Source organism: Sneathiella sp. (assembly GCF_029233945.1).
Classification (GTDB): Bacteria; Pseudomonadota; Alphaproteobacteria; order Sneathiellales; family Sneathiellaceae; genus Sneathiella.
On sequence record NZ_JARGOQ010000012.1, the window covers coordinates 1 to 56,792 of the forward strand.

A 56,792-nucleotide genomic window follows, 5' to 3' on the forward strand; every position below is an offset into this window, starting at 1 on the left:
TGCTGCTTCTGATCGGGGTGTGGATTTTCTTCATGCGCCAGATGCAGGGCGGCGGCGGCAAGGCCATGGGCTTTGGTAAATCGAAAGCGAAACTGCTCACTGAAAAGCATGGCCGCGTCACATTTGAGGATGTCGCCGGTATCGAGGAAGCGAAGGAAGAACTTGAAGAAGTAGTCGACTTCCTGAAAAACCCCCAGAAATATCAGCGGCTTGGCGGTAAAATCCCGAAGGGTGTGCTGTTGATTGGCCCTCCCGGTACGGGTAAGACGTTGCTGGCGCGCTCTGTTGCGGGTGAAGCGAATGTGCCCTTTTTCACCATTTCCGGCTCCGATTTCGTTGAGATGTTTGTCGGTGTCGGCGCGAGCCGTGTCCGCGACATGTTTGAACAGGGCAAGAAAAACGCCCCCTGCATTATCTTTATTGACGAAATCGATGCGGTTGGCCGTCATCGTGGCGCCGGTCTTGGCGGCGGTAACGATGAACGCGAACAGACCCTCAACCAGATGCTGGTGGAGATGGATGGTTTCGAGACCAATGAAGGCGTGATCCTGCTGGCCGCGACGAACCGTCCGGACGTGCTGGATCCGGCGTTGCTGCGTCCCGGTCGTTTCGACCGTCAGGTTGTGGTGCCGAACCCGGATATCATCGGCCGCGAGAAAATCCTGAAAGTGCATATGCGCAAAGTCCCGCTCGCGCAGGATGTGAACGCCCGTACCATCGCACGCGGCACACCCGGTTTCTCCGGTGCTGACCTTGCCAACCTCGTGAATGAGGCGGCGCTTCTGGCGGCACGTAAATCACGGCGGCTGGTTACTCAGCAGGAATTCGAGGAAGCCAAAGACAAGGTCATGATGGGGACCGAGCGTCGCTCCATGGTCATGTCAGAAGACGAGAAGAAGCTGACCGCTTATCACGAAGGTGGCCATGCGCTCGTTGGTATGCATATGAAGGCGTCGGACCCGATCCATAAGGCAACGATTATCCCGCGCGGACGTGCGCTCGGTATGGTCATGCGCCTGCCGGAGAAGGACAGCTACTCGCTGCGTCGCGATCAGTGCCTCGCCCATCTGGCGGTTGCCATGGGCGGTCGTGTGGCGGAGGAAATGATCTTCGGTCATGATGCGGTCACGACGGGTGCCTCCGGCGATATCAAGATGGCGACCGATATGGCGCGTAAAATGGTGACCGAATGGGGTCTTTCCGACAAGCTCGGTCCGCTCCTCTATGGCGCCAATCAGGAAGAAGTTTTTCTTGGTCATTCCGTCTCGCAGCAGAAGAATATGTCTGATGCGACAGCGGATGTCATTGACCAGGAAGTCCGCCGCTTTGTTGAGGAAGGCGAGGCAACAGCCCGCAAGATCCTCAATGATCATGTGGATCAGTTGCATCGCATTGCCAAAGGTCTTCTTGAGTATGAAACCTTGAGCGGCGATGAGATTAAGATCCTGATGGATGGCGGTGATATCAACCGGCCGGAAGATGTCGATACACCTGCCGACAAGGGGCCGAGTTCAACCGTTCCCGAAGCCGACGGCCATAAGAAACCCGGCGGACCGGGTATGGAACCGGAACCGCAACCCGGCTCATAAGGACAGTTTCATGAGTGAGACGAATAAGGGCTCCGCTTCATCGCGGGGCCTTTCTTCTATGACAGAGGGAGAACAGGAGAGCCGGACACGCCCCCTGATAATGGGGATCGTGAATGTCACGCCAGACAGTTTTTCCGATGGCGGTCAACATTCCAGCGTTGATGCCGCGATTGCCCATGCCCGAGAGCTTGTGGCGGACGGGGCGGATATCCTTGATATCGGCGGGGAAAGTACCCGCCCGGGCGCGGACGCCATCCGTGTGGCCGATGAATGCGCGCGCGTTGTGCCGGTTATCGAAGGCTGCCGCGATCTTGGTGTGACGATTTCCATCGATAGCCGGAAGAAGGCCGTGATGGCGGCGGCGGTCGCGGCGGGGGCGACCCTGGTCAATGACGTCAGCGCCCTTGAGTATGACCCCGAAAGCCTCGAATTCGTGGCGGAAAGCGGCCTGCCGGTCTGCCTGATGCATAGCCTCGCGGACCCGAAGGTCATGCAGGATAACCCAACCTATGACGATGTGGTTGCCGATGTCATGGCTTACCTGCGCGCGCGGATTGAGGCTTGCGAGGCGTCGGGGATTACGCGCGAAAAGATTATCGTCGATCCGGGCATCGGTTTTGGCAAGACGGCGGAGCATAATCTGCTGCTGATCAAATCGCTCTCGGCGTTTCAGGCGCTTGGCTGCGATATTCTGCTCGGTGCCTCACGAAAATCCTTTGTCGGGCGGGTGATGCATGAGCCTGAGGCGTCGAAACGCGTTATCGGATCGGTTGCTGTCGCGCTCCATGGCGCGCAATCCGGCGCCCGGATATTGCGGGTTCATGACGTTAAAGAGACCCGCCAAGCCCTTGAAATGTGGCAGGCAATTGATGCCGCCTCTTTTTAGACATGTTTTAAGGGTTTCCTGATAAAGTGTTGTCAAATTTTTAGGCAGAGACTGAGCTATGACACGGAAATATTTTGGAACCGACGGCATTCGCGGCACGGCGAACAAGGAGCCGATGACCGCGGAAATCGCCCTTAAAGTGGGCAAATCGGCGGGCAAGAAATTTGCCGGTCGAGGCGATTTTCGCCACCGTGTCGTTATCGGCAAGGACACCCGCCTCTCGGGCTATATGGTGGAGCCAGCGCTGACCGCCGGTTTTACCTCGGTCGGGATGGATGTGATTCTGGTCGGGCCGCTCCCCACGCCGGCGATCGCCATGTTGACCCGCTCACTCCGGGCGGATATCGGGGTGATGATTTCCGCGTCGCATAATTCGTTCGAGGATAACGGCATCAAGCTTTTCGGCCCCGATGGCTACAAGCTGTCCGACGAGGTAGAGAAAAGCATCGAAGCGGACATCATTGATGACAGTAATATCGTGCTGGCGGATCCGGCCAAGCTCGGCCGGGCGCAGCGTCTCGATGACGCACGCGGCCGTTATATCGAATTCGCGAAAAGCAGTTTTCCCCGCAATCAACTCCTGAAAGGGCTTAAAATCGTTGTCGATTGCGCGAATGGCGCGGCCTATAAGGTGGCGCCGACCGTGCTATGGGAGTTGGAGGCGGATGTCATCTCCATGGGGGTCTCGCCTAACGGCTTCAACATCAATGACGGCTGTGGCTCCACCTCGACGGAAGCCATGTGCAAGCGCGTGGTGGAGGAAGGGGCTGATCTCGGTATTGCTCTTGATGGGGATGCGGATCGTTTGCTGATTTGCGATGAAAAAGGCCGCCTCATCGATGGGGACCAGTTGATGGCACTGATCGCCCGAACCTGGCAGCGCCGTGAAAAGCTCCGGGGGGGTGGTATCGTCTCGACGGTAATGTCCAACATGGGGCTTGAGAAATTCCTGGAAGGGAAGGGCATGACCCTTGCGCGGACCAATGTCGGTGATCGTTATGTTGTTGAACATATGCGCGAACACGGCTTTAACGTCGGCGGGGAGCAGTCGGGTCATATTGTGCTGAACGACTACAGCACAACAGGCGACGGCCTGATCGCCGCGCTTCAGGTCCTTTCGGTGATTGTCGAAGAGGGCCAGCCGGTTAGCGAGGTCTGCCATAACTTCGACCCCTGGCCGCAGATCCTGAAAAACGTGCGTTTCGAGGCAGGGGATCCGCTCTCCGGCTCGGCTGTGCAGAAGGCCATCCGCGACGGCGAAATTCGCCTTGGCAGTGAAGGGCGGCTCTTGATCCGGAAATCCGGGACGGAGCCGTTGATCCGCGTGATGGGCGAGGGAACGAATGACAGTCTGGTCAATGAGATTGTCGATAACATCGTCAATGAGGTTGCCGCCTCGCTTGGTTGAGAGAATTTTTAAGGGGTGAGTATGCAGGGGCGTGTATTGATTGTCGCCGGGTCGGATTCCGGCGGCGGTGCAGGTATTCAGGCTGATATTAAGACGGTAACGGCCCTTGGCGGCTACGCGGCGACGGCGATAACCGCGCTGACCGCGCAGAATACCCTTGGCGTTGAGGCGATCGAGGCGATCTCTGCCCCTTTCGTTGCGCAGCAGATTGATGTTGTCCTCAAAGATATCGGCGCCGATGCCATCAAAATCGGTATGCTTCACCGAAAAGAGGTTGTGGATGCTGTCGCAGGTCTTTTCGATCAAATCGATAAACTGCCGCCGGTGGTGCTTGATCCGGTGATGATTGCCAAAGGCGGGGCGAGCCTGATCGCGGAGGAGGCGAGCGATGCCATCAAAAAGCGTTTGATCGGGCCGCATACCCTTGTTCTCACGCCGAATATCCCGGAAGCCGAGCATCTGATCGGCATGAAGATCAATAATCTTACCGATATGGAAAAGGCGGGCCGTCTTTTGCTCGATATGGGTCCCGTCGCTGTATTGATGAAAGGCGGACATAGCGAGGGCGCGGAAATCGTCGATCTTCTCGTCTCGCCGGAGGGGATTCAGACATTCTCCCACCGGCGTATTGAAAGCAGACATACTCATGGCACGGGCTGCACACTGTCTTCGGCCATTGCAACAGGCATTGCGCAAGGATTGGCGGTCCCGGTTGCCGTTGCGCGGGCCATTCGCTATGTGGAAAACGCGATCTTCGACGCCCCCGGCATCGGTGCCGGCCACGGGCCGCTCAATCACGGGCATACGGTCTCTCATTTCGAATAGGTTTGGCTATCTTTAGGACACAACTTTTGATAGCGTTGATATTATAAAATTTTTCTGTTCGTATATCGGAGAGTATCCTATGACCTATTTGAAACGCGCCGCTCTTGGCTTTTGCCTGCTGCTGGCCCTTGGATTGGGTACTGCGCGAGCGGACACGGCAAAGCAGGAAGCTATTGTTGAGCTGTTGAAAGTCACGAAGACTGCCGAGAATGTTCAGACTATCACGGCCAATAGTCTTCGATTCTTCCTCGATCAGAGCTTTAAGTCCAAGCCCGGCATCCCCGATGAGGTTAAAGAGAAAACCTATGAAATTATGCGGCAGACCTTTGAAGAGAATCTGTCCGGGCTGCTTATCCCGATCGTCAAACTTTACGAAGAAGCTTTCAGCCTTGAAGAAATTCAGGAACTTACTGGTTTCTATAGAACAGAACTGGGTCAGAAATTAATTGAGACAACGCCGGTAATTATGCAAAAATCCATGGCTATCGGCGGGCAATGGGGGCAGAAAGTGGGAATAATCGCCGTTGAACGTATCCGCAAGGAACTGGCCAGCAAAGGTTACGATATCTGAAGATAGCCCTTTCGCTCTCTAGATGTCGGCGAGCGCCTTGATCAGGGTCTCGATTTCTTCTTCCGTATTATAGTAATGAAATGAAGCCCTTACCATTTCTTCTATGCCCCGTTTCTCAAGATCAAAGCGGGTGCTGGAAAGGCTGGTGATGGAGACATTGATATTTTGTCCTGCAAGATGGGCTTGTATGTCGGCAGGCGATTTTGTGGCATGGCTGAACGTAACGATCCCACCCTTTCTCGCGCCGATATCCTGAACCGTAATGTCGGGGAGCGCCGATAATTTTTCTCGCGCGACTTCCGCGAGGGCGCAAAGGCGGGCCGAGGTTTCCTCAATCCCGAGAGTGAGCAGATAGTCAACGGCCGCGCCGAGGCCGATAACGGCGGCGACATTATACTCCCAATTTTCGAACCGTCGCGCATCGTCGCGCATCTTATATCCGTTTATTGATGTCCATTCCGCACTATGCAAATCGAGGAAGGGCGGCTCCAGCTTGTCCATCATGCTTTTGCGGACATAGAGGAAGCCGGTGCCGCGAGGGGCGCGCAAGTATTTTCGACCCGTCACCGAGAGCATATCGCAGCCAATTTCCGCCACATCAACCGGCAGTTGCCCCACGGACTGACAGGCATCGAGCAAATAGGGAATGCCATGCTTTCGTGCGACCTTGCCGATTTCCGCCGCCGGATTGACGAGGCCGCCGTTGGTCGGGACATGGGTGACCGAAATGAGTTTCACCTTGTCATCAATCATCGTTTCCAGAGCGGCAACATCTATTTGCCCGCTGTTGTCGCTCGGCACGAAATCGATTTTAACACCCGTTCGTTTGGCAACTTGCAGATAATCGATGACATTGGTGGCATATTCGGCCTCCGCCGTCAGGATGCGGTCACCAGCTTCGAATTTCATGCCGTAAAAAGCCATCTGCCAGCCGACGGTCGCATTCTCCACCAGCGCGATTTCGCTGCGGTCACAGTTGATCAGTTCGGCAATGGCATCGTATGTTCGCTCAAACGCCGCCTTCGCGCGGTTTTGCGCTTCATAACCGCCGATCGCAAGTTCCAGATCAAGATGCTCCTTTACGGCATCGAAGACCGGCAGCGGCATCAGCGCCGCCCCCGCATTATTGAAATGAAGGCGGTTTTTAACGCCCGGCGTTTCCTCCCGGAGTGCGTCGACATTAAGCGTCATGTCAATCTCCTATCTATGCCCTGCAACAGCATGGGGGATATAGGCGTCCTTGAGGCGTGCCAGTTCGTTCATATCCAGCGAGATATCAAGCGCGGCCACGGCCTCGTCAAGCTGGTACATCTTGCTGGCGCCGATAATCGGGCTGGTGACGGCCGGGCTGTGATGCACCCAGGCGAGGGCGATCTGCGCCGAGGTGACGCCGCGTTCCTTCGCGATATCCTGCACAACGGCGAGTACGTCGTAATCCGCATCCTGCCCGATTCGCATGGATTTGATCATCGCATCGGAGCGCGAGCGGGTGGTCTCCCCCTCCGCATCCTTCTTCTTGTTCCCGGCGAGAAAACCACGGGCGAGCGGTGACCAGGGAATAACGCCGATGCCCTGATCCTCACAGAGGGGCAGCATTTCGCGCTCTTCCTCCCGATAAACAAGGTTATAGACATTCTGCATGGAGACGAACTTCGCCCAGCCATTCTTCTCGGAGATAGAAAGTGCCTTCATAAACTGCCAGGCAAACATGGAGGACGCGCCGATATAGCGGGCCTTGCCGGCGCGGACCACATCGTTGAGGGCTTCCAGCGTTTCCTCGATCGGAGTATCATAGTCCCAGCGGTGAATCTGGTAGAGATCGACATAATCGGTGCCGAGCCGCTTCAGCGAATTATCGATGGAGTGCAGGATATGCTTGCGCGAGAGACCGCCGGTCAGCGGGCTTTTCCCCATCCGGTTGAAGACCTTTGTCGCAATGACGACCTCGTCGCGCTTGGCATAGTCCTTCAGCGCCCGTCCGACTATTTCTTCCGATACACCAACCGAATACATATCGGCGGTATCGAAGAAATTAATGCCATATTCCAGCGCCTTCTTGATGAAGGGGCGGCTTTCCTCCTCGGGCAGGACCCAGTCCCGCCATTCCGGATCGCCATAGGTCATGGTACCGAGGCATAGATCGCTTACCTTCAGGCCGGTATTCCCCAGTCTTTTCAAATTCATTCTTATCTCCGCTACAGGATTTTTTCTAGCGCCGCGAGCAGTCTATCGCTATCCGTCTCATTATTGAAGAGGTGAGGGGTGATCCGCATGCTGGACCCGCGAACGGAGACGAGAATATTGTCCGCCCGCAGCCGTTCCAGCAGATTCCCCGGCAGGCCACCTTTGCGTCTCAGCCCAAGAAAATGACCGGCGCGCTTGTCATCGGAGAGAGAGGTGAGGCCAAGCCCTTCGCATCGCGCTGCGATATCGCGTGTTTTCTCTGAAAGGGTTTCCTGAATATTGGCGACGCCCCAGTCGAGAATTTGCTCAAGCGCGGCCACAGCGACGGGCATCAGGGCGAAATTCGCCCGCTCCCCCATATCGAAGCGCTGTGCACCGGGCTGATAGTCATCAACATAATCGACAAGCCCGGCAAAATCCTCCGATCCTTTCCGGTTGAGCCAGTTATATTCGAGCGGCTCTCCGCCGTGATGCTCCGGCGCGACATACATAAAACCGACACTATAGGGTCCGAGCAGCCATTTATAGGCGGCGGCAATCAGAAAATCCGGCTTGACGCGCGGTAAGGCCAATGGCATCGCGCCAAGGGATTGCGTGACATCGAGGACGAGCTTCGCGCCTTGCGCCCTGAGCTTCTCCCCAATTGCCACAAGGTCGAGAAGCGCGCCATCCGTCCAGTGGTTATGGGGCAGGGCGGCAACGGCTACCGTCTCATCAATCGCGTTAAGGACAGCCGACGTCCAGTCATAATCGGCGGGCGTGGGCACGGTCTTGATCTCGGCGGCGCATTCATTCGCCCGCTGCTGCCAGCAATAGACATTCGATGGAAACTGATCTTCAAGGAGGAGGATTTTCTGACCCTTTTCGAGCGGGATGTTCTTCGCGGCAATGGCGAGGCCGTAAGACGCGCTCGGGATAAGTGCGATATCATCCGCCGCCGAGCCGATGAGCGATGCAAAAAGCGACCGCGCCCTCTCTGATTCGGTAAAAAAATCCTCAGGCGCAACAGTCCAAGGGGTCGACTTGCGATCAATACCCATATGTCCGGCGGCGCGCGCGGTTTTTAAAAGCGGTCCCATATAGGCGCAATTGAAATAGGTGATTTCGTCCGGAATATCAAAAAGATGGCGTTGGCTGGGGATCATGAACGGGCCTCAAACAGTAATAATTCCCGTCATTTTCGCGCAAAGCAGAGGCGGCGACTAGCCCTTTATTGTCACCGGGACAATAAACCCGCGTGGCTTATATCGTGGATTCGATACGGAACTGAAATTCTAATCTTTGGCCAGCGGATATTTTTCTTAACCACAGAGTGAGCCTGCTTTAGCTGGTAGGCAATGGAACCGTCGGCCACTCGGTCGTAATGTCGGCATGCACACCACGTTCAAGATAGGTTGATAGTACGATGAAACTCTTGGTTCCTCGAACACCCGGGAGAACATAGAGCTGTGAAAGAAGCTGCTCGAGCGCATGGGCGTTTGCGGTTCGAACCTTCATGATGACGCACGTGTCACCTGCTACCGAATGCATCTCTTCGACTTCCGGAAATCGCCGCAAAGTCAGCATTCGCTCACTTTTCCCCCAGCCGTCGGCATCCACATGGACAAAAGCGAGAAAGTCTTTGCCGCTGGATGGCCCATCAATGCGTGCGGAGATACCCGTTAGTGTTCCGCTGCTTCGTAGTCGCTTTACACGCTCAAAAACAGCCGGGGCTGAAAGGCCAACGATTTCGCCTATTTCAGCATAGGTGGCGCGCCCGTTTTCAGACAATGCACCTAATATCTTTCGATCAAAACTGTCCAAAGGCCGTGGTGGTCTGGCAGTCAGCTGATTATCTTCTGTTTCTATATTCATTCGTGCAATTTCCATTACCAGAATTGATTTATTCGGCATATTAAGCTGAAAGCGAAAGGATATTCAAATGAAGCATCAGATTATTAATCCCTCAAACGGCATATACGCTGCAACAGACGACTACGTTCATGCACTTGAGGTAAGCGGTGCAAATCGTCAGCTTTTTGTGAGTGGCACGATGGGGCTGAATGAGCATGGTAATGCGCCGGAAGATTTGGACGAACAGCTTGAGTTGATCTGGTCGAACATCGATCGCATCCTGTGCGACGCTAATATGACCGTCGCAAACATCGTCAGAATTACAAGCTACCTCCGCAAGGCCGAGTATGCGAAGCGCAATCAAGCCGCACGAATTCGCGCTCTGGGTGATCGAAGGGTGCCAACAACTGCGATTGTCGTTGCCACGCTTGATCCGACTTGGCTCGTTGAGCTTGAAATCGTTGCGCTGGCCTGACTGTTCGTTGAAAGCCGTCATTATTGCAAATGCGGCTAATGGCAGTTTTGTCCGCGCTGTGATCAAGGGTATTTTCAGTGAAAGAATCTGTCAAAATGTCGCAGCGCAGAAATTCCCGTTGACATCCCCATCGAAATTTTGTCTATGAACGGCGGGCCACATCCCCCCACCGGGATGCTCTAGACTGGAAGGTTTAGTTTATTATGACAGTACAAATGCGTCCTGAGAGTCTCCCTGACTCTCCTATGTTTTCATCCGGCCCTTGCGCGAAGCGCCCCGGATGGTCCCTCCAAAACCTTGAAAATGCCTGCCTTGGTCGCTCCCACCGTTCGGGTGAGGGTAAAGCCAAGCTGAAAGCCGTGATCGATCAGCAGCGTGCGCTGCTCGGTATCCCCGATGATTATAAGGTCGGCATTGTGCCGGGCTCCGACACCGGTGCCGTGGAAATGGCGCTCTGGTCGATGCTGGGTGCGCGTCCCGTCACCATGCTGGCATGGGAAAGCTTCGGCTCCGGCTGGGCGACCGACGTGGTCAAGCAGCTGAAGCTCGATGATGCCGAAGTCATCACCGCCGAATATGGTGAGATCCCGGATCTTGCCGCGACCGACTGGAGCCGCGATGTTGTCTTCACCTGGAACGGTACAACCTCTGGCGTGCGGGTACCGAATGGCGACTGGATTTCTGACAGCCGCGACGGTCTCGCTATTTGCGATGCCACCTCCGCCGTGTTCGCCATGGAACTGCCGTGGGAAAAGCTCGATGTTGTCACCTGGTCCTGGCAGAAAGTGCTGGGCGGGGAGGCGGCCCATGGCATGCTTGTCCTGAGCCCGCGCGCTGTTGAGCGGCTGGAAAATTACACCCCCGTATGGCCCCTCCCGAAAGTCTTCCGCATGACAAAGGGCGGCAAGCTGATTGACGGTATCTTCAAGGGGGAAACCATCAACACCCCGTCCATGTTGGCGGTTGAGGATGCGCTGGACGCGCTTTCCTGGGCGGAAAGCATCGGCGGGGGCAAGGGCATGATCGCCCGTACCGATGCCAACGCGAAGGTGATTTCCGACTGGGTCGCGAAAACCGACTGGGTTGATTATCTAGCAAGCGATCCGGCAATTCGCTCCACCACCTCGGTCTGCCTTAAGATCACCGATGACTGGTTCACGGCGCTTCCTGCGGAAGACCAGCCAAAGGCGGCGAAAGAACTCGTCAATCTGCTCGCATCGGAAGGCGCGGCGCTTGATATCGGGCATTACCGCGATGCTCCGGCGGGTCTTCGGATCTGGGCGGGCGCGACGGTGGAGAAAGCCGATCTCGAAGCATTGATGCCCTGGCTCGACTGGGGTTACGCGACACTTAAAAATACATTCCAGAAATAATCCTTAAGAAGGATCGATAAAATGGTCAAAGTCCTTATCTCTGACAAGATGAGCCCGCGCGCTGCTGAAATTTTCCGCGATCGTGGCGTAGAAGTAGACGAAAAACCCGGCATGAGCCCTGCGGAACTGAAAGCCTGCATTGGCGAGTATGACGGCCTCGCCGTGCGCTCCGCCACCAAGGCGACCGCCGAAATTATTGCGGCCGCCACCAACCTCAAAGTTATCGGCCGCGCCGGTATCGGGGTGGATAACGTGGATATCCCGTCGGCAACGGCGGCCGGTATCTGCGTGATGAACACACCGTTCGGTAATGCCATCACCACGGCCGAACATGCCATCGCCATGATGTTCTCTCTCTCCCGCCATATTCCGGCGGCGAATGCCTCCACCCAGGCCGGGAAGTGGGAGAAATCGAAATTCATGGGGGTCGAGCTTTACGGCAAGACGCTCGGAGTCATCGGATGTGGTAACATCGGTTCCATCGTCGCGGACCGTGCGGTTGGCCTTAAAATGAAAGTCGTTGCCTATGATCCGTTCCTCTCCCCTGAACGGGCGCTGGAACTTGGTGTCGAAAAGCTGGAACTGGACGATCTGTTCACCCGCGCCGACTATATCTCGCTGCATACCCCGATCACGGACAGCACCCGCAACATCATCAATGCGAAGAATATCGCCAAGATGAAAGAGGGCGTGCGCATCATCAACTGCGCCCGCGGTGGTCTTGTCGTCGAGGAAGACTTGAAGGCAGCGCTCGAATCCGGCCAGGTTGCCGGTGCGGCGCTTGACGTCTACGCGGTTGAACCGGCGACGGAAAATATCCTTTTCGGCATGGAAAATGTGGTGACGACCCCGCATCTGGGGGCCTCCACCGATGAGGCGCAGGTCAATGTCGCGATCCAGGTGGCGGAGCAGATGTCCGATTACCTGCTGGTCGGGTCCGTGACCAACGCGCTCAACATGCCGTCCGTCACGGCGGAAGAAGCACCGAAGCTGAAACCCTATATGGAGCTTGCGGCCCAGCTTGGCGGGTTCGCCGGTCAGGTCACGGAAAGCGGCATCAAGTCCGTGCGCATCGATTATGAAGGCGCGGCGGCGGGCCTTAATACCAAACCGCTCACCTCTATCATTATTCAGAGCCTGCTCAGCCCTCTGATGGACAGCATCAATATGGTGAATGCCCCGGTCGTTGCGAAGGAACGGGGGGTCGATGTGACTGAAAGCTATAACGACCGGGAGGAGGACTATCAGACACTGATCCGCCTCACGATCACGACAGAGCATCAGACGCGTGATATCGCGGGCACGCTGTTCGGGGATAACCGGCCGCGCATCGTCAGTATCAAGGGCATTAATATAGAGGCGGAAATCGGTCCTCATATGCTTTATGTCACCAATCAGGACAAGCCGGGCTTTATCGGGGCGCTGGGATCGGTGCTGGGTGATGCCGGGGTCAATATTGCGACCTTCCATCTCGGTCGTCACAAGCAGAAAGGGGAGGCGATTGCCCTGATCGAGATAGATTCGGAACTCTCCCATTCAACGCTGGAGAATGTCTGTAACCTGCCGCATGTCGCTCAGGTTAAGGCGCTCAATTTCTAGGCGGTTTCTGCAGAAAATAACGCCTTCGGGCTACTTTGGAAAAGCGGCGGTTAAAAACTGTCGCTTTTTTGTTGTTCCTGTTGGCGGCGGCGGGGAAATATGCTTTATAGGCCCATGTAATGAATGACTATTCCGAAAAAGGCCTGCTGCCCGCCGGTTTGGCAGATATGCTCCCGCCCGCAGCCGCACGCGAAGCGCGGATTAACCGTACCCTGATGGATGTTTTCGCAGGCAATGGCTATCTGCAAGTCAAGCCCCCCCTGATCGAATTTGAGGAGCATCTGCTGGAGGGCTCCGGCGCGGCGCTTGCGTCCAAAATGTTTCGTGTGATGGACCCGGTCTCGCATCGGATGATGGGCATTCGGACCGATATCACCTTGCAGATCGCGCGCGTTGCGACCACCCGAATGAAGCAGGATCCGCGCCCCTTGCGACTTTCCTATGCCGGACAGGTTTTGCGGGTCTATGGCTCCCAGCTCCGGCCAGAGCGGCAGTTTGCGCAAGCCGGCGTAGAGCTGATCGGCCCGTCGGAGACCTCTGCCGATGCGGAGCTGATCCTGCTCGCGGCGGAAGCTTTGGGCGCGTTGGAGGTAGAGAATTTCTCGATTGATCTGACACTGCCGACGCTCGTGCCAACGCTTTGCCGTGAACTGGGCATTGATGAAGAGACGGCCGCCTCGGCGCGTGAGGCCCTCGATCACAAGGATGCCGCCGTACTTGATGATTATGACGCGAACTTAAGCCGGATTCTTATCGCACTTCTGAAAGCGGCAGGACCGGCAAACAGTGCGATAGAGGCGCTTGAAAAAATCGACCTTCCTGACGCGGCGGCGGCACAGGTCGCGGCACTTAAAAAGGTGGTTGCGCAGCTCCAGCAATCCGCGCCGGATCTGAAATTGACAATTGATCCCGGCGAATATCGCGGGTTTGAATATCAGACCGGCCTCAGCTTTACGGTGTTTGGCCGCGGCGTGCGCGGGGAACTTGGCCGCGGCGGGCGCTACCAGTTGATGGACGGGGAATCTGCCTCTGGCTTTACGCTCTTCCTCGATAGCCTGATGCGTGCGGTGCCGCGCAAGGTGAGCGATGACCGATTGTATCTTCCCTTCGAAACCAGCCTTGACCAGGGATACGCCTTGCGTCAGGAAGGCTGGAAAACGGTCGCGGGCCTTGATCCGGAAGACGATATCGAGGCTGAAGCGCGGCGTCTTAACTGCGGCCAATTTCTCGGGCCGGATGGTATTACGAAACTCTCCTGATCAAAATTTTACATTCAAGGACTGAGGATAATGGCGAACGTAGCGGTGGTTGGCTCCCAATGGGGTGACGAGGGCAAAGGCAAGATTGTTGACTGGTTGTCCGAGCGAGCGGATGTTGTCGTGCGCTTTCAGGGCGGCCATAACGCTGGTCATACGCTCGTTGTCGACGGCAAGGTCTATAAACTCAGCCTGCTCCCCTCCGGCATTGTGCGCGGTGGCAAGATTTCGGTGATCGGCAACGGCGTTGTCGTCGATCCCTGGGCGCTGGTGAAAGAAATCGACACCGTGCGCGGGCAGGGCGTCACTGTTGATCACACTACTTTAAAAATTGCTGAGAATGCGACGCTGATCCTGCCGCTGCATGGGGAGCTGGATGCCCTGCGGGAGGATGCAACTTCGGCGATAAAGATCGGCACGACCCGGCGTGGTATCGGCCCGGCTTATGAAGACAAGACCGCCCGCCGCGCAATTCGCGTGTGCGACCTGACGGACACGGACCTGATGAAGCGAAAAATTGCAACTTTGCTCGATCATCACAACGCGCTTCGCAAAGGCATGGGCGCGCCGCTGGTGGATGGGGACAAGCTACTCGCACAACTTATTGAAATTGCACCAAAAGTTCTGGAATTTTCCGATATTGTCTGGCGCCGTCTGGATGAGGCGAAGAAGGCGCGCAAGCGCGTCCTGTTCGAAGGGGCGCAAGGGGCGATGCTCGATAACGATCACGGCACCTATCCGTTCGTGACCTCCTCCAACACGCTCGCCGGACAGGCAGCGGTTGGCAGTGGTGTCGGGCCGGGCTCGGTCAATTATGTGCTGGGTATTACCAAGGCCTACACAACCCGTGTTGGCGAAGGGCCGTTTCCGACGGAACTTTTCGATGAGGTCGGCAAGGGACTTGGCGAGCGGGGGCATGAATTTGGTGTTGTCACCGGACGCAAGCGTCGCTGCGGCTGGTTCGATGCGGTGATGGTGCGTCAGGCCGTCAAAACAGGTGGCATCACGGGCATCGCGCTGACCAAGGTTGATGTGCTGGATGGCATGGATGAACTTAAAATCTGTGTTGGCTATGAGCTGAATGGCGAGCAGATCGACTATTTCCCGTCCAATATGGCGGATCAGGCCGCAGTAAAACCCGTCTATGAAACGATGGAAGGCTGGAGTGAGAGCACCTATGGCGCGCGCAGCTGGGCCGATCTTCCGGCGGCGGCGGTCAAATATATCCGCCATGTGGAAGAATTGATCGAGGCGCCGGTCGCGCTCCTCTCCACCAGCCCGGAGCGCGAAGACACCATTCTCGTCCGCGACCCGTTTGAAGATTAAATTAAAATGTGAGCAAAAGAGGCTGCCCGCCTTTTTATCCTCATGCTAATGTTTTGACATGACGAAATCTTCCGGACGCATGAGGCTGCTGGCTGTCGGAGGGCTGTTGGCCCTTGCCGTCGGCTTGGGCATTGGCCGCTTTGTCTACACCCCGATATTGCCGTTTATGGAAACCGGTCTTGGCGTGAGCAAGTCTGATGCAGGGTTGATCGCGTCGGCCAATTATCTCGGCTATTTGCTGGGCGCATTGCTCGGTATTCGGCAGAGCCTGCCCGGAAGTACGCGGGGCTGGTTCCTGCTATCATTAATTGTTTGTTCCGCAACGACAATCTCCATGGGACTGACAGAAAGTTTCGAGCTGTTCCTGTTGATTCGCTTGATGAGCGGGGCCGCCTCTGCCTTTGTCATGGTGTTCGGCTCGGCGCTTATATTGAGCCGTCTTGCGGCGGAAGGACGATCGCGTTTATCGGCGCTTTATTTCGCGGGCGTCGGTGTTGGCATATCGCTTTCCTCCCTGATGATCATCATGTTGGAGACGATGGATATCGGATCGCAGGGCATGTGGATCGCCACGGGTATCCTCTCGTTGCTTCTGACGGTTCCGGTATTTCTGTATGTGCCTGCTGTGCCCGAGCCAAGCAGCGGCGAGGCGGCGAATATACCGCTCCGCTATAGCCGACCGCTCAAGGCTCTGATTCTTTCCTACTTCTTGTTCGGTTTCGGCTATATCATCACGGCAACCTTTATCTCCACGCTGGTGCGCCAGATTCCGGAAGTACAGTGGATGCAGTCCATTATCTGGCTGATTGTCGGGGTTGCCGCCATTCCGTCCGTGGCGCTCTGGGCGGGAATTGCCGCGTATCTCGGTAACAACCGGAGCTACGCAATCGCCTGTCTTGTTCTGGCGATCGGTGTTGCCGGCAGCGTGATTGCGGAGCATCCGCTGATACTGGTTGTGTCAGCTGTTCTGCTTGGTAACACGGTTATCGGTATTACCGCCCTTGGTCTGGTTGAGGCGCGGAATATGGCACCTAATCACGGACGACAGATTCTTGCGGTGATGACCCTGTCCTTTGGCATCGGGCAAACAATCGGGCCGGGTTTTGCCGGGTTTATCTATGACTACTTTGGCGATTTTTTCGTGGCCTCGCTCATCGCCGCCGTCGGGCTTGTTGTCGCCTCCTCGCTGGCATGGGGCCTGGATAACAAAAAGCAGATTCCTCCTGCGCTGCCATCGGATCAAATTTAACGGCATATTAACGCCAAATTGCGACAATCAAGGCTAGAATTCGACCAGATGGATTAAAGCCGCGCATAAATGACAGTTGCCGAAAAAATAGATAAGCCGACGGAATCGTCGACAGCCAGTGCTGGCCCTGTTCTTGCGGGGCGGTTCAGGATCGATCTGTCCCGGCGTCTGGGCGACCTGGAAAGCGGCGCCAATATGGTTGTTCAGGCGACCGATGTTCAGGATTCGTCTGCCAAATATTTTGCCGTTGTTTCAAACCCTTACAGCAGTTTTCGCCGAGCCATGGCGCAAGCGATGACCGAGAGCCATATCCCCGGTATGGTTGATCTTTTAGCGCATGGAAAGGTGCAGTTTTCTGAAACGGATATCTGCTATGTCTCCGTCTTCGATATGCTGCGGGGCGGCGGTCTGTATCGTGAAGGGGACGCCCCGCTCGAAGAAAATACAGTGCTTGATCTGGTCTTGCCGACAGTGATGGCTTGCCTTCAGAATTTGCATAAAAGCGGCCTGACCCATCGTGGTATCCGCGCGGGCAATCTTTTTTTCGCTGATGACAGTCGAATTGAACTCCTGCTGGGGGAGGCTGTAACCGCCGCGCCGGGATCAGCGCAGCCGGACGTCTATGAACCGCTTCAAAGCGCAATGGCGCATCCCATGGGACGAGGCAATGGGACACCGGCGGATGATATCTATGCGGTCGGTGTTCTGATGCTGCATCTGTTGGGGGGCAGGCTTCCCGCGGCGGATTTGAGTGCAGACGAGATTTACATGAAGAAGCTGGAACTGGGCAGTTTCGCGGCCCTTACCGAAGGCATGATCTTGTCGACGCGGGTGAGCGATGTACTCGCTGGGGTTTTGCAGGACGATCCGAAGCGCCGCTGGGATGCGGAAACCTTGCTTCACTGGCGGGAGGCGATCGGTGAGACACCCCGGCGCGGTCGCGGTGATCGTCATGCGTTTGGCAAGATTTTGTTCCAGTCGGAAGAATACAGCTCTCCCAGGCTTCTCGCCCATGCCATGACGCGCAAACCGAAGGCCGCACTGGAGCTTATCGAGAATGGTAAGTTGGTGAAATGGGTCAAGGGGGCGCTTCGTGATGAGGACGCGGCGACCAGGATTGAGCAAATTCAGGCCTCTGCTGCGTCATCGCGCAGCGATAAGCGTTTCGATACTGCCGCCGTGACACAGGCCGTCCGTCTGTTGGATCCGGATGGTGTCTTCTGGTATCGCGACGTTGCCTTTTGCCGGGGAGCCCTCGGCCCCTTGTTGCTGTGGGCGTTTCAGAATGACGATACTGAAATGAAGAAAGCCCTGACGGACTTGCTGGAGAGCAGCCTGTTGCAGACAGTGTCGATAGAGGAGGCGCGCGCCAGCAAGGATAGGCACGTGGAATGGGTGCCCGAGAGCGCTTTGATAAGCTGCTATAATTATATGAAGCAGAAGCGGGATGTCGGGTACGGGTTGGAACGATGTCTTTATGAGTTGAACCCGAAAAGCCCCTGCCTTAGTCCGCTTGTCTTGGGATCACATGTGAGGAATGTATCCGAATTTATTGAAATTGCTGAGAAAAAATTGATATCTTCCAACGGGCAAGGGAATCCGTTTGACAGACATGCTGCCGCCTTTATCACCTCCAAAGCGAAGGGGCTTGATAAATATCTTCGAATGTTCGCCGCGAACGCGCCGGGCACCTCGGTCCATGCGCTGGTTCAGATTAAGCTCTTTGCGAAGTTACAGGCCGTCGCCCATCCGGGTCCGCTGCCGGGCTTTTGCCGCTGGATGGAGGAAACGCAGAAGCCGATCCTCTTAAAGATCCGCTCCCGCTTGCGCCGGGAAGTGGTCAACCAGAAGTTCCAGGAGGCGAAGAAGAGCGGTAACTTGGCGGCCATCCTGAGCGAAACGGATATCGAGCGGCAACTGATCGAAGATACCCGCGAGTATGAAAATGCGCTTGCAACGGCAGGTGAGGCCGAGCGGGTCGCGGCCTATCTGGAAGGGGCGAGCGAACAACGCAAGCAGGAAGCGGCGCTTTATGGGAGCTGGATCACGTCGGTTCTGGCGATTACGTCCCTTGTGACCAGTATGGTCGTTTCCGCCCTTTATTTCCTGGGATGAATTAATGGCAAAGAACGCAGATAAAGCGAATAAATCGGCAAAGGCGGCGGGAGGCAATGTCGGACAGAATATTGCCTTGTTCTGGGTGCTTATCCTGTCGGGCCTTGGGATTGTGTTTATTCCCCCGACAATGCTGGTTCTGATCGCCGGCATGATCCCGAGTTTTGTGGCGCTGCTTCTCAATACGGACCGGTCCGGCAGTCTTGCGGCAATGCTGGCCTTCAATCTGGCCGGCGTTATCCCCGTGATCGGAATATTGTGGGAGCGAGGCCAGACATTTCATGAAGCCTTCAAGATTCTCTCTGATGTTTATATGTGGCTTGCCATGCTGGGCGGTGCCGGTGTTGCCCTGTTCTTGGCCTGGGCCGTCCCGGTGATCGTCTTTTCAACCTATGAGCTGCAGGCTCGCGCAAGTCTTGCGAAGCTGAATAAACAGCGGACCAAGCTGGTCGAGGAATGGGGCGGGCAGTTTGTCTCCGATATGAAGGAAGTTTCACGCCGTCAGCGGTAGGCGCGTTCATCATACTTTCGGCTAAGGGCTGGAAATCATGCGCCGCATTGGGCATAGTGCCGTCCTCACAATAATTCAAATAAGGAAGAACAAGAATGACAGGGCATGTCTACTGGATACTTGAGGTCGATATCAAAGACGGGGAATACGAAAAATTTGAAGCATTGGTGGCGGAAATAGTCGCTGCGACAGAGGCAAATGAGCCGGGTGCGCTCAATTACGAATATTCCGTGAGTGAGGATAAGAAAAGCTGCCATATCCTCGAACGATACGAAGATTCGGCTGCGACGATGGTTCATATGGGTAATTTCGGCAAGAATTTCGCCCGGCGTTTCATGGAAGTTCTCAAACCGAAATCCGTTACTCTTTATGGCGATCCTTCCGAGGAGGTTGTAAAAGCCCTTGCGCCAATGGGCGTCGTTAAAATGACATCGGTCGGCGGCTTCTCCCGCTAGGCCAGGGGATATCTGCGGAAGCGCCTGTTTGCGTCTATGCTGTCGTTGTTAAACGCTTACCCAGAGTGATGACCCGCAGGGTACGACCGGTGAAGCTACCGGAACAGGCGCCGATCACAGCGCTAAAGATAACAGTATAAGTTGTTGCTTCAATAAAGTGCGGCGCGATAGCGCCAAGCACACCGTTTATAAAATTGGAAAAGAAGATCAGCATCAGGATCACAATTGTTATGCGATCCCCTTGAAGCGTCATGTTCCAACCGGACTTTTCCAGGATCAATCCGTCTTGCCATCGAAAGGCGACGGCGGCGCCAAGCAGATAGCTGAAAGCAAAGACCAGCCAGCCTGTCGAAACCTGAGCAAGTCCACTGTTCGCATTTGCTGCAGCCAGGCCTAATAGCGGATAGAAAAAATAAGGTATAATGGAGCTATTGCGTGTTCTCATGGCCTTCAGGCCGATAAACAGTAGAAAGAAGAATAGGGGCCAGACCCAAACCGGCGCATTCTGCCATATTCCAAAAGCAATCTCTCTCATGAAAGGCACCTATTTTTCTGGTGTTGTTCAAAGCTCGAAACTGCCGATGGATCGAAGAACGCGTCGCATCTGAGACGCGTACTCTTCACCACATTTAGTAAAGAGACTGCCGGTGAGGGCAGCCCCCTTTTTATTTGCGAGGAGGGCGGTTTAGTTCAGCCGCTCTTCCATGACTTTTGACTTCATCGCCCGTTGCAGCTTCTCAAACGCCCGGACTTCAATCTGACGCACGCGTTCGCGGCTGATATCATACTCCTGGCTCAGCTCCTCAAGGGTGAGGGGGTCGTCGCGCAGGCGGCGTTCGGTCAGGATATGGCGTTCCCGTTCGTTGAGAACCTCCATCGCGTTTTGGAGCATCGCGCGGCGGCTTTTAAGCTCTTCGCTCTCGGCATAGACGGTTTCCTGGTTTGGCGTCTCATCTTCGAGCCAGTCCATCCATTCGCCTTCGCTCTCGGCGCGCATCGGGGCATTGAGGCTGTGATCCGGCGCTGTCAGGCGGCGGTTCATGCTGATCACTTCATCCTCGGTAACACCCAGCTTCGTGGAGATGGTTTTCACCTGCTCCGATGTCATGTCGCCTTCGTCAATGGCCTCGATCTGGCCCTTGATCTTGCGAAGATTGAAGAACAGCTTTTTCTGGGCGGCGGTCGTCCCCATCTTCACGAGGGACCAGGTCCGCAGGATATATTCCTGAATGGCCGCGCGGATCCACCACATGGCATAGGTGGAGAGGCGGAAGCCTTTGTCGGGCTCGAACCTTTTCACTGCCTGCATCATGCCGACATTGCCTTCCGAGATCAGTTCGGCAATCGGCAGGCCGTAACCGCGATAGCCCATGGCGATCTTCGCGACCAGGCGGAGATGGCTCGTCACCATTTTATGGGCGGCTTCGGTGTCTTCATGGTCTTTCCACGCTTTAGCCAGCATATATTCTTCGCTTGGTTCCAGCATCGGGAATTTGCGAATTTCCTGCAAATACCGGGACAGACCGCCTTCCGGCGTTAATACGGGTAAAGTAGATGTTGTCATATCAGGACCCTCTCTCTTCGTGGCACCCGGTTTTTGTCGCATTATACGCCCAAAAAACGGGCCCGGATTACATTCCTGTCTACTCAAGAACCGTGGCATTTCTATGATACTGGGCGTTATCCCCTGAATGCCTTGGTCAGTTCCCTTAAGTCAGATGGGAAATCTACCTCGAATTTCAAGCGTTTGTCTGTGACGGGATGCACAAAACCGAGGGTTTCGGCATGAAGCGCCTGACGGTTGAAGGAAAGGATGGTTTTTTGCCGTTCTTCGGGCAGGGCGCTGACACGGCTGCGCTTTGCGCGGCTGTAGAGGGGATCGCCGACCAGCGGATGCCCGATATGGCCCATATGCACCCGGATCTGATGGGTGCGCCCGGTTTCCAGCTCGCAGGAGACTAGCCCGGCCATATCAGAGAAATTCTCCTCAAGTTGATAGCGGGTGAGGGCGCTTTTGCCGCCCTTGGTCACCATCGCCATACGTTTGCGGTTATGGGGATCGCGCCCGATATTTCCTTCAATCTCGCCGTTTGGCGGATATACCCGGCCCCAGACAATGGCTTTGTAGCGCCGCTCGATATCATGGGTCGCAAAGAGATTGGCGAGACCCTGATGCGCCGCATCGTTTTTCGCGACCACCATCAGGCCGCTGGTATCCTTGTCGATACGGTGCACGATGCCGGGGCGCTTTACACCGCCAATTCCGGACAGACTATCGCGGCAATGATGAAGCAGCGCGTTTACCAAGGTTCCCGACCAGTTCCCCGCCGCCGGATGCACCACCATGCCGGCGGGCTTGTTGATAACAATCAGATGCTCATCCTCGAAAATAATATCGAGGGGGATATCCTCAGGCTCCGGCTCGCTTTCCGCCGCTTCGGGTACGGTCACCTCATAGATATCGCCCGCGCGGACCTTGTGGGACGGGTTGAGCACCGCCGCATCGTTCAAGAGGACCAGCCCCTCCTTGATCAGCGGCTTGATCCGGCTTCGCGATAGCGCGTCAAGCGCTTCCGCGAGCAGCCGGTCGAGCCGGGTGCCGTCATCGTCGGCTGAAACTTCAACTTGAAGTGAACCCTCATTGGATGGCATACAAATGAACCAGAACCGTTTGTTAAAAGAGGGCGACCCTATGTCGGAAAAGGCACCTGAAAAATCCGGACCCAATCTCACCTTGCTGAAATGGATTGTCGGTATCCTTGGTGTGCTGATCGTCCTGTTCGCCACTGTCATAGCGGTTACCATATATAAGCGCATGACGGCAATGGAAACAAAGTCCTCGCCGGAGATGCAAGACGCGATGTTGCCCAAGGTTACCGGAGGGCGAGTAACGCTTGAGAAGTTTGGCGATATCCGCCTTCCCATTCCCGATGACATGGATGTGATCAGCCTGACGCCCTCAAGCGAGCGGCTGTTCGTCACTGTCGGCACGGAGGGTGCGGCGCGGCTAATCCTGGTCATCAGCCTCGATGACGGCAGCGTTCTTGGCAGCTTCAATCTCGATAAAGATGGTATTCAGTAAAGGGACGTTCCCCCGTTGCACCAATTTGGGCAGTAGTGGAACGTGTAAAGTCAGATGGTGAAGAACGGAACAGTCGTTAATTTTGCAAGTGATAACTCGGCGCCTGTCGCGCCGAAAATTATAGCCGCGCTGCAAAAGGCCAACGCAGGGCCCATGCCGAGCTATGGCAATGACCCGCTCACCCGCGGGGTTGAAGAAAAGCTTAAACAAATTTTCGAATGCGACCTCCGTGCGTTTCCCGTTGCCACGGGAACGGCCGCCAATGTCCTCGGCCTCAGCGTGATGACGCCGCCTTACGGGTCCATTTACTGCCACCAGCTTGCCCATATAGAGCATGACGAGTGCGGTGCGCCGGAGTTTTATACCCATGGCGCGAAGCTCGTAAAGTTTGACGGCGCAGGGGGGAAGCTGCGGGCGGCTGAGTTGGATGCGGCGCTCAAAAACTCCGGTGCAGGCAATGTCCATCATGTGCAGCCCGCCGTTATCTGTCTCACCCAGGCCACCGAAAGCGGCACTGTCTACCGGCCCGAGGAAGTAGCCGAGATCGGATTAGTCGCGCAGAAATATGATCTCGGGTTGCATATGGACGGTGCCCGCTTTGCCAATGCGTTGTCTTATCTTGGCTGCGCGCCGGCCGATGTCACCTGGCGCGCCGGGGTCGATGTTCTGTCCTTCGGGGCGACGAAAAATGGCGCGATGGGCACCGAAGCGGTGGTTTTCTTCAATCTGGAGAAAGCGCGCGAGTTTGAATTCCGGCGCAAGCGCGGCGCGCATCTGTTTTCGAAAATGCGCTATCTCTCGGCCCAGCTCGATGCTTATCTGACCGATGATCTCTGGCTCGATCTCGCGGGTCATGCCAACCGGATGGCGCGGGAGGCCGCCAAGGGGATTTCCGCGATCCCGGGAGCGGAGGTTCTGTACCCGGTAGAGGCCAACATGATTTTCGCGCGGTTGCCGGAGGTTTCCCTTGAATGCCTTGCTGTTTCCGACATTCTCTACTATCGGAATGGAGAGGAGTCCGCGGGCGAGGTGCGGCTTGTAACTTCCTGGAATACGAGTGAGCAGGATGTTAGTCATTTGCTTAAGGTTATCGCTTGAATTAGGCCATTAAGGTAATTTCCCTCCGGCAACATTTGATTTCGCGGGCGCCACCCGTTATGCAGGGCGGCAACGCATTAAAACGGACGAATAGGACAGGCATAAAGTGCAGAATTTCTGGGATTTTTGGGAAATCGTCAAAGAAGTCTGGCACGAGGGGTACGCGGGCATTGATTTCAGCTCGCTGATCATTGCTCTCGGGATTATTCTGGTCGCTCTGCTGGTGCGCGGTATTTTCACCAAGTTCGTCATCAATCGCCTGATCCAGTTCGCCGAAAGATCCGATAGCAAGATCGATGATCACCTGATTACCGCACTGAAGGGGCCGATTCGCTTTATCCCGGTGGTGATCGGCATTTATCTGGCGCTGGAAATTCCCGGGTTTGATGAAGATCCGGATTTTTCTCTTGCGGCGGGCAAGATTATCCGTTCCCTCATTGTCTTTAATCTCTTCTGGGCCCTTTATTGCGCCATCAGTCCGCTGACCTTCCTGCTCGGCAAGCTGGAGGAGTTGTTCTCGGCGGAGATGGTTGAGTTTCTCGTCAAGATTATGAAGGGGCTGGTTTTTGGTCTTGGTGCGGCGACGGTGCTGCAGCTCTGGGGGATACAGGTCGGGCCGATTATTGCGGGTTTCGGCATCGTCGGTGTCGCCGTCGCCCTCGGTGCGCAGGATCTGTTCAAAAACCTGATCAGCGGATTTCTCATCCTTGCCGAGAAGCGCTTCAAGGCCGGGGATTGGGTGCTGGTCGATAGTGTGGTCGAGGGGACAGTTGAGAAAATCGGCTTTCGCTCCACCGTGATCCGCCGCTTTGACAAGGCGATCACCATTGTTCCGAATGCTGTGTTTGCGGACAAGGCGGTCACCAACTTCTCGGAAATGACGCATCGGCGCATTTATTGGAAAATCGGCCTGGAATATTCGACGACCGTGGCGCAGCTTCAGGAGGTTACGGAAAATATCCAGAATTACCTCGTTGGAAACAAGGACTTCGCCCAACCGGGAGAGGCGTTGATGTTCGTCGTGACCGACAGCTTCAACGCCAGCAGTATCGATATCATGATCTATTGCTTCACCAAGACGACGAAATGGGGCGAATGGCTCGATATCAAGCAGGATTTCGCCTATGCCATCAAGGGCATTGTCGAGCAGGCGGGCACCGGCTTTGCCTTCCCGTCCATGTCGGTCTATCGCGGTATCGGCGCGGCGGAACCGGACCCCTTCGTCCCGCCGTCCGGCCACAAGGACGGGCATGCGCTTACCAACGGCGATACGGGATATGGAAACGCGAGCTAACTAAGTGGTCGCCTGCTTGACGATGATATATTCGAACAGGCCGTCGGTTTCGCGCATATTTTCAAGCAGATAACCGCTGACATCGCAGAAATGCCGGAAATCGATGGTTGAGGCCGGGTCGGTCGCATGCACTTTCAGCCGCTCCCCCTCCTTCAGTGCCTTCATCGCCTTTTTCGCCTTCAGGACGGGCAGCGGGCAGTTGAGGCCCGTGGTATCGAGAAAATGCGGAGTTTCTACCATTATTCGCTCGTTTCTGCGGTATTCAGCCCTGATATTCGCTGCAAAATAGCGTTCCTTCGGGCAGGGTGCAACCGATGATTTACTGTGCCGGTATAGCATGTTCCTGACCATCGAATTAACCTTTTCTACACTCTATTCTGACAAAATTCATCGTTAGGGTTCGCCCTATGGGAGCTATGAATTTACTGGATGCAGTTAAAGAAAAGGTGAGGATGCGGAACCAAATCGGGCATCGCTCGGGTATCAATCCCGACTACTTTAACCAGGGCAGAAAGACGGAAGATAAAAAACCGGATTCCGCCGCCGGAGAGGTGAAGCATTATGAAATCGGGGAAGCCACCAGTTTTTTGCGACCTTTCGGCAAGACCTACCATGAGGCCCTTGAAAACCTGATTACCGGCAGTATCCAGATTATCGGCCTCGATGAGGTGAAGGCGCAATATGCCGAGCAATGGGGCAGCATCAAGAAAAATGTGATGGAGATTGCGGACGCCTTTATCAGCCGCAAGCTGGACCGTCATGACGTGTTTGTCCCGCTTGATGACGGGCATTTCGCCCTGCTGTTTGCGGATGCCACGCGTGAGGAGGCGCTGGAGCGCTCCAAAACCATCGCACATGATCTGGTCAACAAACTGTTCGGCGAACTCCCGGGCGGGGAGTTGATCTCTGTCGAAGCGGCGATGCTAAAAATCGAGGATTTTGATGGGCTCGATAAAATCAAATCCCTCGACGGGTTGGTTAAATGTTTCCGCGCGGCCATCGTCAAGGCAAAGGGGCGGGAGGAGCGCGTTTTTCAGGAACATGAAACCGAGCTTAATGTGCGCTTCCGTCCGCTGATCAACCGGCGCAAGGGCTTTATCGGCATGTATGAAGCGGTCAGCATGACGAATGCCGATGACGAGCAGGCGGACGTGGCGGCGAATGATCCGCTGTTTAACGAATCGCCGCGGCTGCGTGCGGAAATGGATTGCGTGATTTTGCGCGAGACGGGAACGATCTTCAAGAAGCTCGGCGGGGCCGGGAACAAGCCGGTCATCTTCCTTCCCGTTCATTTTGAAACATTGGCCAACAGCTATTTTCGGAGCAAATATGCCCGTATTCTCGCATCCTTGCCGGATTATACGGAATGGCATCTGGTCCTGAATGTGCAGGATATCGCGGCAGGTGTGCCGAACAGTCGTTATCGCCAGATTTTCACCTCGCTGCGCCAGCTTGTGCTCGGATTCACGTTCGAGGTCGGGCCGAGCTGGAATGAATTCGACGCCATTCGCGACCTTCCCATCCTCGCGATGACGCTTGCGGGGCATGAGAGCCTGGAGCTGTCGCAAATCGAGGCTTTCTTCAAACGGGCCAAACAGAACAAGAAAAAATGTATCTGGCGATCGGTCGATAACGATACGCTGGCCCGTGCGGCCTTCAAGATGCAGGTTGATTATGTGAGCGGGCCGATCTTCGGCGCGCTGCAGACCGTACCGGCGAAACCCTTCTCCCTGCCGAAATAATCTGTCAGTTTCGTTTCAGGGTCGCCGCCATCTCGATATGCGGTGAGAAGAGAAATTGATCCACGGGCAGCACCTTATCGAGGCTGTATCCTCCATCCATCAGCGCCTTGACATCCCGTGCAAAAGTGACCGGATTGCAAGAGATCGCCACGACGGTCGGGATATCAGATTTCGCAATCTCCTCGGCCTGCGCTTTCGCCCCAGCCCGCGGCGGATCGAAAACAAGGCCGTCAAAAGCGTTGAGTTCGTCCGTTAGCAGTGGGCGGTGAAACAGATCGCGTGTCTCGGATGTGATGGGCAGAATGGCGCGGTTTGCGGCGGCCTGCAGGGATGCCGTCAGTTCCGCATCCCCTTCCACCGCATGCACCCGGGCACTGGCCGCGAGCGGGAAGGTGAAGCTGCCGACCCCGGCGAAAAGATCGGTGATATTCCGTGCCTCACTCAGGGCATCGCGGGCAAAATCGGCGAGCGCCGTCTCACCTGCCTTGCTTGCTTGCAGGAAACTGCCGGGCGGAAGAGTAACGGGCACATCATTCAGCCTGATTTCTGCAGGCAGGCGCGCGGCGATAACCTCCGGGATTTCTTTTGCACTTTGCTGCCAGGCGATCCGGGCGAGCTTCTGTTCCCCGGTAAAGGCGGCGAGCGCCTCACGGGTTTCCAGATCCAGCTCCTTCTTCGCCGTGATCAGCAAGTCAGGGCCGTTCTCCGTTATCGTCGCCATGATCTTTGCTTCACTATTGCGCGGCAAGAGGGGTGGCAACAGGGCACGGAGCGGCTTTACGAGGGCGAGCAGCGTCTCATCAATCACCGGGCAGTCGCCGATATCGAAAATCTGGTGGCTACGGCGCAGGTGAAAGCCGATCATCACGCCCTTCTTGCGTTTTGAGGCGATAAACTCGACCCGCCGCCGGCTTGCCAGGGGGCTCGTAACTGTTTCCAAAACCTCTGCGCTCTCTATGCCCGCCATGGACAGGCAGTCAACGATGCGCTGGCGTTTCCAGTTCGCCGTGAAGTCCGGGGCGAGATGCTGCAGGCCGCAACCACCGCAGGTGCCGAAATGGCGGCAAGCGGGCTTGATGCGCTCCGTTCCGGGAGTGAAGATTTCCTCAATCGCGGCAACATTTCCGTTGCCCCGCTCTTCCAGCACAGAGACGCGCAGCCAGTCTCCCGGGGCGGAAAAAGGGACGTAAAAGCGTTTGCCGTCCTGTTCCGCGATACCGTCGCCGCTTGCGCCGATATGGTCAATCACAAGCTCAACCGTCATAACGGCCTCCGATCAGGAATTCCCTATTGCCATCACTTCCCAAAATCGGGCTGTCGATATAACCAAGGGAGGACCAGCCGGGAAGGGCGTTGATCCAGTCTTCCAACACAATAGGTACGGTGGCGGCGAGAGCCTCGTCCCGGACAATGCCGCCCTTGCCGACATTGCCTTTGCCGACCTCGAACTGTGGCTTCACGAGGGCCAAGAGATGCGCACCGGGAGCGGCGAGGGAGAGCGCGGCGGGCAACGCTTTTTGAAGCGAGATAAAACTGACATCCGCAACGATAAGATCAAGCGGCTCGGGGATCAGCGTCTCGTCGAGATCGCGGGAATTGGTCTTTTCAAGATTGATAATGCGCGCGTCTTCGGCAACCAACGGATCGAGCTGCCCATGGCCGACATCCACCGCATAAATCCGCGCCGCGCCGCGTTCCAGCAATACCTGGCAAAATCCACCGGTTGAGGCACCGATATCGGCGGCGGTTTTCCCTTGGACCTCTATGGCAAAATGATCAAGCGCAGGGAGGAGTTTTTTCGCCCCCCGTCCGACCCAGTCGATATCCGGTACCGTCACGCTGAGTATCATTCCATCGGTGACTTTTCGCGTTGCCTTTGTCGTAGTGACGCCATCGACGGAAACCCGCCCTTCCGCAATCAGGCTTTGCGCTTTCGCGCGGCTCTTCACCAGATCGCGGGCGACAAGCGCGAGATCAAGCCTTTGCGGGAGCTCTGTCATTTTGTCTGCCTAGATGGCGGAGATATTCCGCTGTTTCGCCTTGCCGGTGCCGAGGGCGGAGAGGGCCGCTTCGACAATCTGTCCGTGATTGACCCCGGCCTCGTCATACATATCCTCGATCTTCTGCTGGTCGATGAAGATATCTTTCATGCAGAGCGGCCGGATCTTGAGCCCATTATCGAGAAGGCCGTTCAGGCTAAGGAACTGCATCACATGGCTACCGAAACCGCCGATCGCGCCTTCCTCGACGGTAATCAGAACTTCATGGTGGTTGGCGAGGTCGCGGATCATCTCTTCATCGAGCGGCTTGCAGAAGCGCGCATCGGCGACGGTCGTGGAAATGCCCTTGGCCTCCAGCTCTTCCGCTGCGATCAGCGCCTCTTTCAGCCGAGTCCCGAAGGAGAGAATGGCGACTTTATCGCCTTGTTTGATCATCCGGCCCTTGCCAATTTCCAGCACCTCGCCCCGTTCCGGCATATCAACGCCGATGCCTTCTCCGCGCGGATAGCGAAAGGCGCAAGGCCCCTCGTTATATGCGGCGGCGGTCGCGACCATATGTTTCAGCTCCGCCTCATCCGCCGGGGCCATAACCATCATATTGGGCAGCGTGGCGAGATAGGTAATATCGAAGGAACCGGCATGAGTTGCCCCATCCGCCCCGACAAGCCCGGCCCGGTCCATGGCGAAACGCACAGGCAGGTTCTGGATCGCCACGTCATGCACCACCTGGTCATAGGCGCGCTGCAGGAAGGTGGAATAGATCGCAACAAACGGCTTCAATCCTTCTGTTGCCATACCGGCGGCAAAGGTGACGGCATGCTGTTCGGCAATGCCGACATCGAAGCAGCGGTTCGCGAATTCCTTGGCAAACTGATCAAGGCCGGTGCCATCGGGCATGGCGGCGGTCACGGCGACAATCTTGTCATCGTGGCGAGCTTCCTCAATCAGGCTCTGGGCAAAGACCTTGGTGTAGGAGGGCGCGTTCGGTTTTGATTTCGCCTGCGCGCCGGTAATCACGTCGAATTTGGAAACGCCATGGTATTTATCGGCCGCTTCCTCGGCGGGCGGGTAGCCCTTGCCCTTCTGCGTGACGCAATGGATCAGGATCGGCCCGTATTTCGATTCCCGCGCATTTTTCAGGACGGGGATCAGATGTTCAAGGTTATGGCCGTCGATCGGCCCGACATAGTAAAAGCCAAGCTCCTCAAACAATGTGCCGCCGGTGACCATGCCGCGTGCGAATTCCTCGGCGCGCCGGGCTGTCCGCTCCAGTGGATCAGGGAGGAGGGAGGCGACCTGTTTCGCCAGTTCCCGCAGGCTGCGATAGGGCTTGCCCGAAAGAAGTCGGGAGAGATAAGCGCTCATCGCGCCGACGGGCGGGGCGATGGACATGTCATTGTCGTTGAGGATAACGATCTGCCGTGCATCCATGGCGCCGGCGTTATTCATCGCCTCATAGGCCATGCCCGCGCTCAACGCGCCGTCGCCGATCACGGAGATGACATTGTTATGCCGTCCCTGCAGATCGCGCCCGACCGCCATGCCAAGCCCTGCGGAGATGGAAGTGGAGGAATGCGCCGCGCCGAAGGGGTCATATTCGCTTTCGGCCCGCTTGGTAAAGCCGGAAAGACCGTCCGGCTGACGCAGGGTACGAATACGATCGCGCCGTCCGGTCAGGATCTTATGCGGATAGCATTGATGGCCGACGTCCCAGATCAGACGGTCGGCCGGGGTGTTAAAGACATGATGAAGCGCCACGGTGAGTTCGACAACGCCAAGGCCCGCGCCCAGATGCCCGCCGGTCACGGAGACAGCGCTGATTGTCTCCTGACGCAGCTCATCGGCGAGCTGTACTAGCTCTGGCAGCGTCAGGTTGCGCATGGCTTGCGGATAATCGATGGTGTCCAGTAATGGGGTAGCCGGTCTCGTCGTCAAAATATTCACCCGTCTTCAGTTGCGGCGCTCAATCGCGAAGCGCGCCGCATGTCTTAACAGATCAGCCTTCGGTCCGAAAGGTCCCAGATGATCGATTGCCTGGTCAACCAGCATGCCGGCATGGATTTTAGCCTCTTCCAGCCCCATGAGCGAAACAAAGGTGACTTTACCTGCCGCTTCGTCCTTGCCGGTTGCCTTGCCCATATCTTCCGGGCTGCCCTCAGTATCCAATATGTCATCCGCAATCTGAAAGGCCAGCCCTAAATCATGTGCATAGGCTTTGAGCGCCTGCAGCTGTGGCGGAGATGCATGCCCGAGGATGGCGCCCGCCTCGCAGGCGAAGGTAATGAGCGCGCCGGTCTTGAGCTGCTGCAGCCGGGTGATGGTGACAATATCGATATTATCGCCATCGGCGTAGATGTCCATTGTCTGCCCGCCGACCATGCCGCGCATTCCGATGGCGCGCGCCAGTTTTGAGACCAGCTTGACGCGCACCTCTGCCGAGGAATGGGTTTGGGCATCGCCGATAACCTCAAAAGCGAGCGATTGCAGCGCGTCCCCGGCGAGCACGGCTGTCGCCTCGTCAAACTTCTTATGCACCGTCGGCTTTCCCCGGCGCAAATCATCGTCGTCCATGCAGGGTAGGTCATCATGGATGAGGGAGTAGCTGTGAATTATTTCAAGTGCCGAGGCAACGCGCGTCGAATGCAGGCGCGGCACACCAAAGAGATCCGCCGCCTGAATAACCAGAAAGGCGCGCAAGCGCTTTCCGCCGGAGAGAACCGAATAGCGCATCGCTTCATAGAGCTGCTTTTCAAGGCCGTTGTTTTCAGGCAGGAACTCACGAAGCTCCCGGTCCATCAGCTCGGCAGTCTGACGGAGGGCCTTGCCGAAATCATCTTCCATTTTAATGTCTCAATCCGCCACGCCTAAGCCTATTCAACATTTGCCGGCTCGACCGACAGATTGCCGTTCTTGCCGACGATCTTGTCGACCCGCTCCTGCGCGTTCCGGAGCTTGGCCTCGCAATGCTGTTTCAACAGGGAACCGCGGGTATAGATATCGATGGACTGATCGAGATCGACCTGGCCGGAATCAAGCTTTTCGACAATCTGTTCCAGCTCATTCAGAGCTTCCTCGAAGCTCATTTTTTCGATATCGGCGGGGATTTCCTGGCTATTCGGGTCAGACATGATTTCTCCTTTGCCGTCTTATACTCTTCTCTTAAGCACGGAGCAATGCTTTCACATGGGCATCCACCCCATCGGCCAGCCCCTCCAGATCATAACCGCCTTCGAGGGCAGAAACAACACGACCTGCCGCATGCCTGTCCGCGAGAGCCACCAGCTTTTTGGTGATCCAGCCATAATCGGCACCGGTCAGATTGAGGTTGGCGAGCGGGTCTTTTTCATGGGCATCGAAGCCCGCGGAAATTATCAGCAGTTCGGGGCGGAAAGCCTCCAGTGCGGGGAGGATAATATTATCATAGGCCTCCCGAAAGGCGCGGGAGCCTGATCCGGCGGCAAGGGGAACATTCACAATATTGCCAACCCCGGTTTCGCTGGCATCGCCCGTGCCGGGATAAAAGGGCGCCTGATGGCTGGAGGCATAGAGCAGTCCTGCGTCTTTTTCGAAAATCGCCTGAGTGCCATTGCCATGGTGCACATCGAAATCGACGACGGCAACGCGCTCAAGCCCGTATTTTTTCCGCGCATGGTAAGCGCCGATGGCGACATTATTATAAAGACAGAAGCCCATGGCCCGGTCCGCCTCCGCATGGTGGCCCGGCGGACGGATGGCGCAAAAAGCATTGCTCTTCTTATTTTTCATGACGGCATCGATGGCGGCGATAACGGCGCCGGCGGCACGCATCGCGGCCATTTGCGAGCCGGGCGACATCTTTGTATCGGGGTCGAGATTAATAATGCCAGCGACCGGCGCCCGCGCCACCAGCCCATCCAGATGAGCCTCCGTATGGGCCAAAGCAAGCTGCTCGCGTGACGCAAGGGGGGCGTCCACACGTTCCAGGGCCGGGAAGTTTTCAAGATCTAGCTGATGCAGGACAGCCCTCAACCGATCAGCTCGTTCCGGATGCCCGACACCGGTGTCATGAAACAGACAATCACGATGGGTAAAAAGATAGGTTGTCATATGCAGTCGATTCAACGCCTCGAAAAATGATCAATTTTATGTATGTGCAGATTTTTTTGTTGCTTTTCAAGCAATTCAGTCTCAATTCTGTTATGATACGTGCAGAGTGAAATGTAATACAAATGAACAAAACAGCACAATTGGCCATCATAGTGGTCATTGCCGCATTGGGCTATGGGGCGTGGCATTATCAGGACCAGCTTCCCTTCATCGGCGGCGGTAACGGCGAAGCACAGGCGACCAAGGGTCCCGCGCGACCGCCTCAGAACGTCATTGTTTCTGCGGTTGTGAGCAGGGCGTTGCCCCGCACCATCACGGCTATCGGCACGGCCAGAGCCAATGAATCGGTGGTGATTACGTCGAAAGTTACCGGCAAAATCAATACACTGGACTTTAATGAGGGACAAAAAGTGAAGGTCGGCAAGCTGCTGGTTCAGCTTGACGATACGGAACTGCGCGCCAACTTGACCGAATCGGAGGCTGCGCGCGACAATTCGCAGAAGCTTTATGACCGGGCGTTGAAGCTCTATGCCACGCGAAATGTCGCCAAGGCGCAGGTCGACCTGCTTCTCTCCGAGTTGCAGGCGACGGAGGCGGCGGTCTCGGCCGGAAAAGCGCGGCTCAGCGATTACCGGATCGCGGCACCCTTCTCCGGGGTTCTCGGATTTCGGGAGGTGAGCGTTGGCTCGCTCGTGCAGCCGGGGGATGTTATTACCACGCTCGACGATACGGACACGATCAAGGTGGATTTCGATCTGCCGGAGACATATATCGCCGATGTCGGCCCGGGACTGAATTTCTCTGCGAAGAATGTCGCTTATCGCGACCGATTATTCAAAGGAGAGGTTGATACCATTTCCACCCGGGTGAATGAATTTACCCGTGCCGTCCGGGTGCGTGGATCGGTCCCGAATGAAGACGGGCTTCTGAAACCGGGCATGTTCCTCTCGGTCGAGCTGCAGATCAGTGTCGATGAAAATGCCCTGCTGATCTCTGAAGAGGCGGTTGTGCTCACGATTTCCGGGCCTATCGTCTATGCGGTCTCGGATGGCAAGGCGGTGCGCACACCGGTTAAAATCGGGCGTCGTATCAGGGGGTTTGCGGAAGTTATTGAGGGATTGGATGAAGGTGATCAGGTGATCACTGAAGGCCTTCAGAAAGTCAAGGATGGTGCGCCGGTCAACCCGAGCGCATCGGTTTCAACCTCTGAGGCATCATAATGCGGCTGCCTGACCTCGCCATCAAGCGTCCGGTTCTGGCCATCGTTTTCTCGGCAGTACTGGTCCTTTTCGGCCTGTTTTCCTATCAATCCTTAAGCGTTCGGGAATATCCGGATATCGACAGCCCGAATGTCTCGATCCAGACCTCCTATCGCGGCGCGTCGGCGGAAATTATCGAAAGCCAGATAACCCAGGTGATCGAGGATGCAGTCGCCGGGATCAGCGGGGTGGAGCGGATTTCCTCCACCAGCCGGGAAGAATATTCCACGGTCGGTGTGGAATTCTCGCTGAACCGGGATATTGAATCCGCGACAAACGATGTGCGCGACCGCATTTCCCGCATCGTCAACCAGCTTCCCGAAGAGGCGGACCCGCCGCGTATTTCAAAATCCGAGAGTGACGCCCGGCCCATCCTCTGGCTGTCGCTGACCAGTGATAGATTTAACCAGCTTGAACTTACCGACTATGCAGAACGAAACCTTGTCGACCCCTTATCGACGGTTGACGGGGTGGCAAATGTGCGCATCGGCGGCGCCCGCCGCTATGCCATGCGCATCTGGCTTGATACGCCGGCGATGGCCGCGCGGGGCATAACGGTCGCTGATATTGAATACGCCATTCGCGAACAGAATGTGCAAATTCCCTCCGGCCGGATTGAATCGAACATGCGGGAATTCAGCATCAAGACCCAGTCGGATCTCAGAACAGCCGAGGAATTTCGCCGGATCATCCTTTATGACTATGCCGACGGCCGGGTGCGCCTCGGCGATGTGGCCGAAGTGGAGATCGCGCCGGAAAACGACCGGACGAACCTCCGGGTCAACGGGCAGACGGCCATCGGTCTTGGCGTGGTTCGCCAATCGGGCGCCAATGTGCTGGAGGTTGCCAATGGTGTGAAGAAAATTGTCGAACGGCTGCAGAACAATCTTCCCACCGGCTTGAACATCCAAGTGTCCTATGACCAGTCGGTCTTCATCAGCCAATCGATCAAGGAGGTGTTCTTCGCCCTCGGCGTTGCCATGGTTCTGGTCATTCTGGTTATCTTTTTCTTCCTGCGCTCCATCGCGGCCACCTTTATTCCGGCCGTTGCCATACCGGTCTCGATCATTGCCACGCTGACCATTCTCGGCGCGCTCGATTATTCCGTGAATGTGCTCACGCTGCTTGCGCTGGTGCTGGCCATCGGCCTTGTTGTCGATGACGCGATTGTCGTGCTGGAAAATATCCATCGCCGGATCGAGGCGGGGGAACCACCTCTCCTCGCGGCGAGCCGGGGCGCGAAGCAGGTCGGCTTCGCCGTTGTTGCGACGACCATCGTCCTGATCGCTGTCTTTATCCCGATTTCCTTCCTTGACGGCACAACGGGCCGGTTGTTCCGGGAGTTTGGCGTTGCCGTTGCCGCCGCTGTCATGTTTTCGTCCTTCGTTGCGTTGACATTGACACCGATGCTCTGCTCCAAGCTGCTGGTTGAGACGAATAAGGAAGGCTGGTTCTATAAATCGACGGAGCGTCTTTTCACCGGCCTTGCCGCTCTCTATGGCGGCGCATTGAAATGGACGTTGAAAATTCCGTTGGTGGTCGTGGCGATTGCCATCGGCTTTTCGGCGCTGGCCTATAACTTCTACGAGATCATCCCGAAGGAATTCGCTCCGACCGAAGATCGCGGCGTCTTTTATATGCCGGTGAAAGGCCCTGAAGGGGCCACCATGGAATATACCCGCAATAATGTCGACAGGATCGAAGAGGTTCTGAAACCCCTCGAAGAAAGCGGGGAGGCGCGACGCCTTTTTGCCTTCCTCGGCACCTTCCGCCAGCCGGGACCAGTCAATGAGGCCTTCATGCTGGTCGGTCTTGTCCCTTGGGAGCAGCGGGAACGGTCACAGCAGGAAATTGTCAATGAAGTGTTCCCCAAGCTGCTCGCCATCCCTGGCGTAAAGGTCTATGCGATTAATCCCGCCAGTCTCGGTCAGCGCGGCTTTTCCGCCCCGGTCCGGATTATCATCGGGGGTCCCTCCTATGACATCATCAATGAATGGGTCGATAGGGTTATAGAACGCGCACAGGAAAATCCGCAGCTTCTCAATATCACCAAGGATTTTGAGGAAACCCAGCCGCAGATCCATCTGGATATCGATCGTGCGCGCGCGTCTAACCTCGGGGTGACGATCGAAACCATTGGCCGAACCCTTGAAACACTGATGGGTGCGCGCAATGTCACTACCTATGACCAGGGCGGCAAGCAGTATGAAGTGATCGTGCAGGCCCGCAAGGAAGATCGTGGCAGTCGCGATGATTTGTCGAATGTCTATGTTCGCTCCGAGGTGGCGGATCAGCTGATCCCGCTTTCTGGCTTTGTCACGCTAAGGGAAGAGGCAGGGCCGGGTGAGCTCAAGCGCACTGACCGCCTGCGCACGATTGAGATTTCCGCTTCTCTCGGGCCGGACTACACGCTGGAAAAGGCGCTCAACTATCTGGAGACCATTGTCCGGGAGGAAGCCGGGGAGGAAGCGACGATCTCCTATGATGGTCTCAGCCGTTCGTATAAGGACTCCAATCAGGCGCTGGTCTTCACATTCGTGACGGCGCTTCTGGTGGTGTTTCTCGCCCTTGCCGCGCAGTTCGAAAGTTTCATCCATCCGATGATCATCATGACGACGGTGCCGCTCGCCATTACGGGCGCGCTTGGTTCCATCTTGCTCGCGGGGCTGACGCTCAATATTTATAGCCAGATCGGGATGATCATGCTGATTGGGCTGACAGCGAAGAACGCGATTTTGATCGTGGAATTTGCAAACCAGCTCCGGGACGAGGGCGCGGATATCCTCACCGCGATACAGGAGTCGGCGATCATCCGGCTGCGCCCGATCCTGATGACGACGATTTCAACGGCCCTCGGGGCGGTTCCGCTCGCAATCGCAACCGGCGCGGGCGCGGAAAGCCGGGAGGCCATCGGCATTGTCATCATCGGTGGTTTGATATTCTCGACCGTTCTATCGCTCTTTGTCGTGCCGGTGGTCTATATTTTGTTGGCCCGGTTCAGCCGCCCCTCCGGTTATCTTGCGGCGCGCCTTAACGAGCTGGAAGCCGCACATTCGGACATCCATAAGTAAGACAGAAATCGGGCGGAAGGGCGCCTAGAGCGACTTGCCGATCCAGCGGACCCGGCCGATAATATTCAACTGGTCAAGATCGGCATTGCGGATCTGGTGGGGGGGGTAAAAGTCCCTGTTGTCGCTGACCACATCGATACCGCCCGGAAACTTCTGTAGCCGCTTGATATAGGCACAATCCTCGAACACGAACGCCATGATCGAGCCGGAGACATCCGGGTCTGTCTGATCGACCATTACCAGGCTGCCGTCGCTGATGGTCGGTTCCATGCTGTCGCCACTGACCTCCAGAACAGCGAGCCCGTCCACTGAACTGCGGCCGAACTTCCGAAGGAGATAGCTGCGCGTGAAGGGGATGTAGTCGCGGATTTGCAGACGGTCATTGATGGAGCCATGGCCCGCTGCCAACTGCGCTTCCACATGCGGTACGAAGGCCAGAACGCTGTTGTCATCGCCCGTGCCGGGTTCGGCGATAGCGCCGCGGCCAGTGAGAAGCCAGTCGATGCTGATACCTAATATATTAAGTCTTTGCAGAATTTTGCCGCCGGGCAGGTTATTTCCCGCCTCATAGCCTTGCCAGGCCTGATGACTGCAGCCCAGCCTTCCTGCAATGGCTTTCTGGGAAAGTCCCAAATACTCCCTTGTTTCCCGTATTCGTCTGTATATTTCGCGGTCATCCATCTATCAGTACCAAAAGCAGCATTCATGGTGTATCAAGCCGGGCATCATATCTCATAAAATTTAAAATAAATACTAAAAAAATATATATTAGTACTAATTTAATCTTCAAACTACTAAAAAAATATATATACTGATATCGAGAAAGGATTGGCACCTCCTTTCCAATGCGTATTTCAAAGCAAGGGAGAAGGGCATTGAATTCGGTTATGACGACTGCAATCAACGGATATGAATCTGTTCTGAACGGGGAGAAAAGCGGTGTCGACTATCTTATCGAGATTATCAGGACGCACCGAATCACGGATGATGAACTCATCTATCTTACCTACATGGCGGCCGATATCGTGGAGCGGCGGGTGCCTGCGGAGTTGATTCTCGCGAAATACGGATCGGAATGATCCTTTTCCCCGGTGGAGTGTAATCGCGGTTCCCTCAAGGACCGGGCACGGCTATGATTAAGCGCGATTTTGAAGTATGGGCGCCTTATTTATTCAAGGAACGGGTTAAATGCCAGACAAAGGGAAAGTTCTATTGTTGACCGGCGCGAGCCGGGGGATTGGGCACGCCACAGTCAAACGCTTTAGTGCTGCGGGCTGGCGGGTTCTGACGGTATCGCGTCAGGCCTTTTCAGAATATTGCCCCTGGGAAGGCGGCGAGAAGGATCATTTGCAGATCGACCTTGCGGACATTGAGGCGCTTCCGGCAGCCATCGATCATATCCGCGAGAAGCTTAACGGCGCACCTCTCCATGCACTGGTGAATAACGCTGGCGTATCGCCCAAGGGGCCAGAGGGGGAGCGTTTCAACACCCTTAATTCGAACTTCTCCGATTGGCGGCATGTCTATAACGTCAACCTGTTTGCGCCGCTGATGCTGGCGCAAGGGTTGTTCGACGAGCTGGTGGCCGGGAAGGGCGCCATCGTCAATGTCACCTCCATCGCCGGGGGGCATGTCCATCCTTTCGCGGGCTCGGCCTACGGTACGTCGAAGGCGGCACTTGCGGCGCTGACGCGGGAAATGGCGTCGGATTTCGGCCCCTACGGTGTCCGCGTCAATGCCATCGCACCTGGCGAGATCGACACCTCCATCCTGTCGCCGGGAACGGAAGACATGATCAAGGATATCCCGCTCCGCCGTCTGGGCCGGCCCGAAGAAGTGGCCTCCACCATCTATTTCCTCTGCGATGCGCCATCGTCCTACGTGACCGGTGCGGAGGTTCATATCAACGGCGGCCAGCATGTGTGAAGCATAGATGGAACTTCCGGGTACTGCAGCCTATACGGAGACGGCGGAGCGGTTAATTCCGCGCTTTGAAGCACTGGCCTTTGATGATGTGCATGCGGTTATGCTCGACCTGATGCCGGTTGAACCGGTTTGCCTGCTGGATATCGGGGCAGGGACCGGGCGGGACGCGGCTCACTTTGCGGTGCAAGGCCATCAGGTAACGGCAGTGGAGCCGACCGATGCCCTGCGTAACGCCGGTCAGAAAATTCACGCGGCTCATGATATTGAATGGATCGATGACGGCCTTCCCGAACTTGCCGCACTTGCAGGACGAAAAGGCGCGTTTGATTTTATCCTGCTTGCCGGCGTCTGGATGCATCTGGACATGCAGGAGAGGATCAAGGGTATGCAGGTGCTTGCTTCCCTTATGAGCCCGGGGGCAAGTCTGATTATGTCGCTTCGCCATGGTCCTATACCGAGAGGTCGACAGATATTCGAGGTAACGGGTGCGGCAACAATCGAACTCGCCAAACAGGCCGGGTTGCGCCTGGTCCGTGAACGCCATACGGAGTCCATCCAGCCGGACAACCAGGCCAACGGCGTGCACTGGACAATGCTGGCATTTCAAGGCTAACCGCCGACTGCTTAAAAAGAAGGCTCTTTGTTGCGCTTGAGTATTTTTTAAGCATATTTTGAATCTGATCCGCCATTTTCCCATAGAAAACAAGACATCCTAATATGGCATTCTTCTTGCTGATACAGGGGAACAGAGTGGGATATGTGCCTTGGAATTCAGGTTCTTTGAAATATACCGCAGCGGAGAATATCTCTCCTTGCTGGCGGAGGGGGCGGGACTAAGCGCGGCACTTGCCGTTGGCGGCGGTCTGATGGGCTTGATTTTCGCGACTCTTCTGGCGTCCTTTCGCTATTCCAAAGTGCCTGTATTGCAGCAGGTTTCGACCGTCTACACCGAATTTATCCGCAATACACCGCTGATCGTGCAGCTTTTTATTGTGGCCTTCGGTCTACCGCTTTTACTTGGCTATCAATGGCCGTTCTGGGGCCATGCCTTGCTGGCCCTCACCATCAATTTCTCTGCGTATTTTGCCGAGATTTTGCGCTCAGGTTTCAGCGCCATTCCGGGTGGCCAGATCGAGGCGGCGGCCTCTCTCGGCCTTAAAAAGCCGGTTATCTTTCGCAAGATTATCTTTCCGCAGGCCGTGGCGATGATGTATCCCTCGCTCAACAGCCAGTTTATCTTTCTCTTTCTCACCACGGGCGTGATCGCCGAGATCGGGGTGAGGGACCTGATGTATGCGGGGCTTTACATCGACAGCCGGACTTTCCGCTCATTCGAGGTCTTTTTCTCCATCACCGTCATTTATATCGCCATGGCGCTCCTGTTCAAGACACTGCTGCAGCTTCTGCATCGCGGCCTGTTCAAATGGAAGGGCGTGCGATGAAAGACGCCTTTGTTGCAGTTCTTGGAAAGCCGTTCGGGATTGTCCTCTTCCAGCTGATCGATGCGACCCAGTTCACGATCTATCTCTCGCTTATCGCCTTTATCGGCGGCGGGATTGTCGGGCTTCTGATCACCTTGGTGAAAACCTCCCCGTCGAAATACGGGAAGATGGCGGCGACGAGCTATATCTGGATGTTCCAGTCCGTGCCGCTCTTGCTGATGCTGTTCCTGCTTGGGCTTGGTATCCCGCGTCTGTTCGGTATTGTCATCGATCCGTGGCTGGCGGCGAGTATCGCGCTCACGGTCTATGCCAGCGCGTATCTTGCGGATGTCTGGCGCGGCGCGGTGGAGGCGGTCCCGGCGGGGCAATGGGAAGGGGGGCGCTCCCTCGGGCTTGGCTTCCTGCAGATTGTCCGGCTGATCATCCTTCCGCAGGCCTTTCGCTTGTCCCTCGCGCCGACCGTCGGCTTCATGGTGCAGATTATCAAGGGAACCTCACTCGCCTATATCATCGGCTTTCACGACCTGATGAATGTGGGGAAACGCTGGGCCAATGCGCCGGTCACGGGAACCGAGCCCTATATTATCTTTCCGATCATGGCGCTGATCTATTTCTGTCTCTGCTTTCCCTTGTCCTACTGGTCCCGCTATCTGGAGCGAAAGCTGGGTTCGGTCCCCAAAAGGAAACTTCCCACAACCGCGTGAAACAACACCCAGGCATGGGTAAATGCATCAACAGAAAAGGAGTTACTTCATGATAAAAAAACTAAAAATGGGCTTTCTGGCCCTGGCCCTCGCAGGGGTGGCCGCCATCAGCCCGGCATCCGCGGACCTTTCCGATGTTCTGGAGGCGGGCACTGTCAAGATCGCCATTCCGGAAAACTTTCCGCCGTTTGGCTCCCTGGGGGCAGAGGGGGAATATGTCGGTTATGACGTGGATGTCGCCAAGCTGATCGCCGAGGATTTGGGTGTCGAGCTGGAACTGGTGCCCGTCACTTCGAAACAGCGTATTCCGTTCCTTGAAACCGATCGGGTCGACCTTGTTATCTCTTCCATGGGGGCAAACCCGACGCGTGCAAAATCCATCTGGTTTTCAAGCGCTTATGCACCGTTCTTCTCAGGCGCCTTCTCGACATCCGAAATGGCTATCACCTCGCTTGCGGATCTTGCAGGCAAGAAAGTCGGTGTAACCGGCGGTACGCTTGAGGATCTGGAGTTGACCGAAAAAGGCCCTGAAGGGATTGAGATTATCCGCTTTGGCGATAACGCGGCCAACCTTTCCGCCTATCTGTCCAAGCAGGTGGATGTGCTGGTCACCGGCAATACGGTCGCCGCCAAGCTGTCCAGCGATAATCCCGGCCTTGATATCGAGACCAAGTTCATTATCAAGGAAAGCCCGGCCTTTATCGGCATCAAGAAGGGCCAGATCGATCTTCTGCAATGGGTGAATGTTTTCATCCTGCATAAAAAGCTGGGTGGTCAGCTCAATGAGCTGTCCGAGAAATGGCTGGGCCAGGAACTCCCGCCGCTTCCATCCTTATAATCTACATCGGTTCAGCAATCGGGAAGGGGCTTCGGCCCCTTCTTTTTTTAAGCGGGAACTCCTGACTGCTTGCTGAAAATAGTATGCTCAAGCGCAGCAAGTCATTGATAGAAAGTCTTAAGAAGCTTGACGGCGACATGCGGGTTCTCGACAATAGACGGATCCGTGAAGCGCCCGTTTTTAAATTCGGCAAATTCCGGGATATCCTTTACATCACCGGGGGTTAGAGTTTGAAAGCCCATCGACCAGCCTTGGAAGATGCGACTTTCCGCTTTTTCTTCGCACAGAACAATGATTCCGGAATGCCGCTTATCTTCGCTGATCCGGGCAAAAGTTTTTGTAACGGTATCTGCTTCGCCTTCGAGCACTTGCATAAAGCTGCCGTTCTTATAGAGCAGCATACCAGTCACATCGACCATGGCATTATTGGTACGGCTTTTTCCCAGAATATCTTTTAGTTCGGCGTCCTCCAGAAGATAGCTCGCCGAACTAACATATATGAGATAATGCATGGTCAACACTCCTCTCGTAGCAGCGGGAAGGAAAAGTTCTAGCCTTCCTGCCAGTTTTCGCGGAATGCCATCGCGGTGATGTCGTCAAGGCCCTTGGAAAAGCGGTCGAACATCTCGTCGATTTCGTCTTCCGTGATGATCAGCGGTGGGCAGAGCGCAAGATTGTCCCCGGCAACGGCCCGGCTGATCACCCCTGCGTCCTGCATGGCCTGCGCGGTTTTCGGCCCGACCTTGAATTTTGGATCGAAGGGGCGCTTGGTCTTCTTGTCCGCAACCAGTTCGATCGCGCCGATCAGTCCCATTGAGCGGACTTCGCCGACCAGCGGATGATCGGCGAGGGCGTTGAACCGCTTATTGAAGCGTTTCGAGACATGGCGCACATGGCCGAGGATGTTGCGCTCTTCCATCAGTTCCATGGTCCGCATGCCGACGGCGGCCGGGACCGGATGGCCGGAATAGGTGAAGCCATGGGCAAAGGCGCCATGCTTCTCGCTCTGCCGGACCATTTCATCGAAGATGTCTTCCGAGACCATCACCGCCGAGATCGGTAAATAGGCACCGGAAAGGGCTTTCGCACAGGAGAGGATATCCGGCTGGATATCAAACGTCTGCGACCCCCACATCTGGCCGGTTCGGCCAAAGCCGCAAATCACTTCATCGGCGATCATCAGCACGTCATATTTCCGAAGCACCGACTGTATTTTATCGAAATAGGTGGCGGGTGGAATGATCACGCCGCCTGCGCCCATGATCGGTTCGGCGATGAAGGCGGCGACTGTGTCCGGCCCTTCCTTCAGGATGAGCTGCTCCAGATCATCGGCGCAGCGCGCAGCAAATTCCTCCTCCGTCTCGCCATCCTTGCCGTAGCGGTAATAATGCGGGCAGGAGGTATGCAGGATATTCTGGATCGGCAGATCGAAATCATTATGGAGCGGCGGAAGGCCGGTCAGGCTCGCGGCGGCCACCGTGACGCCGTGATAGGCCTTCTGGCGGGAAATGATCTTCTTTTTCTCGGGCCGACCGAGGCTGTTGTTGTAATACCAGACCAGCTTGATGACGGTATCGTTCGCCTCGGAGCCTGAGTTGGCGAAGAAAACCTTTGAGAAGGGCGCTGGCGCGATCTCGAGCAGCTTTTCCGCAAGGCGGATGCCCGGCTCCGTCGATTTGCTGGCGAAGGAGTGATAGAAGGGAAGCTTGCGCATCTGCTGAATGGCGGCCTCGATCAGTTCTTCCTCGCCAAAACCGAAGGAGGCGCACCAGAGACCGGCCAGCCCCTCGATATATTCCTTGCCGTTTTCATCGAAGACGTTGACGCCCTTGCCGGTCTCGATAATCAGCGGACCTTCGGTCAGGTGTGTCGAGAGATTGGTGTAGGAATGGATCATGCTTTTCGCATCGCGGGCGGCAAGGGAATTTCCCTGAAGAAGGCTGGGGCTGCTCATTGCAATATCCTCAGTTAAGAATTAGGAACGTTTATATATTTGTAGAGCGAATATAAAGCCGCTGTCAAAGCACGTTTACAACTATCTTGCCTGACGTCCCGCTCCATGGCTTAATAGGTGAAATAATCGGGGAAGTGGTCGTATGAGTGAGTATTTTACCTATTCCGGTGCCGACGGGCAAGCAATCCATATATATCGCTGGATGGGGGAGAAAAAGCCAAAGGCGATTGTGCAGATCGCGCATGGTATGGCGGAACATGGGGCTCGCTATGAGCGGCTTGCCCGGGCCCTCAATGAATTCGGTTATATCGTTTATGCGAATGATCATCGCGGCCACGGACAGACGATTGCGGAAGGAGAAGTTCCGGGCCATATGGGGGATGACGACGGCTGGAACAAGGCGGTCGAGGATCTCTATCTGCTTAACCGGGAGATCGCCGTGGAGCATCCGGGTTTGCCGATCCTGATGCTCGGTCATTCGATGGGCTCTTTCATCGTGCAGCAATATATGGCGCAGCATGGCGAGACGATTGCCGGGGCGGCGCTGTCCGCCACCAATGGTCCGCCCGGCGCCCTTGGCCGGATCGCCCAGCTTGTTATCCGCTTTGAAAAGCTGCGCTTCGGCGCGAAGGGGCACAGCCCCCTCATTGCCGGGATGACGTTCAAGACGTTTAACAAGCAGTTTGCGCCCAACCGGACGGAGTTCGACTGGCTCTCCCGTGACGAGGCAGAGGTGGACAAATATGTTGCCGATCCGCTCTGCGGCTATGACTGTTCGGTTGCAACATGGCGGGGCCTTCTGGATGCACTCCCGAGAATAGCAAGTTCCTCTGCGCTTAAAAAGATGAACAGGCAGATGCCGATTTTTGTCTTTAACGGCAGTGAGGACCCCGTGGGCGAGAACACGAAGGGGGTGAAACGGCTCCTTGCGGCCTACCACCGGCAGGGCTTCACGCGAGTTACCCATAAATTCTATGTCGGCGGGCGGCATGAGATGCTGAACGAGATCAACCGCGACGAGGTCACGACCGATATTATCGCCTGGGCCAACAGCATCATCGGCTAACCGGCGTATGTCGCGGCAGGCTGGACAGCAATCGGTTGATGCCATAAGGTTTTCGCGCTCTCAATCAACAAGGAAAAACAACATGAGCGGACAGGCACAGGATCGTTATACCCTTATCGGCGGCAACGCCTCCCCTTATTCCCTGAAAATGCGCGCCCATATGCATTACCGGCGGCTGCCTTACAACTGGGTCCTCCGCACGGTGGAGAATGATCATCTGCTGGAAGGATTGCGTCCGGTTCTCGTGCCGGTCTTGAAACTGCCGGAGGATGGCAGCCTGCATCTCGACAGCACAAAGCTCATCTACATGCTGGAAGAACGGCACCCGGAAGATCGCTCGGTCATTCCCGACAATCCCGCCCATGCTTTCCTCTCTCATTTGGTGGAGGATATGGCGGACGAGTGGGTCACCAAGATGATGTTCCATTACCGCTGGGCCTATGACGCGGACATTCATTATGCCGCGCGCTGGATTGCTGATGACCGCTCCCCCGGCGATACGGAGGAACAACGCGAGAAGTTCGCCCAGTTCTTTACCGATCGGCAGATTGGCCGGATGCCGCTTGTTGGCTGCACGCCGGAGAACGCCCCGATTATCGAGGCGGGCTTCCACCATATTCTGGCGCTGCTGCATGCCGATGTCGGGCAGTATAAATATCTGTTCGGCACGCGGCCCTCTATTGCCGATTTCGGGCTCTACGGCCAGCTCAGGACGCTGTCCATCGATCCGACGCCGATGTCGATCATGCGCAAGGAAGCGCAGCGGACGGAAAGCTGGCTGCGGCAGCTTGATGACGCCTCAGGAGTTGAAGGGGACTGGTTCGCCGTCGGAGATCTGCCGCCAATGACGAAGGGACTGATTACCTATAGCGCGGAGGTTTACCTTCCCTTCCTCGCGGCCAATGCGGCGGCGGTTGAAAAAGGGGAGGAGACCTTCTCCGTCGAACTTGACGGCAAGCCTTATTCGCAGGGTGTCTTCAAATATCAGGTAAAATGCCTCGATGAATTGAAGAAACGCTATCAGGCCCTCCCCGAGGAGGCCAAAGCCATCGTCGATGACCTGATCGGGGAGGCCGGGATTAAAATCCTGGGCTAGCCCTAGATTGAGAAGCCGCCGAGTTTGGTTTCAAGATACTCCATGATCCCTTCCTTGGCGCCTTCACGGCCGAGGCCGCTGTCCTTCATCCCGCCGAAGGGGGCGGCGGCGCTGGTCGGGTTGATATCATTGATGCCAATGATCCCGAAGCGCAAATCCTCAAACATCCGCATGGCGCGGGAGATATCGCGGGTATAGACATAGGCCGCAAGGCCGTATTCCGTGTCGTTCGCCTTTTCCAGCACTTCGACCTCACTCTCGAAGCGGATGATCGGCGCGACGGGGCCGAAGGTTTCCTCCCGATAGATCAGCATGTCTTCCGTGACATTGGCGAGCACGGTCGGGGCGTAGAAATAACCCTTGTCGAGCCCGTTGGACTTGATCGGCACGCCGCCGGTCACGAGTTCGGCGCCCTTGGATATTGCGTCCTGCACCTGCCGTTCCACTTTGTCGATGGCCGTCTGATTGACGAGGGGGCCGATGGCAACGCCATCCTCGAACCCGCTGCCTGCCTTCATTTTCGAGACACGCTCTTCGAAGGTCGCGACGAACTGATCGTAGGAGCCGTTCTGCACGAAGAAACGGTTCGGGCTGATGCAGGCCTGCCCGGTATTGAGGAATTTGACGAGCGATCCGCCCTTGGCTGCATGGGCTGGATCGACATCCTCGAATACGACGAACGGCGCATGGCCGCCCAGCTCCGCCGAGACGCGCTTCATATTGGCGCTCGCCTGACCGGCCAGCATCTTACCGACATTGGTGGAGCCGGTGAAGGTCAGTTTGCGCACCGACGGATGGCTTGTAAAAACCTCCCCGATGGGTTTCGGATCGGCGGCGGTCACCAGATTGACAACCCCCGGCGGGATGCCGGCGGCCTCAAAAATCTCGAACATCGCAATGGCGCAGAGCGGTGTGGCTTCAGCCGGTTTCAGAACGATGGTACAGCCAGCCGCAAGCGCCGGGCCGGCTTTCCGTGTGATCATCGAGATCGGGTAGTTCCAGGGAGTCACTGCCGCGACAACGCCGACGGGCTGATGCAGTACCATGAAACGCTGATCCCCGCGAGAGGAAGGAAGGATTTCCCCATTCACGCGTTTCGCTTCCTCCGCATACCAGAGCAGGAAGTCGGCGCCGTACTGCACCTCGTTCCGGGCGGCTTTCAGCGGCTTGCCCTGTTCCTCGGTCATAATGCGCGCGAGATCCTCTTTGCGCTCGATCATGATCTGGTAGGCCTTATAGAGGTAGGCGCTCCGCTGATAGGCGGTGGTCTTCGACCAGTCGCGGAAGGCAACATCCGCCGCCTTGATTGCGCGGGTAGCCTCCAAAGCGCCGCCATCGGCGACTTGCTTGATCACATCTCCCGTCGCGGGATTGAAAACGTCGAAGCTGTTACCGCTGTCGGCGGTAACCCATTTTCCGTCTATATACATTTTTTGAAACCTTTCGCGTCGGCGAGATATTTGTTTTTGTGTTTTGGCGCAGTCTACTGATTTATCCGCGCCCGTAAAGCGGATCAATCCGCCGCATCTGCGGCCTGACCCGCGAGGCGTGTTCTCTCCCGTTCCTTGATCATCCGGGAGGTAAGGCGGGAGCCGTCCTCGCTCCAGCCGGGCGGACCGAAGACATACATAAAGGCGGCATTGAGGCTCTTCGCATGGATAAGGTCAGCAAAAATTCCTGCCCATTCATGGAAAGCGATAATCAGGGGATTAAAGCTCGCGATCTGCTTGACGATGCCATAACGGCAGGGCTCGGCCTTGTCCTCCGGTACGAAGCTGCCGAACAGCTTGTCCCAGATGATGAAAATCCCGGCGTAGTTGGCATCGAGATAGCGCGGATTGGTCGCGTGATGCACCCGGTGGTGGGACGGCGTGTTCATCACCGCCTCAAACGGCTTCCACATCTTGTCAATCGCCTCGGTATGGATCCAGAACTGATAGACGAGACTGATCCCCTTCTGGAAGATGATCAGCGCAAGCGGAAAGCCGATGAAGGAGAGTAGCAGCCAGAGTATCCAGGTACCGGCGAGACTGCCCGTCCAGGTCTGACGCAGCGCGGTGGTCAGGTTATAATATTGCGAGGAGTGATGATTGATATGCGCGGCCCACCAGATGCGATGCTCATGGCTGAGGCGATGGAACCAATAATAGACGAAATCCTCCGCGAAGAGGATCAGGACGAACGCCCACCAGTGATAGCCGATATCAAACAGGCGATATTGATAAACCCAGAGTGAGGCCGCGCCGACAATCCCGAAGTTCACCAGCCCGATGGCGAAATTGCCAAGCCCCATAAAGAGTGACGCGGCGCTGTCCCGCGCCTCGTAATTGGATTTTTCCGGCGCAAAACGACCGATGACCGCCTCAATCAGGATTAGAAGGACAAAGGCCGGAATGGCGAAAGTGACCGGATCAGGCAGCTGCATCTTTTCCTCCGTTTATCATCGCCTCAATGATCGTGCGATCTGTCTCGCTCGCGGCGAAGGTGACCGAGGGAAACGCAAATCCCTGACGCGGGATATAAAGTTCCCCGTCCTGCCGCCAGTCCGTTTTTTCGATGTCTGCGGCCCCTAATGTTTGAAGCACCAGCGTGTTCCCGAAACTCCGGATGAGACCGACGCCCAGAGAATTGCGCCAGCGAACCAGAGCATATTTCCCGTCGTTGCTGATAACGGAACTTGCGATCATCTCGCCCGGCTCTTGTTGGCTGAGGAATTGCGCCACGGTCTCGGCTGTCAATTCAGCATCCCGCCGGCCTGCCACCAGCCGGATGACAAGGATTACGATCAGCACTGCGAGCGCCGCCGCAGGCAAGAGTATCAGCGGATCGATGGCCATTCCCGAAAGCCCCTTGATTCGTTGTTTTCTGCGCTATTGATACAAAAAATCCGGAGGTTTGACAAAATTCATGCTTTATAACGCCTTCTGCGCCCCGTCTCCCCTGCGTAAAGGGCCTTCAGATATATGAAAAACCGGCGAATCTCAAAGGGTCTTTACCTAAGGCGAGTGCGGTTTTATGCTGCCCTTAACAGTCTAACAAACAACACAAACATGGGATGTACTTAATGCTAGGTCTTATTCAGGATCGGCCGCTGCTGATTTCTTCTTTAATCGAATATTCGGGTCTTAATCATGGCGACGTGGAAATTGTCTCGCGTTCGGTCGAAGGGCCGATCCACCGCACCAATTACCGCAATATAAATCTGCGTGCGAAAAAGCTGGCGCAGGCATTGGGTAAGCTCGGCGTGGAGCTTGGCGACCGCATCGGTACACTTGCCTGGAATGGGTATCGCCATATGGAGATATATTTTGGCGTGTCCGGCATGGGCGCCGTCTGTCATACGATCAATCCGCGCCTGTTCCCTGAGCAGATCGCCTATATCGTCAATCATGCTGAGGATAAATATATCTTCGTCGATTTGACCTTTTTGCCCCTGATCGAGGCGCTGAAGGATCACCTTAAAAATGTGAAAGGCTTTATCGTGATGACCGATGAAGCCCATATGCCGGACAGCACTCTTGATAACCTGCTCTGCTATGAGACGTTGGTCGAGGCGGAAGATGGCGATTACGCCTGGCCGCAGTTCGACGAGATGACGGCCTCTTCACTCTGCTATACTTCCGGCACGACGGGCAACCCGAAGGGCGTGCTCTATGCCAACCGGTCAACCGTGCTGCATAGCTTCTGCGTCTGTACCAATGACGGCCTTGGCGTCAGCAACCGGGACAGCATCCTCGCCGTGGTGCCGATGTTCCATGCCAACGCCTGGGGCCTGCCATATGCCGCCGCCATGTGCGGGGCGAAGATGGTCATGCCGGGCGCGGCCATGGACGGCCCCTCGCTTTACGAACTGATGGAGGCGGAAGGCGTGACGCTCTCCGCGGGTGTGCCGACCATCTGGATGATGCTGCTTGGCCATGTGAAGGAGAACAACCTTAAATTTTCGTCCATGAAGCGCACGGTGATCGGCGGTTCCGCCGCGCCGCGTTCGATGATCGAAACCTTTGTCGATGGCCACGGGGTCGAGGTGATCCACGCTTGGGGCATGACGGAGACCAGCCCGCTCGGCACGACCGGCAACCTTCTTAAAAAGCATGAAAACCTCTCCGAGAAGGAAAGAACCGATATCCGCGTCAAGCAGGGCCGGGTGGTTTTCGGGGTTGAGCTTAAAATCACCGGAGATGACGGGAAAGAACTGCCGCGCGATGGCGTCGCTTTCGGCGATCTCAAGGTGCGCGGTCCCTGGATCACCAGTGGCTATTTCAAGGGTGAGGGCGGAAATGTCCTCGATGAGGATGGCTGGTTCACCACTGGTGACGTCGGCACTATTGATCCGGATGGCTATATGCAGATCACGGATCGTTCGAAAGATGTGATCAAGTCCGGCGGCGAGTGGATTTCCTCCATCGATGTGGAGAATGAGGCGCTTGGTTGTGCCGGTATCGTCGAGGCTGCGGTGATTGCCATTCCGCATCCAAAATGGGATGAACGCCCGCTGGTCATTGCGGTGAAGGAGAAGGGCCACGGCGTCACGCGCGAGGATGTGATCAAGCATCTGGAAAGCACGCTCGCCAAATGGCAGCTCCCCGATGATGTGGTCTTCGTCGACGAACTTCCGCATACGGCGACGGGTAAACTCCTCAAAACCAAGCTCCGCGAGGATTTCAAGGACTACAAATTGCCGACCGCGTAATGCTAATGCTGTCCGTGTGATGCAAATGGAAAAGCCGGGCGAAAGTCCGGCTTTTTGTCTTTCAAGTGATAAATTCCATTGTATTGGCGGGTAAATGCAATAACTGTGGCAGGAAGCAAACTAAGCAGGGAAAACATCATGCCGACACTGAACAAGCAATATCGTCTCGCCGCACGGCCCGTTGGCGTCCCGAAGGACAGCGATTGGGAATTTACCACAGAAGAACTGCCGGAAATCGGCGCGGATGAGGTGCTGGTGAAAATTCATTATGCCTCTCTCGATCCGGCCATGCGCGGCTGGATGAACGAGGGGCGCTCCTATATCCCGCCGGTCAGGATTGGCGAGGTGATGCGTGCCGGAACTGTGGGCGAGGTGATTGCTTCCAACAGCCCGGATTTCAAGGTTGGCGATTTTGTAAGCGGCACCCTCGGCATTCAGCAATATGGCAAGGCGCTCGCGAAAGACCTCACCAAAGTCGATCCGAACCTCGCGCCGATCGAGACATATCTCGGCGGTCTCGGCATGCCGGGCCTGACAGCCTATTTCGGTCTGCTCGATGTGGGCGCGGTGAAGGAGGGCGATACAGTGCTTGTCTCCGGTGCGGCCGGGGCCGTCGGCTCCCTTGTTGGGCAGATTGCGAAAATCAAGGGCGCGCGCGCCGTCGGGATCGCGGGCGGAGCGGAGAAATGCGCCTATGTGGTCGATGAACTCGGCTTCGATGCCTGCCTCGATTACAAATCGGGGACCTTCATGCAGGATCTGAAGGAGCCGCTGAAAAGTGGTGTTGATGTCTATTTCGATAACGTCGGCGGGGAGATTCTGGATATCGCGCTTGCGCGCATCAACCGCCATGCCCGCATCGTGATTTGCGGCGCAATCTCTCAATATAACAACACGACACCGATGCGCGGACCGCAAAATTACATCAACCTTCTGGTGCATCATGCCCGCATGGAAGGCTTCGTGGTTTTCGATTATCTCTCGCGCTATGGTGAAGGCGTGAAGGAGTTGGCGACATGGTACTCCGAGGGCAAGCTCAAATTCCGCACCCAAACAGAGACGGGCATCGAGAATTTCCCCGCTGTTCTGCTCAAGTTGTTTAAGGGCGAAAACACCGGAAAACTGGTTCTGAAAGTTCTAGACGACTGACAGATAAGCGTTTTTCACGTATGATAGAGGCGTCGCCGATTTACGGCGACGCCTTTTCTCTGTAGGTTGCTACAGAGGCGTTGCGTAGTGTGAAAGACGGACCATGGAGTCGCTCGAGTTAATCCTGATACTGGTATCCTTCCTTTTTCTGATCGGTTGTCTGTTGACGCCCATCGCTGATCGGTTGGGCGCGCCTTTTCTGCTTCTTTTCCTCTGTATCGGGATGCTCATGGGGGAGGATGGCCTTGGCGGGGTCCGCTTTGATGATTTTAACCTCGCCTATAATATCGGGTCCATCGCGCTGGCCTTGATCCTCTTCTCCGGCGGTCTTGATACCAGCCGGGAGATTTTCAGGAAAGCCGCCGCGCCGGCCAGGGCGCTGGCCACTTTCGGTGTGGTGGCGACGACTGTCATCATGGGTGCGTTGATCCATTTCCTGTTTGACCTGCCGCTTGCCCTTTCGCTGCTTCTGGGCGCAGTAGTCGGATCGACCGACGCCGCGGCAACCTTTCTTCTGCTGCGTCAGCGGAATATCAAGCTGAAAGACGGTTTGGGTGAGACCCTGATGGTCGAGGCGGGGATCAATGACCCGATGGCGATCTTCCTGACCATTACCATGGTGGCGATTGTCGATAACGATTTACCGGTCGATCTGCCGACGCTGATCAGCTTTCTGCCGGAACTCGCGCGGCAGCTAGGCTTAGGTTTGGTTGCGGGTATTGTCGGCGGTGTTGTGACCGCGTTCCTGATCAACCGGGTCAAGATGCCGGTCAGCCTGTTCGCACCCTTCGCCATGGCGTCGGCCTTGCTTCTCTTCAACCTGACCGCCCTCGGAGGGGGCAGCGGGTTTCTCGCTGTGTTCATTTGCGGCGCGGTTTTGCGGGACCGCATGACCCATCAGACAGAACGGGTCCGCCAGTTTCATGATGGCCTCTCCTGGATATGCCAGATCGTTCTCTTCCTGATGCTGGGTCTTCTGGTGTCGCCGACCGACGTGATGGCCCATATTCCGCTCGGCCTGGGGGTCGCGGTTTTGCTGATCTTTATCGCCCGACCGCTGGCGACAACACTCTCACTGACGCCGTTCCGCATCGGCTGGCGGCAGCAGGCGTTCGTCGGCTGGGTGGGCTTGCGCGGTGCGGTGCCGATCTTCCTCGCTATTATCCCGGTGATCAGCCCGGGCCCGCTCAGTTCGGGCTTTTTCGATGTGGTTTTCGTGGTGGTGGTTGCCTCCCTTTTCCTGCAGGGCTGGACACTCTCGCTGGTGGCGGGCTGGCTTGGCCTGATCGCGGAACCGGAGGAGGAGCCGTCGCTGCCCCTCGGCGAAGGCAAGGATTGATTTTTACCCTAAAAGGCCTTATTTAAGCGCCAGCCCGCGATGGGGAATTTCCCCTTCGCTGGCTCTTTTTTAATCCCGTGATGGATGAACCCGCGCGGGGATCAGGACATATCATGACGACGTTGGAAGAACGGGTCGCCAACCGGCGGACCTTCGCAATTATCGCCCATCCGGATGCGGGCAAGACGACGCTGACCGAGAAGCTGCTATTGTTCGGCGGCGCCATTCAGCTTGCCGGCGCGGTGAAGACGCGCGGGGAGCAGCGGCGCGCGCGCTCCGACTGGATGAAGGTGGAACGCGAACGCGGCATTTCCGTGGCCTCCTCCGTCATGACGTTCGATTATCGCGAAAAGACTTTTAACCTGCTCGATACCCCGGGCCATGAGGATTTCAGCGAGGATACCTACCGCACGCTAACCGCGGTCGATAGCGCCGTCATGGTGCTGGATGGCGCGAAAGGCATCGAGAGCCAGACCCGTAAACTGTTCGAAGTCTGCCGGCTCCGCGATATGCCGATCACGACCTTCATCAACAAGTTTGACCGAGAGGCGCTGGACCCGTTCGATTTGCTGGATGATATCGAGCAGACCCTCGCCCTCGACGTGGTACCGGCGAGCTGGCCGATTGGTATGGGCCGGAATTTCCTGGGCTGTTATGACCTGTTTAACGACCGGCTCGTGTTGGTCTCGAAGGGGAAGGGGAACCATCTCGACGAGGGTGTCACTTGTAACGGGCTTGATGATCCGAAACTCGATGAACTGCTACCCGCCATTGAGGTTGCCAAATTGCGCGAAGATATCGAAATGGTGCGGGGCCTCTGCCCGGAATTTGATATGCAGGCCTATCTGGACGGCACGATGACCCCGGTCTATTTCGGCAGCGCGATCAACAACTTTGGTGTTGAAACTTTGCTCAACGGCTTGACCGAGACAGCACCGAGCCCGCGCGCAGCGCCGTCGGCGGGGCGTGATATTTCTCCGCTTGAGAACAAGGTTAGCGGCTTTATCTTTAAAATTCAGGCGAATATGGATCCCAAGCATCGCGACCGCATCGCCTTCATGCGGCTTGTGTCGGGCCATTTTAAGCGGGGCGCGAAGCTGAAGCATATCAGAAGCGAGAAGACGCTTAATATCCATAACCCGGTGCTCTTCCTCGCGCAGGATCGGGAACTCGCGGAAGAAGCCTGGCCCGGCGATATCATTGGCATCCCCAACCACGGCAATCTGCGCATCGGCGATGCGCTGACCGAGGGGGAAGAAATCCGCTTTACCGGTATCCCGAGCTTTGCGCCGGAGCTTTTGCAGAAGGTCCGCCCGGTTGATCCGATGCGGGCGAAACATTTGGGCCGGGCGCTGATCCAACTCGCGGAAGAGGGCGCGGCGCGGACTTTCAAAACACGGATGGGCTCGGACTGGGTGGTCGGTGTTGTCGGTGCGCTGCAGTTTGAAGTGCTGGCGGATCGTATCCGCACGGAATATGATATCCCGGTTAATTTTGAACAGACCGAGCTTTATACCGCCCGCTGGGTTGAATGCGATGATGCGCGGGAGATGAAGAAATTTCTCGATGGCAATCAGGCATCGCTCGCAGAGGATCATGACGATGCGCCGGTATTCCTCGCGCGGAACAGCTGGCATCTGGAACGGGCAGAGAAAGACTGGCCGAAAATCAACTTCCTGAAGACGAAAGAACAATCCGCCTGATGCGCGGAAACGAAGGAGAAACCCATGCCCTCATTTGATATTGTCTCGAAAACAGAAATGGCGGAAGTCGATAACGCGCTGAATAACATTCGCCGGGAAATCGAGACCCGCTATGACTTCAAGGGCAGCAACTGCACGGTCGAGCGGGCGGAGCAGGCCATCACCATCCATGCGGATGATGACCTCAAGCTGAAACAGATGCATGAGCTGCTGGCGACGCATTTGACACGCCGGAAAGTCGATGCCGGGGTTCTGGACTATCAGGCGCCGGAGAAATCTGCCGGACAAAGCGTCCGGCAGGTGGTGATCGTCCGGGAAGGCATCGATAAGGATCTCGCAAAAAAGCTGGTAAAAGAGATCAAGGGCTCCAAGGTCAAGGTGCAGGTTGCCATTCAGGGAGATGAGCTTCGCGTGACCGGCAAAAAACGCGACGATCTGCAGGAGACCATCGCCTTCTGCAAGGGCCTTAAGCAGGAACTTCCCCTGCAATATGTGAATTTCCGCGACTGAGACGTTACGGCATCGGCCCGAAGGTCCGGTGGGTGATCTTCGGCGGGCCTTCTTCATAAATCTGCATGATGGCAATCTCGCCATATTTGTCGGGTTGGCGGTCGCGGCCGCCGAGCTGCCCGTAGATGCTCTGCAGGTTATCCGTATTGCCGACCCACATCACCGCCTTGCCGGGATTTTCCGTGATCAGCCGTTCGGCGACATTGCTGACATCGATCACTTTGAGCTCGATCCCGCGCTGTTCGATCAATGGCATCACTGTATCAATATTGCGCTTCTTGTCGGGGCTGTAGATCACGTCGATATCTAGATCAGCGACGGCGGCGGGCAAGGCCTCAGCGCGGGCGATGCCCTTTTCATTGAGGTCGGTCGCAAAGGGGATGCGGTCTGCGTGACGCAGGAGAATGACAGTCGTTGTCGTGCCGGGTGGGGAGTTGACCGTGCTGCAGGCCGCGAGCAGTCCGAAACTGACGGCGATCAGGCCGAGAGTGACAATCCTGCGTCCGATGCTCATGACGTCCCCCTTCAACTTAATTCTAACCGAGACTATAATCCGAGGTCTCCGAGGGTGTTCCCTCGGCCTTGATCTCCCCCTCATTCACCATATGCAGGATATGTGCATAGACCGAGCGGGCGGCGGCGGGATGCAGGTTCTCAGGCACATCCGTATACATTCTTTTCACCATGTCGGGGATGGCCATGGGGCCGGAACTCAGGCATTTGCGGATCTGGTCCATGCGTTCCTGCCGGTGGGCGATCAGGGCCTCGACAAAGGGCTTTGTCTCCGTAATCGCGGGGCCGTGGGTCGGCCAGTAGGTGTCATAGTCAAAGCCGAGCAGCTTATCGAGGCTTTGCATATACTCGCTCATATTGCCGTCGGGCGGGGAGACGACCGTGGTCGACCAGCCCATCACATGATCGCCGGTAAAGAGGGTGTTTTCTTCGCGCAAACCAAAGCACACATGATTTGAAAGATGCCCCGGCGTATGGACGACATCGACGGTCCAGCCGTTGCCGAGGATGACATCGTTATCTTCGAGCTCGATGTCGGGCACGAATGCCATGTCGCCGCCTTCTTCCAAGCC

General features: G+C 56.2%; 55 protein-coding genes (1 of these 55 running past the window's edge). 33 read left to right on the forward strand and 22 right to left on the reverse strand.

What is annotated here, in order from left to right; translation table 11 throughout:
- From ftsH to P1U71_RS05780, 5 genes are all read left to right on the forward strand, one after another.
- Window positions 1–1,589 (forward strand): ATP-dependent zinc metalloprotease FtsH (gene ftsH, locus P1U71_RS05760; protein WP_301104607.1); only part of this gene is annotated, 1,589 nt, incomplete at its 5' end.
- A gap of 10 nt (window positions 1,590–1,599) precedes the next feature.
- Window positions 1,600–2,475 (forward strand): dihydropteroate synthase, encoded by an 876-nt coding sequence (folP, locus tag P1U71_RS05765; RefSeq protein ID WP_301104608.1) that lies wholly within the window; start codon window positions 1,600–1,602, stop codon window positions 2,473–2,475.
- Window positions 2,476–2,533: 58 nt separating this feature from the next.
- Entirely contained in the window at window positions 2,534–3,883 is a 1,350-nt protein-coding gene (gene glmM / locus P1U71_RS05770) for a phosphoglucosamine mutase (protein WP_301104610.1), read from the forward strand.
- A 21-nt stretch (window positions 3,884–3,904) separates the two neighbouring features.
- The gene (gene thiD, locus P1U71_RS05775; RefSeq protein WP_301104611.1) at window positions 3,905–4,708 is read left to right on the forward strand and encodes a bifunctional hydroxymethylpyrimidine kinase/phosphomethylpyrimidine kinase; all 804 of its coding nucleotides are present in this window, start codon (window positions 3,905–3,907) and stop codon (window positions 4,706–4,708) included.
- A 79-nt stretch (window positions 4,709–4,787) separates the two neighbouring features.
- Window positions 4,788–5,279, forward strand: coding sequence for a DUF2059 domain-containing protein (locus P1U71_RS05780; protein ID WP_301104612.1), 492 nt, complete (start codon window positions 4,788–4,790; stop codon window positions 5,277–5,279).
- An 18-nt stretch (window positions 5,280–5,297) separates the two neighbouring features.
- Here the strand turns inward: P1U71_RS05780 and P1U71_RS05785 are convergent, their stop codons facing one another.
- The 4 genes from P1U71_RS05785 to P1U71_RS05800 all read right to left on the reverse strand — a co-directional run bounded on the left by P1U71_RS05785 (window position 5,298) and on the right by P1U71_RS05800 (window position 9,317).
- Complete coding sequence (locus P1U71_RS05785; RefSeq protein ID WP_301104613.1) at window positions 5,298–6,470, reverse strand: aminotransferase class V-fold PLP-dependent enzyme; 1,173 nt, start codon at window positions 6,468–6,470, stop codon at window positions 5,298–5,300.
- A gap of 9 nt (window positions 6,471–6,479) precedes the next feature.
- Window positions 6,480–7,463: an aldo/keto reductase gene (locus P1U71_RS05790; RefSeq protein WP_301104614.1), complete on the reverse strand. Its 984-nt coding sequence runs from the start codon at window positions 7,461–7,463 to the stop codon at window positions 6,480–6,482.
- A gap of 11 nt (window positions 7,464–7,474) precedes the next feature.
- Window positions 7,475–8,608, reverse strand: coding sequence for an aminotransferase class V-fold PLP-dependent enzyme (locus P1U71_RS05795; protein WP_301104615.1), 1,134 nt, complete (start codon window positions 8,606–8,608; stop codon window positions 7,475–7,477).
- 178 nt (window positions 8,609–8,786) lie between these two features.
- Window positions 8,787–9,317, reverse strand: coding sequence for an Lrp/AsnC family transcriptional regulator (locus tag P1U71_RS05800; protein ID WP_301104616.1), 531 nt, complete (start codon window positions 9,315–9,317; stop codon window positions 8,787–8,789).
- Window positions 9,318–9,384: 67 nt separating this feature from the next.
- On the opposite strand from P1U71_RS05800, the gene P1U71_RS05805 reads away from it, so the two are divergent.
- From P1U71_RS05805 to P1U71_RS05845, 9 genes are all read left to right on the forward strand, one after another.
- On the forward strand, window positions 9,385–9,771 hold the full coding sequence (locus tag P1U71_RS05805) for a RidA family protein (RefSeq protein WP_301104617.1): 387 nt from the start codon (window positions 9,385–9,387) through the stop codon (window positions 9,769–9,771).
- A gap of 203 nt (window positions 9,772–9,974) precedes the next feature.
- Window positions 9,975–11,144, forward strand: coding sequence for a phosphoserine transaminase (locus P1U71_RS05810; RefSeq protein WP_367281135.1), 1,170 nt, complete (start codon window positions 9,975–9,977; stop codon window positions 11,142–11,144).
- A gap of 21 nt (window positions 11,145–11,165) precedes the next feature.
- Entirely contained in the window at window positions 11,166–12,743 is a 1,578-nt protein-coding gene (gene serA / locus P1U71_RS05815; protein WP_301104619.1) for a phosphoglycerate dehydrogenase, read from the forward strand.
- Window positions 12,744–12,862: 119 nt separating this feature from the next.
- On the forward strand, window positions 12,863–14,002 hold the full coding sequence (locus tag P1U71_RS05820; protein WP_301104620.1) for an ATP phosphoribosyltransferase regulatory subunit: 1,140 nt from the start codon (window positions 12,863–12,865) through the stop codon (window positions 14,000–14,002).
- Between the two features lie 30 nt (window positions 14,003–14,032).
- The gene (locus P1U71_RS05825) at window positions 14,033–15,325 is read left to right on the forward strand and encodes an adenylosuccinate synthase (protein ID WP_301104621.1); all 1,293 of its coding nucleotides are present in this window, start codon (window positions 14,033–14,035) and stop codon (window positions 15,323–15,325) included.
- A 58-nt stretch (window positions 15,326–15,383) separates the two neighbouring features.
- Complete coding sequence (locus tag P1U71_RS05830) at window positions 15,384–16,574, forward strand: YbfB/YjiJ family MFS transporter (RefSeq protein ID WP_301104622.1); 1,191 nt, start codon at window positions 15,384–15,386, stop codon at window positions 16,572–16,574.
- A 69-nt stretch (window positions 16,575–16,643) separates the two neighbouring features.
- Window positions 16,644–18,689, forward strand: a complete 2,046-nt coding sequence (locus P1U71_RS05835) for a hypothetical protein (protein ID WP_301104623.1) — start codon at window positions 16,644–16,646, stop codon at window positions 18,687–18,689.
- Window positions 18,690–18,693: 4 nt separating this feature from the next.
- Window positions 18,694–19,200: a hypothetical protein gene (locus P1U71_RS05840; RefSeq protein ID WP_301104624.1), complete on the forward strand. Its 507-nt coding sequence runs from the start codon at window positions 18,694–18,696 to the stop codon at window positions 19,198–19,200.
- Window positions 19,201–19,295: 95 nt separating this feature from the next.
- Window positions 19,296–19,655, forward strand: coding sequence for an antibiotic biosynthesis monooxygenase (locus tag P1U71_RS05845; protein WP_301104625.1), 360 nt, complete (start codon window positions 19,296–19,298; stop codon window positions 19,653–19,655).
- A gap of 34 nt (window positions 19,656–19,689) precedes the next feature.
- Here the strand turns inward: P1U71_RS05845 and P1U71_RS05850 are convergent, their stop codons facing one another.
- The 3 genes from P1U71_RS05850 to P1U71_RS05860 form a co-directional block, all read right to left on the reverse strand.
- Window positions 19,690–20,190 (reverse strand): DUF6622 family protein, encoded by a 501-nt coding sequence (locus P1U71_RS05850; RefSeq protein ID WP_301104626.1) that lies wholly within the window; start codon window positions 20,188–20,190, stop codon window positions 19,690–19,692.
- 150 nt (window positions 20,191–20,340) lie between these two features.
- Complete coding sequence (gene rpoH / locus P1U71_RS05855; RefSeq protein ID WP_301104627.1) at window positions 20,341–21,219, reverse strand: RNA polymerase sigma factor RpoH; 879 nt, start codon at window positions 21,217–21,219, stop codon at window positions 20,341–20,343.
- A gap of 116 nt (window positions 21,220–21,335) precedes the next feature.
- The gene (locus P1U71_RS05860) at window positions 21,336–22,307 is read right to left on the reverse strand and encodes an RluA family pseudouridine synthase (protein ID WP_301104628.1); all 972 of its coding nucleotides are present in this window, start codon (window positions 22,305–22,307) and stop codon (window positions 21,336–21,338) included.
- Window positions 22,308–22,311: 4 nt separating this feature from the next.
- Here P1U71_RS05860 and P1U71_RS05865 point away from each other — a divergent pair, with 4 nt between their 5' ends.
- The 3 genes from P1U71_RS05865 (at window position 22,312) to P1U71_RS05875 (ending at window position 25,129) form a co-directional block, all read left to right on the forward strand.
- On the forward strand, window positions 22,312–22,737 hold the full coding sequence (locus P1U71_RS05865; protein WP_301104629.1) for a hypothetical protein: 426 nt from the start codon (window positions 22,312–22,314) through the stop codon (window positions 22,735–22,737).
- Between the two features lie 54 nt (window positions 22,738–22,791).
- Entirely contained in the window at window positions 22,792–23,835 is a 1,044-nt protein-coding gene (locus P1U71_RS05870; RefSeq protein WP_301104630.1) for a low specificity L-threonine aldolase, read from the forward strand.
- 106 nt (window positions 23,836–23,941) lie between these two features.
- Window positions 23,942–25,129 carry a mechanosensitive ion channel family protein gene (locus tag P1U71_RS05875; RefSeq protein ID WP_301104631.1) on the forward strand — a complete coding sequence of 396 codons (1,188 nt, stop codon included), beginning with the start codon at window positions 23,942–23,944 and terminating at the stop codon, window positions 25,127–25,129.
- Here P1U71_RS05875 and P1U71_RS05880 read toward each other — a convergent pair whose 3' ends face one another.
- On the reverse strand, window positions 25,130–25,369 hold the full coding sequence (locus P1U71_RS05880) for a sulfurtransferase TusA family protein (protein ID WP_301104632.1): 240 nt from the start codon (window positions 25,367–25,369) through the stop codon (window positions 25,130–25,132).
- A gap of 212 nt (window positions 25,370–25,581) precedes the next feature.
- Between P1U71_RS05880 and P1U71_RS05885 the strand changes: the two genes are divergently transcribed.
- Window positions 25,582–26,871: a hypothetical protein gene (locus P1U71_RS05885; RefSeq protein WP_301104633.1), complete on the forward strand. Its 1,290-nt coding sequence runs from the start codon at window positions 25,582–25,584 to the stop codon at window positions 26,869–26,871.
- Between the two features lie 4 nt (window positions 26,872–26,875).
- Here the strand turns inward: P1U71_RS05885 and rlmD are convergent, their stop codons facing one another.
- The 6 genes from rlmD to P1U71_RS05915 are packed head-to-tail and all read right to left on the reverse strand — an operon-like array spanning window position 26,876 to window position 32,957.
- Complete coding sequence (rlmD, locus tag P1U71_RS05890; protein ID WP_301104634.1) at window positions 26,876–28,135, reverse strand: 23S rRNA (uracil(1939)-C(5))-methyltransferase RlmD; 1,260 nt, start codon at window positions 28,133–28,135, stop codon at window positions 26,876–26,878.
- Window positions 28,125–28,871, reverse strand: a complete 747-nt coding sequence (locus P1U71_RS05895) for a TlyA family RNA methyltransferase (RefSeq protein ID WP_301104635.1) — start codon at window positions 28,869–28,871, stop codon at window positions 28,125–28,127. Before P1U71_RS05895 ends, rlmD begins: the two co-directional genes overlap by 11 nt.
- Before the next feature lie 9 nt (window positions 28,872–28,880).
- Entirely contained in the window at window positions 28,881–30,806 is a 1,926-nt protein-coding gene (gene dxs / locus P1U71_RS05900; RefSeq protein WP_367281136.1) for a 1-deoxy-D-xylulose-5-phosphate synthase, read from the reverse strand.
- A gap of 15 nt (window positions 30,807–30,821) precedes the next feature.
- Window positions 30,822–31,712: a polyprenyl synthetase family protein gene (locus tag P1U71_RS05905; protein ID WP_301104637.1), complete on the reverse strand. Its 891-nt coding sequence runs from the start codon at window positions 31,710–31,712 to the stop codon at window positions 30,822–30,824.
- A 29-nt stretch (window positions 31,713–31,741) separates the two neighbouring features.
- Window positions 31,742–31,999 (reverse strand): exodeoxyribonuclease VII small subunit, encoded by a 258-nt coding sequence (locus tag P1U71_RS05910; RefSeq protein ID WP_301104638.1) that lies wholly within the window; start codon window positions 31,997–31,999, stop codon window positions 31,742–31,744.
- 31 nt (window positions 32,000–32,030) lie between these two features.
- Window positions 32,031–32,957 (reverse strand): histone deacetylase family protein, encoded by a 927-nt coding sequence (locus tag P1U71_RS05915; protein ID WP_301104639.1) that lies wholly within the window; start codon window positions 32,955–32,957, stop codon window positions 32,031–32,033.
- Window positions 32,958–33,079: 122 nt separating this feature from the next.
- Between P1U71_RS05915 and P1U71_RS05920 the strand changes: the two genes are divergently transcribed.
- Window positions 33,080–34,177 (forward strand): efflux RND transporter periplasmic adaptor subunit, encoded by a 1,098-nt coding sequence (locus tag P1U71_RS05920; RefSeq protein ID WP_301104640.1) that lies wholly within the window; start codon window positions 33,080–33,082, stop codon window positions 34,175–34,177.
- Entirely contained in the window at window positions 34,177–37,287 is a 3,111-nt protein-coding gene (locus tag P1U71_RS05925) for an efflux RND transporter permease subunit (protein ID WP_301104641.1), read from the forward strand. Before P1U71_RS05920 ends, P1U71_RS05925 begins: the two co-directional genes overlap by 1 nt.
- A 24-nt stretch (window positions 37,288–37,311) precedes the next feature.
- Here P1U71_RS05925 and P1U71_RS05930 read toward each other — a convergent pair whose 3' ends face one another.
- Entirely contained in the window at window positions 37,312–37,968 is a 657-nt protein-coding gene (locus tag P1U71_RS05930) for an XRE family transcriptional regulator (protein ID WP_301104642.1), read from the reverse strand.
- Between the two features lie 206 nt (window positions 37,969–38,174).
- Here P1U71_RS05930 and P1U71_RS05935 point away from each other — a divergent pair, with 206 nt between their 5' ends.
- The 6 genes from P1U71_RS05935 to P1U71_RS05960 all read left to right on the forward strand — a co-directional run bounded on the left by P1U71_RS05935 (window position 38,175) and on the right by P1U71_RS05960 (window position 42,197).
- The gene (locus tag P1U71_RS05935) at window positions 38,175–38,366 is read left to right on the forward strand and encodes a hypothetical protein (RefSeq protein WP_301104643.1); all 192 of its coding nucleotides are present in this window, start codon (window positions 38,175–38,177) and stop codon (window positions 38,364–38,366) included.
- 109 nt (window positions 38,367–38,475) lie between these two features.
- Window positions 38,476–39,213 (forward strand): SDR family NAD(P)-dependent oxidoreductase, encoded by a 738-nt coding sequence (locus P1U71_RS05940; RefSeq protein ID WP_301104644.1) that lies wholly within the window; start codon window positions 38,476–38,478, stop codon window positions 39,211–39,213.
- A gap of 7 nt (window positions 39,214–39,220) precedes the next feature.
- Window positions 39,221–39,826 (forward strand): bifunctional 2-polyprenyl-6-hydroxyphenol methylase/3-demethylubiquinol 3-O-methyltransferase UbiG, encoded by a 606-nt coding sequence (locus tag P1U71_RS05945; protein WP_301104645.1) that lies wholly within the window; start codon window positions 39,221–39,223, stop codon window positions 39,824–39,826.
- Between the two features lie 151 nt (window positions 39,827–39,977).
- Complete coding sequence (locus P1U71_RS05950) at window positions 39,978–40,655, forward strand: amino acid ABC transporter permease (protein ID WP_301104646.1); 678 nt, start codon at window positions 39,978–39,980, stop codon at window positions 40,653–40,655.
- Window positions 40,652–41,359, forward strand: a complete 708-nt coding sequence (locus P1U71_RS05955; RefSeq protein WP_301104647.1) for an amino acid ABC transporter permease — start codon at window positions 40,652–40,654, stop codon at window positions 41,357–41,359. The genes P1U71_RS05950 and P1U71_RS05955 overlap by 4 nt, the downstream gene beginning before the upstream one ends.
- 49 nt (window positions 41,360–41,408) lie before the next feature.
- Window positions 41,409–42,197 (forward strand): transporter substrate-binding domain-containing protein, encoded by a 789-nt coding sequence (locus tag P1U71_RS05960; RefSeq protein WP_301104648.1) that lies wholly within the window; start codon window positions 41,409–41,411, stop codon window positions 42,195–42,197.
- Between the two features lie 101 nt (window positions 42,198–42,298).
- Here the strand turns inward: P1U71_RS05960 and P1U71_RS05965 are convergent, their stop codons facing one another.
- Both P1U71_RS05965 and P1U71_RS05970 read right to left on the reverse strand, forming a co-directional pair.
- Window positions 42,299–42,709, reverse strand: a complete 411-nt coding sequence (locus P1U71_RS05965; RefSeq protein ID WP_301104649.1) for a BLUF domain-containing protein — start codon at window positions 42,707–42,709, stop codon at window positions 42,299–42,301.
- 38 nt (window positions 42,710–42,747) lie between these two features.
- The gene (locus P1U71_RS05970; protein WP_301104650.1) at window positions 42,748–44,151 is read right to left on the reverse strand and encodes an aspartate aminotransferase family protein; all 1,404 of its coding nucleotides are present in this window, start codon (window positions 44,149–44,151) and stop codon (window positions 42,748–42,750) included.
- Between the two features lie 142 nt (window positions 44,152–44,293).
- Between P1U71_RS05970 and P1U71_RS05975 the strand changes: the two genes are divergently transcribed.
- Window positions 44,294–45,217, forward strand: a complete 924-nt coding sequence (locus tag P1U71_RS05975) for an alpha/beta hydrolase (RefSeq protein WP_301104651.1) — start codon at window positions 44,294–44,296, stop codon at window positions 45,215–45,217.
- 82 nt (window positions 45,218–45,299) lie between these two features.
- Complete coding sequence (locus tag P1U71_RS05980) at window positions 45,300–46,313, forward strand: glutathione S-transferase N-terminal domain-containing protein (protein ID WP_301104652.1); 1,014 nt, start codon at window positions 45,300–45,302, stop codon at window positions 46,311–46,313.
- A gap of 2 nt (window positions 46,314–46,315) precedes the next feature.
- Here P1U71_RS05980 and P1U71_RS05985 read toward each other — a convergent pair whose 3' ends face one another.
- The 3 genes from P1U71_RS05985 to P1U71_RS05995 form a co-directional block, all read right to left on the reverse strand.
- A complete protein-coding gene (locus P1U71_RS05985) occupies window positions 46,316–47,743 on the reverse strand; it encodes an NAD-dependent succinate-semialdehyde dehydrogenase (RefSeq protein ID WP_301104653.1) in 1,428 nt (475 codons plus the stop codon).
- An 83-nt stretch (window positions 47,744–47,826) separates the two neighbouring features.
- Window positions 47,827–48,738 (reverse strand): sterol desaturase family protein, encoded by a 912-nt coding sequence (locus tag P1U71_RS05990; protein WP_301104654.1) that lies wholly within the window; start codon window positions 48,736–48,738, stop codon window positions 47,827–47,829.
- Window positions 48,725–49,150, reverse strand: coding sequence for a hypothetical protein (locus P1U71_RS05995; RefSeq protein ID WP_301104655.1), 426 nt, complete (start codon window positions 49,148–49,150; stop codon window positions 48,725–48,727). Before P1U71_RS05995 ends, P1U71_RS05990 begins: the two co-directional genes overlap by 14 nt.
- A 227-nt stretch (window positions 49,151–49,377) precedes the next feature.
- Between P1U71_RS05995 and P1U71_RS06000 the strand changes: the two genes are divergently transcribed.
- The 5 genes from P1U71_RS06000 (at window position 49,378) to P1U71_RS06020 (ending at window position 55,707) form a co-directional block, all read left to right on the forward strand.
- Window positions 49,378–51,006, forward strand: coding sequence for a 3-(methylthio)propionyl-CoA ligase (locus tag P1U71_RS06000; protein ID WP_301104656.1), 1,629 nt, complete (start codon window positions 49,378–49,380; stop codon window positions 51,004–51,006).
- 138 nt (window positions 51,007–51,144) lie between these two features.
- A complete protein-coding gene (locus P1U71_RS06005) occupies window positions 51,145–52,155 on the forward strand; it encodes an NADP-dependent oxidoreductase (RefSeq protein ID WP_301104657.1) in 1,011 nt (336 codons plus the stop codon).
- Between the two features lie 103 nt (window positions 52,156–52,258).
- Window positions 52,259–53,494 carry a potassium/proton antiporter gene (locus P1U71_RS06010; protein ID WP_301104658.1) on the forward strand — a complete coding sequence of 412 codons (1,236 nt, stop codon included), beginning with the start codon at window positions 52,259–52,261 and terminating at the stop codon, window positions 53,492–53,494.
- 113 nt (window positions 53,495–53,607) lie between these two features.
- Window positions 53,608–55,197, forward strand: a complete 1,590-nt coding sequence (locus tag P1U71_RS06015; RefSeq protein WP_301104659.1) for a peptide chain release factor 3 — start codon at window positions 53,608–53,610, stop codon at window positions 55,195–55,197.
- 24 nt (window positions 55,198–55,221) lie between these two features.
- A complete protein-coding gene (locus P1U71_RS06020) occupies window positions 55,222–55,707 on the forward strand; it encodes a YajQ family cyclic di-GMP-binding protein (RefSeq protein WP_301104660.1) in 486 nt (161 codons plus the stop codon).
- A 4-nt stretch (window positions 55,708–55,711) separates the two neighbouring features.
- On the opposite strand, the gene P1U71_RS06025 is transcribed toward P1U71_RS06020, so the two are convergent.
- Both P1U71_RS06025 and P1U71_RS06030 read right to left on the reverse strand, forming a co-directional pair.
- Complete coding sequence (locus P1U71_RS06025; RefSeq protein WP_301104661.1) at window positions 55,712–56,221, reverse strand: histidine phosphatase family protein; 510 nt, start codon at window positions 56,219–56,221, stop codon at window positions 55,712–55,714.
- A gap of 22 nt (window positions 56,222–56,243) precedes the next feature.
- Window positions 56,244–56,792 carry the 3' portion of an MBL fold metallo-hydrolase gene (locus tag P1U71_RS06030; RefSeq protein WP_301104662.1) on the reverse strand. 348 nt of this gene lie beyond the right edge of the window, so only the last 549 of its 897 coding nucleotides appear in the window; its start codon lies off the right edge, out of view; its stop codon occupies window positions 56,244–56,246.

Coding starts and splice junctions, on each gene's coding strand:
- P1U71_RS05795 (WP_301104615.1), bottom strand. CDS start 8,608: ATGATCCCCAGCCAACGCCATCTTTTTGATATTCCGGACGAAATCACC.
- P1U71_RS05980 (WP_301104652.1), top strand. CDS start 45,300: ATGAGCGGACAGGCACAGGATCGTTATACCCTTATCGGCGGCAACGCC.
- P1U71_RS06010 (WP_301104658.1), top strand. CDS start 52,259: ATGGAGTCGCTCGAGTTAATCCTGATACTGGTATCCTTCCTTTTTCTG.
- P1U71_RS05880 (WP_301104632.1), bottom strand. CDS start 25,369: ATGGTAGAAACTCCGCATTTTCTCGATACCACGGGCCTCAACTGCCCG.
- P1U71_RS05860 (WP_301104628.1), bottom strand. CDS start 22,307: ATGCCATCCAATGAGGGTTCACTTCAAGTTGAAGTTTCAGCCGACGAT.
- P1U71_RS05930 (WP_301104642.1), bottom strand. CDS start 37,968: ATGGATGACCGCGAAATATACAGACGAATACGGGAAACAAGGGAGTAT.
- P1U71_RS05965 (WP_301104649.1), bottom strand. CDS start 42,709: ATGCATTATCTCATATATGTTAGTTCGGCGAGCTATCTTCTGGAGGAC.
- P1U71_RS05885 (WP_301104633.1), top strand. CDS start 25,582: ATGCGGAACCAAATCGGGCATCGCTCGGGTATCAATCCCGACTACTTT.
- P1U71_RS05865 (WP_301104629.1), top strand. CDS start 22,312: ATGAACCAGAACCGTTTGTTAAAAGAGGGCGACCCTATGTCGGAAAAG.
- P1U71_RS05905 (WP_301104637.1), bottom strand. CDS start 31,712: ATGGAAGATGATTTCGGCAAGGCCCTCCGTCAGACTGCCGAGCTGATG.
- glmM (WP_301104610.1), top strand. CDS start 2,534: ATGACACGGAAATATTTTGGAACCGACGGCATTCGCGGCACGGCGAAC.
- P1U71_RS05850 (WP_301104626.1), bottom strand. CDS start 20,190: ATGAGAGAGATTGCTTTTGGAATATGGCAGAATGCGCCGGTTTGGGTC.
- P1U71_RS06025 (WP_301104661.1), bottom strand. CDS start 56,221: ATGAGCATCGGACGCAGGATTGTCACTCTCGGCCTGATCGCCGTCAGT.
- P1U71_RS05935 (WP_301104643.1), top strand. CDS start 38,175: ATGACGACTGCAATCAACGGATATGAATCTGTTCTGAACGGGGAGAAA.
- serA (WP_301104619.1), top strand. CDS start 11,166: ATGGTCAAAGTCCTTATCTCTGACAAGATGAGCCCGCGCGCTGCTGAA.
- P1U71_RS05825 (WP_301104621.1), top strand. CDS start 14,033: ATGGCGAACGTAGCGGTGGTTGGCTCCCAATGGGGTGACGAGGGCAAA.
- P1U71_RS05955 (WP_301104647.1), top strand. CDS start 40,652: ATGAAAGACGCCTTTGTTGCAGTTCTTGGAAAGCCGTTCGGGATTGTC.
- P1U71_RS05790 (WP_301104614.1), bottom strand. CDS start 7,463: ATGAATTTGAAAAGACTGGGGAATACCGGCCTGAAGGTAAGCGATCTA.
- P1U71_RS05915 (WP_301104639.1), bottom strand. CDS start 32,957: ATGACAACCTATCTTTTTACCCATCGTGATTGTCTGTTTCATGACACC.
- rlmD (WP_301104634.1), bottom strand. CDS start 28,135: ATGACGGTTGAGCTTGTGATTGACCATATCGGCGCAAGCGGCGACGGT.
- P1U71_RS05990 (WP_301104654.1), bottom strand. CDS start 48,738: ATGCAGCTGCCTGATCCGGTCACTTTCGCCATTCCGGCCTTTGTCCTT.
- P1U71_RS05820 (WP_301104620.1), top strand. CDS start 12,863: ATGAATGACTATTCCGAAAAAGGCCTGCTGCCCGCCGGTTTGGCAGAT.
- P1U71_RS05945 (WP_301104645.1), top strand. CDS start 39,221: ATGGAACTTCCGGGTACTGCAGCCTATACGGAGACGGCGGAGCGGTTA.
- P1U71_RS06015 (WP_301104659.1), top strand. CDS start 53,608: ATGACGACGTTGGAAGAACGGGTCGCCAACCGGCGGACCTTCGCAATT.
- P1U71_RS05805 (WP_301104617.1), top strand. CDS start 9,385: ATGAAGCATCAGATTATTAATCCCTCAAACGGCATATACGCTGCAACA.
- P1U71_RS05995 (WP_301104655.1), bottom strand. CDS start 49,150: ATGGCCATCGATCCGCTGATACTCTTGCCTGCGGCGGCGCTCGCAGTG.
- P1U71_RS05780 (WP_301104612.1), top strand. CDS start 4,788: ATGACCTATTTGAAACGCGCCGCTCTTGGCTTTTGCCTGCTGCTGGCC.
- P1U71_RS05830 (WP_301104622.1), top strand. CDS start 15,384: ATGACGAAATCTTCCGGACGCATGAGGCTGCTGGCTGTCGGAGGGCTG.
- rpoH (WP_301104627.1), bottom strand. CDS start 21,219: ATGACAACATCTACTTTACCCGTATTAACGCCGGAAGGCGGTCTGTCC.
- P1U71_RS05870 (WP_301104630.1), top strand. CDS start 22,792: ATGGTGAAGAACGGAACAGTCGTTAATTTTGCAAGTGATAACTCGGCG.
- P1U71_RS05895 (WP_301104635.1), bottom strand. CDS start 28,871: ATGACAGAGCTCCCGCAAAGGCTTGATCTCGCGCTTGTCGCCCGCGAT.
- P1U71_RS05960 (WP_301104648.1), top strand. CDS start 41,409: ATGATAAAAAAACTAAAAATGGGCTTTCTGGCCCTGGCCCTCGCAGGG.
- thiD (WP_301104611.1), top strand. CDS start 3,905: ATGCAGGGGCGTGTATTGATTGTCGCCGGGTCGGATTCCGGCGGCGGT.
- P1U71_RS06020 (WP_301104660.1), top strand. CDS start 55,222: ATGCCCTCATTTGATATTGTCTCGAAAACAGAAATGGCGGAAGTCGAT.
- P1U71_RS06005 (WP_301104657.1), top strand. CDS start 51,145: ATGCCGACACTGAACAAGCAATATCGTCTCGCCGCACGGCCCGTTGGC.
- P1U71_RS05975 (WP_301104651.1), top strand. CDS start 44,294: ATGAGTGAGTATTTTACCTATTCCGGTGCCGACGGGCAAGCAATCCAT.
- P1U71_RS05920 (WP_301104640.1), top strand. CDS start 33,080: ATGAACAAAACAGCACAATTGGCCATCATAGTGGTCATTGCCGCATTG.
- P1U71_RS05840 (WP_301104624.1), top strand. CDS start 18,694: ATGGCAAAGAACGCAGATAAAGCGAATAAATCGGCAAAGGCGGCGGGA.
- P1U71_RS05845 (WP_301104625.1), top strand. CDS start 19,296: ATGACAGGGCATGTCTACTGGATACTTGAGGTCGATATCAAAGACGGG.
- P1U71_RS05835 (WP_301104623.1), top strand. CDS start 16,644: ATGACAGTTGCCGAAAAAATAGATAAGCCGACGGAATCGTCGACAGCC.
- P1U71_RS05925 (WP_301104641.1), top strand. CDS start 34,177: ATGCGGCTGCCTGACCTCGCCATCAAGCGTCCGGTTCTGGCCATCGTT.
- P1U71_RS05985 (WP_301104653.1), bottom strand. CDS start 47,743: ATGTATATAGACGGAAAATGGGTTACCGCCGACAGCGGTAACAGCTTC.
- P1U71_RS05940 (WP_301104644.1), top strand. CDS start 38,476: ATGCCAGACAAAGGGAAAGTTCTATTGTTGACCGGCGCGAGCCGGGGG.
- P1U71_RS05910 (WP_301104638.1), bottom strand. CDS start 31,999: ATGTCTGACCCGAATAGCCAGGAAATCCCCGCCGATATCGAAAAAATG.
- folP (WP_301104608.1), top strand. CDS start 1,600: ATGAGTGAGACGAATAAGGGCTCCGCTTCATCGCGGGGCCTTTCTTCT.
- P1U71_RS06000 (WP_301104656.1), top strand. CDS start 49,378: ATGCTAGGTCTTATTCAGGATCGGCCGCTGCTGATTTCTTCTTTAATC.
- P1U71_RS05810 (WP_367281135.1), top strand. CDS start 9,975: ATGACAGTACAAATGCGTCCTGAGAGTCTCCCTGACTCTCCTATGTTT.
- P1U71_RS05785 (WP_301104613.1), bottom strand. CDS start 6,470: ATGACGCTTAATGTCGACGCACTCCGGGAGGAAACGCCGGGCGTTAAA.
- P1U71_RS05800 (WP_301104616.1), bottom strand. CDS start 9,317: ATGAATATAGAAACAGAAGATAATCAGCTGACTGCCAGACCACCACGG.
- P1U71_RS05970 (WP_301104650.1), bottom strand. CDS start 44,151: ATGAGCAGCCCCAGCCTTCTTCAGGGAAATTCCCTTGCCGCCCGCGAT.